The sequence below is a fragment of the Lentzea sp. NPDC004782 genome, assembly GCF_040609115.1.
Lineage (GTDB): Bacteria > Actinomycetota > Actinomycetes > Mycobacteriales > Pseudonocardiaceae > Lentzea.
On sequence record NZ_JBEXJN010000036.1, the window covers coordinates 1 to 57,671 of the forward strand.

The window sequence follows — 57,671 nt, forward strand, 5'->3', positions numbered from 1 at the left end:
GGTCGCCCTGGATCTCCCCGCTCTGCTTGCCCCGCACGGCGGTGATCCAGCCGCGGTCGTCGAGCAGCACCTGCCCTGCGTTTCCTCCAGGGAAACGCAGGGCCCCCGCGTTACTCAAGCAGTCAGCCCTTGGCCATCTCGTAGCGCAGCAGGTCGTTGAACGTGAAGGTGCCCGTCGGCTGGTCGTCCTTGCCGAGCAGGTAGAGACGCTTCACGGCCACGAGGATGCCCTCGGCCACGATGTCGCGGAAACCGGGCGTGGCCAGCCGCGCGCGGTCCTCGCCGTTCGTCAGGTAGCCCACCTCGACGCGAACGGCCGTGCAGCGGGTGAGCCGCAGCAGGTCCCACGTCTTCGGGTGCGAGCCGCAGTTCCGCATCGACGTGCGGGCGGTGACCTCGCGCTGGATGAATCCGGCCAGCGCCTCCCCCACGGTCGACGAGGTGCCGTTGCCGGTGCCGTAGTGGAACGTCGCCACGCCCTGCGCGTGCGGCGAGGAGTTGCCGTCCGCGTGCAGCGACAGGATCAGGTCGGCACCCGCCTCGTTGGCGAACCGGGCGCGCTCCGCCTCGTCCGGGCAGTTCGCCGGGCCGCGGGTGAGCAGCGCCTCCATGCCGGTGGCGGCCATCTTGCCTTCGAGGCGGCGGGCCAGGTCCAGCATCAGGTCGGCCTCGGACACGCCGTCCACGACCACGCCGCGGTCCTGGCCGCCGTGACCGGGGTCGATGACGATCCGCTTGCCGGACAGGCGCGAACCCGCGCTGCGGACCCGTTCCTGCTCGCGCAGCAGCACCGGACGGCCACCGCGGACCTTCGGCTGCAACTGGCGCAACGCGCGCACGGTGTCGGGACCGCACATGCCGTCCACGATCAAGCCGTAGTCGCGCTGGAAGTTCTTCAGCGCCTGCTCGGTCTGCTGGCCGAACACGCCGTTCGCGCGACCGGCGTCGTAACCGAGCTCCAGCAGGCGTTCCTGCAGCATCAGCACGTCGTCACCGGTCGTCGGCTGCGACATCAGGTACGCGAGCGGCCGGTCCCCCAACCGGAACGTCGCGTCGCGCAGCGCGCGGTAGGTCGCCGGGCCGACGATGCCGTCGATGATCAGCCCCCGCTGCTGCTGGAACGCGCGCACGGCGTGCTCGACCTGCTGGTCGAACACCGGCGGCGCCTGGGGGTCGGTCGGCGGAAGCAGTCCGAGCCTGGTCAGGGTCGACCGGATCTCGGCAACATCACTTCCGACGTCCCCGCGGCGGAGCAGCTGCATGCACCCTCGCTCGACTAGGGCGCCGAACTTGGTCGGCGCGTCAGTTGGGAAGCCCTTATTGTGCCCTGCTCCGCAGAGTGATCGATGCAGGGCTACTCACAGTCGCACCGGGTTCACGTTCCCGGTACTGAACAAGCGTGACCCGCCCGTCTTATCGATAGACGGGCGGGTCACGTTGCGCGTTGCACCGGATTTCTTAGCCGATGCAACTTTTCAAGTCACGCAAGGACGTCCTGCAGGTCGTTGAGCAGCGCGGCCTTGGGCTTCGCGCCGACGATCTGCTTCACCGGACGGCCGCCCTGGAACAGGATCAGGGTCGGCACGGACATGATCTGGTAGTCGCGGGCGATCGCCGGGTTCGCGTCGATGTCGACCTTGGCGATGGTGAGCTTCTCGCCGTGCTCGGCGGCGATCTCCTCCAGCACCGGCGCAACCATCTTGCACGGGCCGCACCAGGTCGCCCAGAAGTCGACCAGCACGGGCTTCTCGCTGGTCAGCACGTCGTCCGCGAACGACTTGTCGGTCACCGTGACGGTGGCGCCTGCCATGTTCTCTCCCTAAAGCCGTAAAGAAACTTCAGTTGCTCTTGCCGTAGCCGCCGCCGACAGCCTCGGCGGCGATCTCGGCGTGCTCTTCGCCGTGCTCGGCGAGCCACCGTTCCGCGTCGATCGCGGCGCTGCAACCGGAGCCGGCGGCGGTGATGGCCTGGCGGTACTCGTGGTCGACGAGGTCGCCGGCCGCGAACACGCCGTCCAGGTTCGTGTAGGAGGACTTGCCCTTGGTGAGGACGTACCCGTTCTCGTCGAGGTCGACCTGGCCCTTCACCAGCGCCGAACGCGGGTCGTGGCCGATCGCCAGGAAGAAGCCGGTGACGGGCAGCTCGGACTCGGCGCCCGTGACGGTGTCCTTGACCTTGATCGAGGACACGGTGCCGTCACCCAGCACGTCGGTGACCTGCGTGTTCAGCTGCCACTTGATCTTCTCGTTGGCGCGGGCGCGTTCGAGCATGACCTTGGAGGCGCGGAACTCCTCGCGGCGGTGGATGACCGTGACCGACTTGGCGAAGCGGGTGAGGAACGTCGCCTCCTCCATCGCCGTGTCACCGCCACCGACGACCGCGATGTCGTGGTCGCGGAAGAAGAAGCCGTCGCAGGTCGCACAGGCCGACACACCGCGGCCGAGCAGCTCCTGCTCGCCGGGGATGTTCAGGTAGCGGGCAGCGGCACCCATGGCGAGGATGACCGCGCGGGCGGAGTACTCGACGCCGTTGGCGACGACCTTCTTGATCTCACCGGTCAGCTCGACGGACTCGACGTCCTCGGCGCGCAGCTCGGCACCGAAGCGCTGCGCCTGCTCGCGCATCTGCTCCATGAGCTCGGGGCCCATGATGCCCTCGCGGAAACCGGGGTAGTTCTCCACCTCGGTCGTCGTCATCAGGGCGCCGCCGTACTGCGAACCCTCGAAGACCAGGGGCTCGAGCTGCGCGCGGGCGGCGTAGACCGCCGCGGTGTAGCCCGCAGGCCCCGATCCGATGATGATCACGTTGCGCACGCTCACGGCCCCAGCAACTCCTCGATCTCGTCGTCTGACTGGCTCAACGGATCGTAGGTGCCGCTAATTCCGTGACTTGAGCGACTACCTCGGCTTGATGGTGGTGTCCGCCAGAACGCCTTCCGGCTTGTCCGGTCCGCAGGTCTTCGGGTCCAGCACGACCAGCCGGTACTGCCCGAGACCGGCGGGCAGGATCGCCATCACCGCGTCCTTGCCGTCGAGCGTGATCGGGCTGATGCCGAGCGGGTTGCCGGAGCTCGTGATCCCGCCGCCCTTGAGGCAGCCGGCGAGCCGGTCCGGGGTCTCCAGCGGGCCGAAGTTCTGCGCCTTGAGCACGTCACCGACCGCGGAACCCAGCTCGTCGCGCTTCAGGGCCAGCGGCGGGGCGGCCGTGTTCGTGCTGGTCTTCGGGGTCTCCTGCGCCGCCGGTGGCGTCTTCGCCTGCTGGCCACCAGGAGAGACGGCCATGACGATGCCGAACGCGGCGGCGGCCGCGACCAGCACGCCCGCGCCGCCCAGGCCCAGCCTGCGGTTGCGCCGCTTGCGGGCCTCGGCGAGCGACACGACGGGAGCGGCGGGACGGGCCTCGGCGGCGAGCGCGGCGTCGATCCGGGCCGCCACGTGGTCGGGCATCGGGAGCGGCGGCAGCGCCTGAAGGTCCTCCAGCGTGGCGTCCAGGGCGCGCAGGATCTCGTTGGCCTCAGGGTCCGCCTCGACCCTCGGGCGCAGCTGTGCGGCGACCTCAGGGGGCAGCACGCCCGCGTGCAGATCCGCGATGAGGTCTACCGACCACGGCGGACCCATCGGCACGCGCTCCATGCCGGTCATCGGCCCTCCCACTGACGTTGCTCTTGCACATTCACACCGTCAGCTGGGACGTTCGCATCTGCGATTCGGTTCCTGAGGTGCCCGAGAACTTTGGCGAGCTTGGCGCGCCCCCGTGCGCACCGGCTCTTGACCGTGCCTTCCGCGATGCCCAGGAGCTGCGCCGTTTCGGCGACGGAGTAGCCCTCGACGTCGACCAGCACGATGGGCGCCCGCTGCTCCTCCGGCAGCTCCATCAGCGCTTGCTGCACCATCAGGCTGGTCTCGCGGTCGCTCATCGCGTCACGCGGCGCGACGGGCTCGCCGGGACCGGCCTCGGGCAGCGGCACTGTCGGTCTTGTTTGTCGTCGCCTCATCCGGTCGAGGCACGCGTTGACCACGATCCGGTGAAGCCAGGTGGTCACCTGCGACTCCGCGCGGAACGACGAGGCGGCGCGGAAGGCCGAGATGAACGCCTCCTGCAGCGCGTCCGCGGCCTCCTCGGGGTCGCGCAGCGTGCGCAACGCCACCGCCCACATCCGATCGCGGTGCCGTTTCACCAGCTCCGAGAACGCGTAGGGGTCACCTGCGGCGTGGGCCGAGATGAGGTCGGCGTCCGAGCTGGCTGCGGCGGTCACGGCTACGGAGGATAGCGAGCGTGATCACAGATCACTTGGACAGGTCTACTGGGCCCTCGTGTAGAGGATCTCGTGGATTTCCGACTGGTTCTTGCCACCGCCGGCGCTGGTCAGCTGGGTGATCCAGATCAGCACGTGGGAGGTCGGCTCGTGGTCGTTGAGCTGGATCTGCGTCTGCCCGTCGGACAGGTCCGCGATCCCGATGACCTTGGTCTCCTCCAGCGGCGCGTTCGGCGACGACGCCACCCGGATCTCGACGTGCGTGCCCTTGCTGGGCGAGGTGATGGTGACCGACGCCAGCTTCACCGGCTCGGCGAACGAGGCCATCAGCCCGATGCCCGGCTTCAGGGTCGGGAACTGCTGGAAGTAGTTGTCGGTCCGCCAGAACGTGTTCGCGTTGTTGTCGACCGCCCGGTTCGCCTGGGTAGCGTTGTCGGGCTGGTTCGTCACGTCGTAGACGACGATCTGGCCCGGCTGCACCGGTCCGGCCGGCGCGTGCGCGGGTGCGGTCTGGCCGTTCGACGCCGGCTGGTTGATCACCACGGTGGGGCCGCCGCCCTTGGACGGCTCGTCGCTGAAGAAGCCGACGATCTGCACGCTCAGCCACACGATCACGGCCACCGTCGCCAGTGCCAGCACGCCGACGCTGATCCACAGCTTCTTCTTCTGCTGCTTGTCCTGCACCGGGCGCTGCGTCGTCCACACGACCTGGTCGTCATCGTCGTCGCGGGACGACACGGCCGGGATCAGCGCGGTCTCGGCCTCCTCGGCCGCGATCTGGTCGAGGACCTGGAGGATCGCCGCGGACGTGCGGATGCCGCCCACCGAGGTGTCCTCCAGCGAACGCACCGCGACGGACGACAGCTCGTGCGGCAGGTACGGGTGCAACGCGTTCGGTGCCACGACGGACCCGTCCGGCCCGGTCGGGGCGACCGGCACGTTGCTCGGGCCGCCCGGCAGCGCCCACCGGCCGGTGAGCAGCAGGTACAGGATCGCGCCGAGTCCCTTGACGTCGTCGCGCGCGATCGCGTCCGGCCGCGGACCGGGGAACGCGAGGCGCAGCCGTCCGTCCGAGGTGACCCGGATGCGCTGCGGGTGGTCGGCGCCCAGCACGAGACCGGCGTGGTGCGCGCCCTCGATGGCGGCGCCCAGCGGTTCGAGCAGGCGGGTCGCGGCGCCCGCGGGCAGCGGGCCCTCCGCGATGAGGTCCATCAGGTCGGTGCCCTGGGTCCACTCGGCGACGACCATGCCGAGGATGCCCTCGTCCGGACGGATCCCGGTGCCGGGCGTGAGGACGTCGATGACCCTGGAGACACCGGGGTGCGTGAACGACGCCGCGTGCATGGCGCGTTCGACCGTGCGGCGGGCGCGCGCGGCTGCCTCGTTGTCCGCCAGATCGCCCAGGAGCACCGTCAGCGCCACGTCCCGGTTCAGCTGACCGTCGCGGCCGCGCCACAGTTCGGCGTTGGACCGGGCGTCCGCACCGGATTTCGCGAGCAGGCGGTAGCGGCCGTTGCCGATGACGCCGCCGGGGACCAGGGCGGCGTGAACTCCGCTACTCACGGGCACGAGAGTACGGGACGACGCTCACCGATCGGAGTCACCGGCGCCGCACCAATTGGTTGATCTTGTCGATCGCCGGCTTCATCTCGGGTACCCGGAACACCGCCAAAAGGCCGTACGAGAGCGGCAAACCGATCAACGTCACCACAACGACCTCGACCCAACTGGCCATCCGGAGATCCGGGATCCCGACCGCGTGCTGGATCAGCCAGTTCACGCCCTTGGCCGCCGCGAACGCCAGCGAGGACGCCACGACGGTCTGGCAGACGGTCCAGACGGTGAAGCCGGTGCGCAGCCGCCCGAGCCGGACCCGCAGCCACACCTGGCCGAGTACCGCGCCGAAGACGAAGCTGAGCGACATCGCGAGCGACACGCCGACGGCGAGCTGCGTCGCGTCACCGGGCGTGGACACGTTGAGGAACACGAACAGCAGCCCAATGCGAACCGCGACCATCAACGCCTGGATGTACGTCGGCGTGCGGGCGTCCTTCATCGCGTAGAAAACGCGCAACTGCAGCAACGTGATCGCGTACGGAACGAGGCTGAACGCCGAGAGCGAGAGCGCCAGGCCGATCCGGGTACCGGTCACCACACCGGCTTCGCCGTACGCGAAGGCGGCGAGACCGATGGACACACCGGAGACGGTCATCAGCGCGCTGAAGGGCATCAGCAGAATCGACGACATGCGGTTGCCGAACAGCAGGTCGCGCACGATCGCGTCGTTGTCGTTGTGCGCGGCCGCCCGGCTCATCTTCGGCATCAGCGCGGTCAGCAGCGAGACACCGAGCACGCCGTAGGGCACCTGGGCGATCAGCCACTGGTAGTTGAACGCCGTCAGCGTGCCCTTGGCGTTCGTCGCCACGTTGGTCAGCACCGTCATGCTCGCCAGGCCGAGTCCGACGTACAGCAGCACCCAGAACGCCAGACCGCCGAACTCCGACAGCCGCGAGTCCCAGCCGAACCGCCACCTGAACCGGAACCCGGTCTTCTTCAGCGCCGGGACCAGCACTGACGCCTGCACAGCCACACCGAGCGCGGTGCCGAGGCCGAGCACCAGAAGGTGCACGTCGGTCATCCGGACGGGGTTGAGCGTCATCTCACCGGGCAACATCGCGTAAACGCCCAGTACGACGATCACGACGACGTTGTTCAGGACCGGAGCCCACGTGGGGATGCCGAATACGTGCCGCGCGTTCAGCACGGCGCTGAGCAGCGCTGTCAGGCCGTAGAAGACGATGCCGGGCAGCACCAGGTAGGCGAACGCGGTGACCAGCGCCGGGTTCGCCTCCTTGGAGTCGGCGATGTAGATGTCGGTGAGCAACGGCGCGCAGGCCATCGCGAGAACCGTGCCGATGCCGAGGATCAGCGTGCCCATGGTGATCAGCCACTGGGCGTACGACTCGCCGCCGTCGCCGTCCTCCTTCTCGGCGCGGACCAGCAGCGGGATCGCCACGCTGGTCAGGACGCCGCCGAGGAGCAGCTCGTTGATCATCGTGGGCAGCGTCGAGGCGGCCTGGTAGGAGTCACCGAGCGTCTCACCGCCGATGACGGCCACCAGCAGCACCTTCGACAGCAGGCCGGTGGCGCGGCTGACGATCGTCGCGATCGCCATGGAGCCGCTGGCCTTGGCTACGGAAGGCGCCTGCTTCTGCTGCTCTGGTTCGGTGGTCGTGGCTGTCTCGCTCACGCGCTCGACTTCTCCGGTGTCACGTTTTCGATGGACGGTGCTTCGCCGCCGTTCTCGCCGTTGCGAGCACGGACCCGCTTGTAGATGCGACGTCCGGAGAGCAGGACGAGCGCGATCGCGGCGATCACGGTGACGATCACCGTGATGGTGCCGTAGGCGGACGACGACACCTCCAGCTTGACAGTGTCACCCAGAGCGACGCCCTCGGGAGTGGTCAGCCGGACGTTGACCGGGAACCGGCCCGACCGCAGCACCTCGACCGGCACCCGCACGACGCGCTCGCCGCGAGCGGGAAGCACCTGGTCAGGCAGGTCGAGCTTGCGGATGCCCGGCGTGTCGGCCAGCACGATCCGCACGGTGACGCGGACGTCGAGCTTGTTCGTGATCGTCACCGGGATCGGGCTGTCGCCGGAACCGAGCAGGATCGGGCTCGACGGCGGTGTCACGCCCACCATGCCGGTCAGCGAGTTCAGCTCGCCCTGGCTGATGTACGTGGCGGACCGCGCGCCCTCCTCGTCCGACCGCCACGCGCCGGACATCGCGCGCAGCAGGCCGAGCCACAGCGGATCGGCGAGGTCGGCCGGTGCGGCGTGCTCGCTGTCCTCCTGCTGCATCGACGCGACGATGCCGCTGAGCTCGACGCTCTGCTGGGTCACCGAGTCGGCGATGGCCGGCGCGATCTCCCGGGCACCGGCCTCGGGCGGGTAGGTGATCTTGGCGTTGGTCACCGACGGCGTGCTGCCGGTCAGCTCCTCGAGGCTGAGCTGGGTCGCGTAGCCGCTGCTGAGCAACCGCTGGGCGGCGTTGAGGAACTCGGTCATCTCCGAGAGCGGCGCGTTCCACCGGCGCGGCGGCGTGACCACCACGTTGCGGCCGTCACCCTGCCAGCCGGCGCGGAACACCAGCACGGACAGCGCGTTCTGCACGGACACCGGCTGGCTCTCGACCGGCGTGGTCACGCCGGAGAGCGTGCGCGGCCGCGACGCACTGCCCTGCAGCGCGTCCGAGACCATCGAGTCGACCTTCACGGCCGTCACGGGGTGCTGGCCCGCGATGCCGACCGGGGCGGTGCCCGGCGCGTCGGCCAGGCCCGTCGGGTCGAGCAGGACCGACCTCATGCCCGCGTACTTCTGGTCCGGCTGCGGCGTCACCAGCTCGTCGAACGTCGACTGGTCCAGCACGCCGTCCTCCGGCCAGACGAAGTCCGGCAGCGGCTGCACGCCCAGGACCTGCTGGATGAGCTTCGGGCCGTCGGTCAGCGCGAGCGTGCGCATGTTCGTGAGCTTCACCCGGTTCAACGCCACGAGGTCGGCGTCGGCGGACGGCAGCGCGACGACGCAGCGGCCCTTGACGGCGAGCCCCAGGCGGTCGAGCCAGAGCTTCGCCTCGGCCTTGCCCTTGCCCTCTCCGGCCCCGCGGACCCGGTAGCCCGTGCTCATCGCCTGAACCGTGCGCAGCAGGTCGGGGTCGATGGCGAGGCACATCGACGTGCTCATGGACGAGATCACCTGCTCGTAGGCCTGCAGCAGGCCGTAGAGCCGGCCGGTGGCCGAGAGCGAGGTCACCAGCTCGTCGTCGACCAGCTCGGACTGACCGGGACCACCGAGCCTGACCAGCCGCGGCCGGTCCGCGACCGGCCACAGGACCGTGAGCTTGGCCGGAGCGCCGGGCTTGCCCCTGGTCTCGCCGCCGGGCACGCCCAGCACGGGCAGCAACGTCGACAGGGCCGCGAGCCGTGCCTGGCCGCCGTAGTCGGGACGGCCGTTGATGTTGGCGAGGATCGGGTAGATGCCGGGCTGCTCGATCGCGAGCGAGGTGGGTTCCGGCCCGCGCAGCGGCACCTCGAGGGTGAAGTCCTTCTGCTGGCCGGGTTCGAGGTGGTCGGCGACCTTGGTGAAGTTCGGCTGGACGAACTCGGCGGCGGCCGGTTCGCGCAACGCCTTGCGCAGGTCGTCCTCGGTGTCCAGGGACTCGCCGCGCTCCAGGCGCAGCACGATGTCGGAGACCTTGCGGTCACCGACGTTGACGATCTTGCCCGTGATCTTGACGGTGCCCGGTGAGTCGCTCGTCACGAACCGGGGCGTGAGCTGGGCGATGTCGAGTCGCAGGAACTGCGGTTGCTGCTGACCCGGCTGGGCGGAGAGGGTTCTGGTCGCCCACACCTGGGTGGCGGGAGCGGGCATGAACGGCAGCGCGTCGGCCTGGTCCGTCTGCGACTGTTCGACGGCACCCGCGGGCGCCGTCACGGTCAGCAGGAACGCGGCGACAGCGGCTGTGCAGACGAGCTTCCTCACGCTCACGCCGACTCCGCCCCGTTGCGGCAGCGGTCGGCGAGCAGTTCGGCGGCTCGGCGGACCAGACGGCGTTCGTCGGCATATGCCAGTCGCCCGTCCAGCTCGCCGAGTGGCACCCACGCCACCTCGGTGACCTCCACGTCTTCGTCGGAAAGCTCTCCCCCCAGCGCTTCGAGGAGGAAGTGGTGAACCGTCTTGTGCACCCGGCGGTCGTCAGCGACGAACCAGTAGTCGATCGACCCCAACGGGCGCAGCACCCTGCTATGAATACCGGTTTCCTCGGCGACCTCGCGCACCGCGGTCTGTTCCGCGGTCTCGCCGGCCTCGATGTGACCCTTCGGCAAAGACCACAGCAACCGGCCGCGCCGGTCAAGTCTGCCGATCACCGCGGCCCGTTGCTCCCCGTCGAGCACCAGGCCACCAGCCGACGTCTCGTCGACGGTCTTCAGCCGCCGGCCCCGGCGCCGCCTGCGGCGCCCCGGCTTGGAACTTCCGGAACGTGCGGCTGACGGGGGCATACGGCCGATCGTACTTACGAACCTTAAGTACGCTGGTTTCTCGTGTCTCGATCGCTCCAGCAGAATGCGGTGGTGGAAGAGCCCACCATCACACCAGTCGTCGCCGAGCTCGCCGCCCGGTTCGCCGCCGAGGGCAAGCGCCTCTACCTCGTGGGTGGCAGTGTGCGCGACGCCGTGCTGGGGCGCCCGACGAACGACTTCGACTTCACCACGGACGCGCGTCCCACCGAGATCCAGAAGCTGCTGAGCGGCTGGGCCGACGCCCAATGGGACACCGGCATCGCGTTCGGCACGGTCGGCGCCTCGAAGAAGGGCGAGATCCTCGAGATCACGACCTTCCGCGCGGACGTCTACGACGGCGTCACCCGCAACCCCGAGGTCACCTTCGGCGACACCGTCGACGGCGACCTGGTCCGGCGTGACTTCACGGTCAACGCCATGGCGTTCGACGTCGTGGCCCGCGCGTTCGTGGACCCGACGGGAGGCCTGCAGGCCGCTCGTGACGGCGTGCTGGACACACCGGCGACCCCGCAGGAGTCGTTCGGCGACGACCCGTTGCGGATGCTGCGCGCCGCCCGGTTCGTCTCCCAGCTCGGCTTCACGGCCGCGCCTCGGGTGGTCGAGGCGATGCGGTCGATGGCAGGCGAAATCGCCCGCATCACGCCGGAGCGAGTGCAGGTGGAGCTCTCGAAGCTCCTGTGCGGCGCGCACCCGCGCCGCGGCATCGAGCTCATGGTGGAGACCGGGCTGGCCGACATCGTGTTGCCCGAGCTCACGGCCATGAAGCTGGAAATCGACGAACACCATCAACACAAGGACGTCTTCGACCACTCGCTGGTTGTGCTGGAACAGGCGATTGATCTTGAAGATGTTGATCAATCACCCGATCTGGTGTTGCGCATCGCGGCGTTGCTGCACGACATCGGCAAGCCGGCGACCAGGAGGTTCGAGCCCGGCGGCGGTGTCTCGTTCCACCACCACGAGGTCGTGGGCGCGAAGATGGTCCGCAAGCGCTTGCGGGCGTTGCGGTACTCGAAGGAGATCACCGAGGACGTCGCCAAGCTCGTCTACCTGCACCTCCGCTTCCACGGCTACGGCAACGGCGAGTGGACCGACTCGGCCGTGCGCCGGTACGTGACGGACGCGGGAGACCTGCTGACGCGGTTGCACAAGCTCGTCCGTGCGGACTGCACAACCCGCAACAAGCGCAAGGCCAACCTGCTGCGGCGGACGTACGACTCTCTTGAGGAACGCATCGCGCGCATCGCGGCCGAGGAAGACCTCGCGCGCGTGCGCCCGGACCTCGACGGCAACGAGATCATGAAGCTGCTCGGCCTGCCGCCGGGTCCGCAGGTCGGCGCCGCGTGGAAGTTCCTCAAGGAGCTCCGCCTCGACCGCGGACCGCTGGAGCGCGACGAGGCCGAGGCCGCGTTGCTCGACTGGGCGCGCGAACAGGGCATCACTCCGCCATCTCGGTGACGCATTGTGAGCGGATGAAATCCCCGCGTTAGCGAACTGACAGCGCGGGGATGCACCATGGATGGTGCGCCAAGGGGAGCGCATGGGGGTGGTGCAGATGTTCTCCTGGGGACTTTCCGCAGGTCCCGCGGTACATGACCTGGACGAGCTGACCGACGACCAACGAGCGGTGCTGCGGTGTCTCGCGCGTGGTCACGCCGACCACGAGATCGCGCGGGTGCTCGGCATCGGGCAACAGCGGGTGGCCGACGAGGTGGCCGACATCCTGCGGCGCCTGGATCTACCCGATCGGGTGGCTGCTGTCGTCTTCGCTCACGAGGCCGGGATGCTGCACCTGCCGTTTCCGCGCTAGCAGGAGCAGGTAGGCGGCCAGACCGACCAGGTAGAGGCCCGCGGCGGTGAAGATGAGACCGGGCGAACGCCCGTCCAGGGGGACCACCGTCGCGGTGACGGACACCGCGGTGACCTGCGCGATGTTGAAAAGGGTGTCGTAGAGCGCGAACACTCGGCCGCGCACCACGTCGCCGACGTCGCGCTGCACCGCGGTGTCCACGCACAACTTGACGACCTGACCGGCGAAGATGACCACGAAGCCGGCCGCGAGGATGCTGATCAGCGTCATCGGCAGCCCGAGCCCGATCTGCGCGGCGGCGGTGAGCAGCAGCGCGCCGCAGATCGTGGTCTTCACGCCGAACCTGTCGACGATCCGGTCGGTGAGGATGCCGGCGAGCAGGATTCCCGCGCCGCCCGCGACCGCGACCTCGCCGAGCCCGCCGATGCCGGCCTTGAGGATGCCGACGTCCTGGAGGCTGTAGCGCATCAGCAGCAACGTGACCATGAGGCTCACACCGAACGCGGCCCGGTGCGCGAGCACCGCGGCCAGCGCGGCCGTCACGCTCGGGGTGCGCCAGGTGGCCTTCGCGCCGTCGAGCAGACCGCGGGCGACGGCCTTGATCGCGTTGTGCGGCTCGTCGACCTCGTCCGGCCCGAGCACGCCGGCCTTGAACCGGCTGGCGATGAACGCGCTGGCCAGCATGCCGACGACGGCGATGCTGGTGGTCCACCCCGACCCGCCGTCCCCGGCGCCCAGCACCGTGCGGAATCCGATCGCGCACGCCGCGCCGATCACCGCCATGATCGCGCCCGCCGTCGTGGCCAGCGCGTTCGCCTCGACCAGGTGGTCGGAGTCGACGACGTGCGGCAGCGAGGCGCTCAGCCCGGAACCGACGAACCGGCCGATGCCCATGACGACGAGGGCGGAGACGTAGAGGGGCAACCCGCTGAGCCCCGCACCGACCGCCAGCGCGGTGAGCAGGACGAACGCCGCGCGTGAGACGTTCGCCACGACGATGACCTTCTTGCGGTCCCACCGGTCCAGCAACGCGCCGGCGAACGGCCCGATGAGCGAGTACGGCAGCAGGAGCACGGCGAACCCGGCCGCGATGGCCGCGGGATCGGCCTGCCGTTCGGGGTTGAAGAGCACCGCGCCCGCCAGCCCGGCCTGGAAGAGCCCGTCACCCCACTGCGACGTGAGCCTGGTGGCGAGAAGCCTGCGGTACTCGGGGATGCCGAGGAACCGGCGTGATCCCCAGTGGTGCTTCTCCACCGCAAGCGTTGTCACCGTTGCACTCTATGCGTGTTCGGGTGAAAACCACGAAAGCCGGACCTCACGGTCCGGCTCCCCTGGATCGGATGCCAGGTCGCCTCACGGCGCGATGCACTACGCGGCTCCAGCCGTACGGTATTCCGCGAAGGCGGTTGTCTGTTGAGCCCGGGGGACACAAAGACATCCGACACCTGAGTCTAACGGGGAGCGGCCCTGAGTTGTTCCGGCGATCACGGATGATTTCATGGTGACGTGCGTCCCGATGCCGAGGTCGAGCCAGGCTCCCTGTTGGTTGCCGCCCCGAGCCTGAACGACCCGAACTTCACGCGCACCGTCGTCTACATCATCGACCAGCGCCCAGAGGGCACCCTCGGCGTCGTGCTGAACCGCCCCTCCGAGGTGGCAGTGCACGACGTACTGCCTCCTTGGGGCCCGCACGTGACGAAGCCGCAGTGCATCTACATCGGCGGTCCGGTCGAGCAGAAGACGGCGCTGTGCCTGGCGGCTCTCAAGGCGGGCACCGACCCGTCCAAGGTGGAGGGCCTGGTCGGTGTGCAGGGCCCGGTGGCGCTGATCGACCTCGACGCCGAGCCGGACGACCTGATGCCGCTGGTGCGCGGCCTGCGGGTGTTCGCGGGGTACTCGGGCTGGGGCGAGGGGCAGCTCGCGGGCGAGATCGAGCGCGGCGACTGGATCGTCGTGACCGGGCTGGCCGATGACGTGCTCGTCGGCGCGAACGTCGACCTGTGGGGACGGGTGCTGCGCCGGCAGGGCATGCCGCTGGCGCTGCTGTCCACCTACCCCAAGGACGTCCGGGAGAACTGATTCACGTGAAACGTCTGGTTACAGACCGGCGAGCGGCGAGCAACCGCCACCGCCGCAGGCGCAGCCACCGCAGCCCTTGGGCTTGACCGGCTCGGGCAGCAGCGCGGCCGCCCGGCTGCCCACGATCCCACCGGCGAAGGCGATCGCGAGCGCGCCCACCAGCCCGATGATCCCGGCGGTGACGGCCAGGTCGGCCATGACGAACGACATCGCGCCCGACACGATCGCCACGGCACCGGCCGCGACGTTCGGCACCCCGGCGACCCGGTTGGCCAGCGCGAACGTCTCCTCGTCGCGAAGAGCCGCCGCCGTGCGCACGCCGACGAAGCGGTTGCGGCGCAGCTTGCCCTGCAGACCCAGCAGACCGATCGCGCCGAGAGCGACGCCGAGTACACCCAGGACGACCGACAGCACGATGTTCACCCCATGAGGGTAAGGCCGGTGTGCCGGTCACCTCGCGCTCACCCCGGTCCTGTGTGCCGTACGCCACCGCCCCGTGCAGGCCGCTTGCGGTGCGCTGATACCGTTGACGGCATGAGCACGGCCCGCCTGCTCCTTAGTTAGCCGCGACGACCTGATCGAAAGACGGTCGGCGCGGCAGCCCTCCATGCCCATCTGGGCTGGGGGGTTTCGTCATGTCAGGGGCAGGATCGATGGAGAGGGACTCATCAACATGAGCACGGACGCGGCGGAGATCCCCGCCTACCGCTACACCGCGGAGCTGGCGAACCAGATCGAGAAGCGGTGGCAGCAGTACTGGGAGGAGCACGGCACCTACTACGCGCCCAACCCCGTCGGCGCGCTCAAGGGTGACGTGCCCGCGGACAAGCTGTTCGTGCAGGACATGTTCCCGTACCCGAGCGGTGCCGGCCTGCACGTCGGCCACCCGCTGGGCTTCATCGGCACGGACGTGTTCGCGCGCTACCACCGCATGAACGGTCGCAACGTCCTGCACACCATGGGCTTCGACGCGTTCGGCCTGCCCGCGGAGCAGTACGCGGTGAAGACGGGGCAGCACCCGCGCAAGACCACCGAAGAGAACATCAACACGTACCTGCGGCAGATCCGCAGGCTGGGGCTGGGCCACGACGAGCGTCGCCGCATCTCGACGATCGACCCCGAGTACTACAAGTGGACCCAGTGGATCTTCTTGCAGATCTTCAACTCCTGGTACGACGCGGACGCGGGCAAGGCCCGTCCGATCGCCGAGCTGGTCGCCCAGTTCGAGTCTGGCGAGCGGGACGTCCCGGACGGTCGCAAGTGGTCTGAGCTGTCTTTTGCCGACCAGCAAAGGATCTTGGGCGATTTCCGGCTGGCCTACTTGTCGGAGGCGCCCGTCAACTGGTGTCCCGGACTGGGTACTGTGCTGGCGAACGAGGAGGTCACCGCCGACGGACGCAGTGAGCGTGGCAACTTCCCGGTGTTCAGGAAGAACCTGCGCCAGTGGATGATGCGCATCACCGCGTACTCGGACCGGTTGATCGACGACTTGGACCGGCTGGACTGGCCGGACAAGGTGAAGGCCATGCAGCGCAACTGGATCGGGCGCTCGCACGGTGCCCGAGTCCGATTCGCGGTGGGAGACGAGAACATTGAGGTCTTCACGACCCGTCCGGACACGCTGTTCGGCGCGACCTACATGGTCCTGGCACCGGAACACGAGCTGGTGGACCAGATTGCGGCGCCCGATCGCGTGGCAGACATCGCGGCGTACCGACGGGCTGCGTCCCTGAAGTCCGAACTGGACCGTCAGGAGAACAAGGAGAAGACCGGCGTCTTCATCGGGGCGTACGCGACGAACCCGGTGAACGGCAAGGAAATTCCCGTCTACATCGCCGACTACGTGCTGATGGGCTACGGCACCGGCGCGATCATGGCCGTGCCCGGCCAGGACCAGCGCGACTGGGACTTCGCGAAGAAGTTCGACCTGCCGATCATCCGCACCGTCCAGCCGCCCGAGGGCTTCGAGGGCGAGGCGTACACCGGCGACGGACCCGCGGTGAACTCGGGCTTCTTGGACGGCATGGCGATCGACGACGCCAAGAAGACGATCATCGCGTGGCTGGAGGAGAACGGCCACGGCCACGGCACCGTCCAGTTCAAGCTGCGCGACTGGCTGTTCAGCCGCCAGCGCTACTGGGGCGAGCCGTTCCCGATCGTCTACGACGAGAACGGCACCGCGATCCCGCTGCCGGAGTCGATGCTGCCGATCGAGCTGCCCGACGTCGACGACTACTCCCCCCGCACGTTCGACCCGGAGGACGCGGACACCGAGCCGTCGCCGCCGCTGTCGCGGGCCGGCGACTGGACGACGATCGAGCTGGACCTGGGCGACGGCGTCAAGACCTACCGCCGTGACACGAACACCATGCCGAACTGGGCGGGTTCGTGCTGGTACCAGCTGCGCTACGTCGACCCGGTCGAGACCGAGCGGTTCGTCGACCCGGAGAACGAGAAGTACTGGCTGGGCCCGCGCACGGCCGAGCACGGCCCGACCGACCCCGGCGGCGTCGACCTGTACATCGGCGGCGTCGAGCACGCGGTGCTGCACCTGCTGTACTCGCGCTTCTGGCAGAAGGTCCTGTTCGACCTGGGCCACCTGAGCGGCGACGAGCCGTACCGCCGCCTGTACAACCAGGGCTACATCCAGGCGTACGCGTACACCGACGACCGCGGCGTCTACGTGCCCGCGGCCGAGGTCGTGGAGGAGAACGGCAAGTTCTTCCACAACGGCCAGGAGGTCAACCGCGAGTACGGCAAGATGGGCAAGAGCCTGAACAACGTCGTCACGCCGGACCAGATGTGCGAGACGTACGGCGCGGACACCTTCCGGTTCTACGAGATGTCCATGGGCCCGATGGACGTCTCACGCCCGTGGGCGACCAAGGACGTCGTCGGCGCGCAACGGTTCCTGCAGCGTCTGTGGCGCAACCTGGTCGACGAGACCGACGGCACGCTGCGCGTCACCGACGAGGAACCCTCGGTCGAGGCGCTGCGGTTGCTGCACAAGACGATCGCCGGCGTCCACGACGACTACGCGAACCTGCGCTACAACACGGCGGGCGCGAAGCTGATCGAGCTGAACAACTACATCACCAAGCACTACGCGTCCGGCACGCCCCGCGCGCTGGCCGAGCCGCTGGTGCTGATGCTGGCTCCGCAGGCCCCGCACGTGGCCGAGGAGCTGTGGACCCGGTTGGGCCACGAAGGCTCGCTGGCGCACGGCCCGTTCCCGGCCGCGGACGAGCAGTACCTGGTCGAGGACACCGTCGAGTACCCGATCCAGGTCAACGGCAAGGTCCGCTCGCGGGTCGTCGTGGCGGCGTCCGCGTCGCAGGACGAGATCAAGGCCGCCGCACTGGCCGAGGAGAAGATCGCCGAGCTGGTCGCCGGTGGCGAGCCGCGCAAGGTGATCGTGGTCCCCGGCCGCCTGGTGAACGTGGTTCTGTAGTCAGGGAGTTTCCTGGAAGCCGATGTCCGACAGCATCTGGTCGAGCATGCTGTCGAACATCGGCTCCGGGTTGCTCACCGCGAACGGGAACCTCCCGAACACCTCCAGCGCCACGTGCCCGTACAGCCGCACCCACGACTGCACCACGTGGTAGATCTTCCCCAGGTTGAGGACGTCGTCCTCGATCGTGACACCGTGCACCGACACCGCGTCCATCAGCACCTGTTGGAACCTCACCAGGTCCTCGTGCAGCACTTCCGGTACATCGTCGTCCGCGTGGTTCGCCACCAGATTGGACGCGATCAGCCGCCCCGCGAGCGACAGGAACACCGCGCCGAACTGGTCGGCGCCCAGCGGGTCGCGCGGCGAGGCGAAGACCAGCGCGAACTCCTGCGGGTGGGCCAGGGCCCAGCGGCGGAAGCCCCGGCACACGGCCCTCACCTGGCATCCGACCTGCCCCGACGTGTCCGCGGCCAGGTCCGCGTAGAGCACCGCCGCCATGTCGGCGCAGATGTCGTCGCAGAGCTGTCGCAATAGCGCTTCGTGGGAGTCGTAGTAGCGGTACAAGGCGGGCGCGGTGATGCCCAGCTCGCGTGCGATTGCACGGAGGGTCACCGCGTCGCGGCCGCGTTCCACCAAAAGGGCGCGGGCCGCCTGCCGAATCTCACGCTCGGTGTCAGCGCGAAGCCGTTCTCGGCGAGTGGCCTCGGTCATATGTCACTCCATCGGGTTGTAGACCCCGTCCACCGCCCGTACGGTTTTAGTGAACGGTGTTTACAAGAGTTCACGGTATTCACAGCACGGTAACCCAGGAGGCCGTCGTCGATGTTCGCGAAGTGGGGATCTATCGCATATCGCCGCCGGTGGGTGGTGTTGATCGCGACCGTACTGCTCGCCGTGCTCGGCGGTGTGTGGGGACTGGGCGTGTTCGACAAGCTCAGCCAGGGTGGTTACGAGGCTCCTTCCAGCGAGGCGGCGCGGGCCGACAAGGTAGCCGAGCAGGCGTTCGGGCGGCAGAACGGTGACGTGATCGTCATTTACCGCGGTGACTTCGCCAACCCGCTGGAGCTGAAGAAGGTCGCCGACCACATCAGCGGTTTCCCGAAGAACGACGTGCTCAAGGTCACCGGGCCGGTTCCGTCGGACGACAAGCAGCAGGCGCTGGTCGCCATCACGCTCACCAGCGGTGACTCGAACGGGCAGATCAAGCAGTTCGAGGACATCCAGTCACAGCTGCCGATCGACGGCTTCACGCAGCAGGTCGGTGGGCTCGTGCCCACCCAGAAGGCCATCAACGACATGTCGCAGACGGACCTGACGCGCGCGGAGATGTTCTCGCTGCCGCTGGTCCTGCTGCTGCTCGTGGTCATCTTCGGCGGTCTGGTCGCCGCCAGTCTTCCCGTGGTCGTCGGTGGCCTGGCGATCATGGGCGCGCTCGGCGTGCTGCACGGCATCGCGACCTTCACGAGCGTCAACTCGTTCGCCGTCAACGTCGCGTCGCTGCTCGGGCTGGGCATGGCGATCGACTACGGCCTCTTCATGGTCGGCCGGTTCCGCGAGGAGCTCGCCCAGGGCCGCACCACCGAGCAGGCGGTCGGCCGCACGGTCGCATCCGCCGGCCGCACGGTCATGTTCAGCGCAACGCTGCTGGTCATCGCGCTGGCCGGGCTGCTGATCTTCCCGCACGGCTTCCTGAAGTCCCTCGCGTACGGCGGCATGTCGTCGGTCGCGATCGCGGCGCTGGTGTCGTTGACGCTGCTGCCGGCGTTGCTGGGCGTGCTGGGCCATCGGGTCGACAAGCTCGCCATGCCGTGGCGCAAGAAGGAGCCGAGCGAACGCGGCTGGCGCAGCCTGAGCGGCAAGGTCATGAAGCGGCCGCTGCTGTTCGCCATTCCGCTGATCGCGGTGCTCGCGGCGCTCGGTGCGCCGTTCCTCAACGTCCAGTTCGGCCAGGTCACGGAGAAGGTCCTGCCGGAGGGCAACGCCGTGCGCGTGGCCACCGAGAACATCAACCAGAACTTCTCCGCGCTCTCCAACACCGGCCTCAAGATCGTCGTCAAGGGCGGTGACCAGGCCGCGGTCGCGCAGTACCTGGACAAGGTCAAGGACGTCCCCGGCATCGGCGACGTCCGGCCGATGGGCTCGGACAAGGGCGTCACGGCCGCAGCCGCCGGGCTGGAGCACGACGCGTTGAGCGCGGAGTCGAAGCAGGCGCTCAAGGACGTCCGGGCGCTCACTCCGCCGAACGGTGCCGAAGTGCTGGTCGGCGGCAACACCGCCATGGTCAGCGACTCGCTCGACGCCATCGCGGACGGGCTGCCGTTGATGATCGGGCTGCTGGTCGGCGCGACGCTGATCCTGATGTTCCTGGCGTTCGGCTCGGTCGTGCTGCCGATCAAGGCCGTGGTCATGAGCGCGCTGTCGCTGTCCGCCACGTTCGGCGTGCTCGTGTGGATCTTCCAGGAGGGGCACGGAGCGGACCTGCTCGGCGTCACGCCGGGGCCGCTGGAGTCCGGCATCGTCGTGCTGATGGCCGCGATCGTGTTCGGTCTGTCGACGGACTACGAGGTCTTCCTGCTCTCCCGCATGGTCGAGGCCCGCGGGCACGGCGCGACCACGGAGGAAGCCGTCAGCACCGGTCTGGCCAAGACCGGCCGGGTGATCACCTCGGCGGCGCTGCTGCTGATCGTGGTGACCGGCGCGTTCGCGTTCTCACAGGTCGCGATGATGCGGTTCGTCGGCGTCGGCATGATCCTCGCGCTGGCGCTCGACGCCACCGTGGTCCGGATGCTGCTCGTGCCGGCCGTGCTCAAGCTGCTCGGCAACGCCGCGTGGTGGTCACCGGGCCCGCTCAAGCGGATCCAGGAACGCCTCGCGCTTCACGACGAGCCGGTCGACGACTTCGACGACTGGGACGACGAGATCCGCGAGCCCGTCGCGGTCGGCTGACCCGGAGGGAAGGCGATCATGGCCGCGTCGAACTGGCGCGGCCTCGGCTCCTCCAACTCGCCCGACTTCATCCGGAACGTCGCCAGCACCGCGTTCGAGCTGTCGAGCACCGTCGTCGTCGTGCCGGTCGCGAGGAACACCCTCGGATCACCCGGCGCGACGGCGACGCCCGGTGCGTTGAAGGGCAGGCGTTCGCGCACCGTCATGGTCGCCGCGTCGACGACCACGACCGAGCTCTCCTTCGTGAGCGCCAGGTAGACGGTGGCGCCGTCCGGGGCGACGGCGACGCTGCCCGCTCCCCTGCCGACGCGCAGCGAGCCGACGACCTGGTTCGTGGTCGTGTCGATCACCGACAGCGTGCCCGGCGTCTGTTCGCCCAGCTCCATGCTGCTGACGTAGAGGCGCTTGCCGTCCGGCGAGATCGCCAGGTGCTGCGGCAGACCGCCGACCTGGATCGTCGAGGTCTGGAACGCGGTCGCCGTGTCGACCACGCCGACCGTGCCGTCCTGGGCGTTGGCCACGTAGAGGACCTGGTTGTTCGGGTGAACGGCGAGACCCTGCGGCTGGCCTGGCACCTTCACCGCGGCCACCAGCTGGAAGTGCTCCGGGTCGACGACCGCGATGCCACCGCTGGCCGACACGTACAGGCGCTTGCCGTCCGGGCGCATCGCCGCCTGCGAGAGCTGGACCTGCGTGAAGAGCCGGTCGAGGACCACACCGGTGTCCGGGTCGACCTCGGCGATCGTGCCGGTCCACCCGTTGACGACGTAGACGCGCCGGCCGTCCGGTGACACGGCGACACCTGTCGCGTGGCCCGCTGTGTCCGCGTGCGCGACTATCGTGCCGTTTCTGGTGTCGACGACCTGGACGAGTCCGGTCCTGCCCACCACGTACGCACGCGGAGCTGCCGCTGCCGAGGTCGTCGTGAAGTCGTGCCGTTGCTCGACACCCATCGCCGCGATGGCCGCTGAGAGCGCTAGAACCGCGGCCACGAGGCGTGGCTTTGCCATACGCCCGATGGGACCACTTCCGGGTGCTTTCGATCTACTTCCGTCACCCGGTCGAGCGAAATCTTTGCCTTGTCGTAGTACTAGTCAGGCGTCTTCGCGCTGGCCACCAGCTTCGCGTAACGGGTGCCGGCGGTGAGCAGCACCAGACCGGCGCCGAGGAACGCCAGCACGCGGGCGATCCCGTCGAGCGCGGCCAGGTCGAACAGCACCAGCTTGAGCACCGCGGCGCCGACCAGGATCAGCCCGGAGATCCGCAACGCCTTGTTGTTGATGCCCTTGACCAGCAAGAACAGAGCGGCGATCGTCCACGACACCGTGACCACCGAGTGTCCGAAGAGGAATCCGCTCTCGTCCGGCGACACCAGCAGCGCCGCGCACAGCACCGCACCCGCCGCGCCGTAGAGCAGCACGAGCCCGGCGACGATCCACGGGAACGGGTGCCTGGCCGGCTCGCGCAGCACCTGCATCTTCAGCGCGGCCCACGGCGCGGTCGCCGCGAACACGCCCAGCACCAGCGCCGTGACCAGCCCGGCCGCGTAGTCGCCGGAGCTGACGGCCAGGTACCGGGGTTCGTGCAGCAGCCACGAGATCGGCACGGCCTGGATGACCGTCATCAGGAACCCGACGACGCCGAACACGATCGACCCGACCAGCGCGCTCTTCCTGGTCAGCTGCGCCGCGAGGAACGCCAGCAGCACGGCCTCGGCCAGCACGACCGCCGTCCGCACGTTGCCGTCGAGCGCGATCACCGTGGTCTGGAACAACGCGAGCATGCCCGTCGCACCGGCCGCCGTCGTGAACGCGCGGGGCAGGTCGGGGACCATCCAGATCGCCAGCAGCACCGCGGCGACCGCACCGGCGAGGATCGAGTTGGCCGGGTCCTTCAGCAACGTCGTCGCGAACATCGCGGGCAGCGCCGAACCGGCGACCAGCCCGACCGCCACGACGTCGCCGGGCCGCTTCCAGACGGTCAGCAACGCGACGACGATGCCGACTACGGTCGTCGCACCCGCGACACCGACCACGGTCCACTCGAAGTCGGCCGGAATGGCCTGTGCGGTGGTGAGCAGCGAGGCGATGATCGGAGGGATCCCGCCGGCGACCGCGAGACCGGGCCAGCGGCGCTGGAGCTGGACCGGCGTGCCGGCCATCTTGAGCACCAGCAGGAACCCGACCAGCAGCACCGTGAAGCCCTCGGTCAAGATCGGCGAGCAGATGGCACACGCTGCGACAACGCCGACCGCGAGCGTTTGCGAGTCCCACCGCAGAGCGAGCACGACACCGGCTGCGGCGACCCCGAGCCCGACCACGAGACCCACCCCCGGCGACAGGTACTCGTAGAGGCTCGTGGCGGCGATGACGTCGAGGTAGAGGCCCGCGAAACCGGTCGCCGCGAGCGCGAACGCCCCGGTGCGGCCGTGCGGGTTGCGGTGCAGCCACATGCCGATGCCGACCAACGCACCGCTGAACACCGCACCGCCGATGACGCGCGGCATCGGCCCGAGCCACCCACGTTGAATCGCGAGGATCAGCAGCAACACGAACCCGAGCACGGTGATCGCCCCACCGACCCAGGCCAGCAGCTTCGCCCCGGCCCCATCCTTCCCAAGCTTCTCGAACAACGTCTCCCGCGGTGGCGGAACGGGCCACGGCTGCTGCTGGGGCGCACGCGGGGCGCCTTCGTGCGCTCCTGGTGAACGAAAGCTCCCCGCGTGCGCTTGCGGCCACGCGGGGTGAGGCGGCTGCGGCTGCTGGAGCCACGGCTGCTGCGGACCCTCCCCGAGTGCACGCGGGGAGCTTTCGTTCACCACAAGTGCACGTGGCGTCCCCGCGTGCGTCTCCGGTGGCGGTGGGGCGGTCGCGACTGCGGCTGAGTGCTCGCGCATCTCCGCGCTGATCGTCACCAGCCGCTGCCCGATGGCCGCGAGCTCCAGCGCGAGGCGCTGCTCGTACCCGAGGCGATCCTGTCCGTCCATGTGATCAGGGTGAGGCAGAGCACGTCCGGTGACATCCGTACACCTACTCATCCGGCTTGACTACATACATGTGTAATCGATTAACTACGCCCTCGTGACGACCATGAAGGACGTCGCGCAGCACGCGGGCGTGTCCACGGCCACCGTGTCGCGCGTGCTCAACGGCCATGCCGCGCCGACGCCGGAGACCCGTGAGCGGGTGCTCGCCGCGATCGAGGAGCTCGGTTACCGGCCCAACGCGCTGGCGCGATCCCTCAGGACCACCAGCACCCAGACCCTCGGTCTGGTCATCAGCGATCTGCTGAACCCGTTCTTCGCCGAGATCGCGCGAGCGGTCGAGGACGAAGCCCGGTCACACGGCTACTGCGTCGTGATCGGGAACGCCGACGAGAGCGCCGAGCAGGAGGCCACGTACGTGCGCACCCTGCTCGACCGCCGGGTGGACGGCCTCCTGCTGTGCCCCGCGACCGACGACCCTGGCCTGGTTCGCGAAGTGAGCGCAGGCGGCGTACCGCTCGTCCTGCTCGACCGGACGGTCAGGGGCGCCACATGCCCGGTCGTCCGCGCCGACGGCAGCGAGGCATTGACCGCGCTCGCCCGGCGGCTCGTCGGCGCCGGCCACTCCCGCATCGGCGTGATCGCGGGACCGCCGGACACCTCCACCGGGAGAGAACGCAGCGACGTGTTCACCAGCGTGCTCGGTGGCGCGGCGCAGGTCGTGCACGGCGACTTCCGGCAGGAGAGCGGCAGTCAGGCCGCCGCCAGGCTGATCGACGACGGCGCCACCGCGCTCGTGGCCATGGACAACCTGATGGGCCTCGGCGCGCTCGGCGAGATCCGGGCGCGCGGCCTGCACATCCCGCACGACATCGCGCTCGCGGTGTTCGACGACCAGCCGTGGTTCCCGCTGCTCGACCCGCCGATCACGGTCGTCGCGCAGCCGACCGTGGAGATGGGTCGTGCCGCCGCCCGCAGCCTGCTGGCCCTGATCAGCGGCCAGCAGCCCGACGACGTCCGTCTCACCGCGAAGCTCGTGCTGCGCGGTTCGTGCGGGGAGGCCGAGCTGTGAAGACGCTGATCACCGCCCGTGGCATCACCAAGCACTTCGGTGCCACGAAGGCGTTGGACGGCGTGGACCTCGACATCAACGCGGGTGAGGTCCACGTCCTGCTCGGCGAGAACGGTGCCGGGAAGTCCACCTTGGTCAAGGTGCTCGCGGGCATCCACGGCCCCGACGCCGGAACCGTCGAGGGCACCGCGAGCCTCGCGGTCATCCACCAGGAGCTCGCGCTCGTCCCGGAGCTCAGCGTCGCGGAGAACCTGTTCCTGAACCGCCTCCCGCGCAGGTTCGGGTTCGTCGACCGCGCCGAGATGCGCCGCAGGGCACCGGAACTGCTCGACCGCGTCGGCCTCGACGTCGACCCGAACGCGAAGGTCAGGGACCTCGGCATCGCGCAGCAGCAGATGATCGAGATCGCCCGTGCGCTCGACAAGGACGCCGGCGTGCTGATCCTCGACGAGCCGACCGCGGTGCTCACCGACACCGAGACCGACCGGTTGCTGGAGATCATGGGGCAGCTGCGCGGGAACGGCGTCGGGCTCGTCTTCATCACCCACCACCTGGACGAGATCCAGCGCATCGCCGACCGCATCACGGTCCTGCGCGACGGCCGGTCCGTCGGGGTCCTCGGGCCGAAGGCCACCACCCAGCACATGATCGAGCTGATGGTCGGCCGGTCGATCGAGGAGCAGTACCCGCGGGCCCGGCAGCGGCGCGGCAAGCCGCTGTTGAAGATCAGCAACCTCACCCGGCGCGGGGTGTTCCGCGACATCAACATCGAGGTCCGCGCGGGCGAGGTCGTCGGCATCGCCGGGCTGGTCGGTGCCGGGCGCACCGAGGTCGCGCGCGCCGCGTTCGGCGTGGACGACTACGACTACGGCAAGGTCGAGGTCGACGGGAAGCCGTTGCGCCGCAACGACGTCCAGGCCGCGATCAAGGCAGGTCTCGGGCTGGTGCCGGAGGACCGCAAGGGTCAGGGCCTGGTGCTGACCGCGACCGTCGGGCGCAACCTCGAACTGGCCACGCTCGCCAACCGCGACCAGAAGCGCCTGACCGACATCGCGGGCAAGCTCCGGATCAAGGGCCGCGTCGACCAGCCGGTGAAGGAGCTCTCCGGCGGCAACCAGCAGAAGGTCGTCATCGGCAAGTGGCTGCTGGCCGACCCGAAGGTGCTGATCCTCGACGAACCCACGCGCGGCGTCGACGTCGGCGCGAAGGTCGAGATCTACGAGCTCATCAACCGCATGACCGCGCAGGGCCGGGCCGTGCTGCTCGTGTCCAGCGACCTGCCCGAGGTGATCGGGATGAGCGACCGCGTCGTGGTGATGGCGCACGGCCGCGTGGCCGGCGAACTCCCCAAGGGCGCGACTCAAGACCAGGTGATGGCACTCGCCGTGCAGGAGATCTCCGCATGACCACGATCAGCATCCGGAAGTACGCGAGCGAGAACGGAGCGCTGGCAGGGCTTCTCGTGCTCGCGCTGGTGATCGCGATCATGCAGCCGGCGTTCCTCAACACGCAGAACCTGCTCAACGTCGGCGTGCAGGCCGCGGTCATCGCGATCATGGCGTTCGGCATGACGTTCGTGGTCGTCGCCGGTGGCATCGACCTGTCGGTGGGCAGCATCGCCGCGCTCGCCGCCATGGTCGGCGCACTCACCGCGGGGCCGGTCGGTCTGGTCGTCGGCGCGCTCTGCGGCCTCATCAACGGCGCGTTGGTCAGCTACGGCAAGCTGCCGCCGTTCATCGCGACGCTGGCCATGCTGAGCGTCGCGCGCGGTCTCACCCTGGTGTTCTCGGAAGGCCAGCCGCACGAGACCGACTCGCTGGTGACGTTTCTCGGCTCGAACCTCACGCCGATGCTGCCATTGCCACTGCTGCTGATGCTGCTGTTCTTCGGCATCACCGGCCTGATCCTCACGCGCACCAACCTCGGCCGCCGCATGTACGCGATCGGCGGCAACGAGGAAGCCGCGAAGCTCAGCGGTATCGACGTCCGGAGGCAGAAGCTCTGGATCTATGCGCTGAGCGGCCTGTTCGCCGCCGCCGCGGGCCTCGTGCTCGCGGGACGGCTCGGGTCAGCCGGTCCGCAGGCGGCGGTCGGTTACGAGCTCGACGCCATCGCCGCGGTCGTCATCGGCGGTGCGTCGTTGTCCGGTGGCGTTGGCCGCGCCACCGGGACGTTGGTCGGCGCACTCGTGCTCGCCGTCCTGCGCAACGGCCTCAACCTGCTCCAGGTGCCGCCGTTCTGGCAGCAGGTCGTCATCGGCGTGGTGATTGCTCTCGCCGCGTTGCTCGACTCACTTCGCCGTCGCTGAGATATCCCGAACAGGTAAGGAAAACACCAATGAAGGTGACCCGACGGATCGCGCTGACGCTCGGTGCCGCAGCTCTTCTGGCGACCGGGTGCAGCGGAACAGGGGCGTCCGGAGGCAGCGGCATCACCATCGGCCTCGCGGTGTCCACTTTGAACAACCCGTTCTTCGTGGAGCTGCAGCAGGGCGCGCAGGAGATGGCGAACCAGCTCGGTGCCAAGCTGACCGTCGTCGACGCGCAGAACGACGCGACGAACCAGGTCAACCAGGTGCAGACGCTGGTGACGCAGGGCGTCAAGGCGATCATCCTGAACCCGGTCGACTCCAAGCAGTCCGCGCCGGCCGCCAAGGCCGCCGAGATGGCGAACATCCCGCTGATCTCGGTCGACCGCTCGGTCGAGGGCAAGGTCGCCGCCGAGGTCGCCTCCAACAACGTCTCCGGCGGCAGCCTCGCGGCCATCGAGCTCGGCCGGGCCACCTCCGGCGAGGTCGCGCACCTCAAGGGCATCCCGGGCGCGTCGGCGTCGCGTGACCGCGGCCAGGGCTTCGAGCAGGGCCTGAACAGCGGCAACATCAAGATCGCCGCCACCGCCGTCGCGGACTTCGACCGCGCCAAGGCCCTCAACGAGACCACGAACCTGATGCAGGGTCACCCGACCATCAAGGGCATCTTCGCCGAGAACGACGAGATGGCGCTCGGCGCGATCAAGGCGCTCGGCGCGCGGGCCGGCAAGGACGTCATGGTCGTCGGCTTCGACGGCACGCCGGACGGGCTGAAGGCGATCCAGGACGGCACGCTCGCCGCCACCATCGCGCAGCAGCCGAAGCTGCTCGGCTCCAAGGCCGTCGAGCAGGCGGTCAAGGCAGCCAAGGGCGAGACCGTCCAGCAGGTCGTGGACGTCGAGGTCAAGGTCATCACGAAGCAGAACGTGGCAGAGTTCAGCAAGTGACGAACACTCTGCTTGTCCTCGGGTCCGCCAACGCCGACCTCGTGGTCGAGGTCGGCAGGCGGCCCGGCGGCGGTGAGACCGTGCTCGGCGGCGACACCGTCGTGCTCCCCGGCGGCAAGGGCGCGAACACCGCCGTTGCCGCCGCACGGGTCGGTGGTTCCGTTGCACTCGTCGGTGCCGTTGGCGGCGACGGGTACGGCTCGCTGCTGCGCGAGTCGCTGGAGTCGTCCGGCGTCGACACCGCGCTGGTGAAGACGTCCGCGCGGCCGACCGGAATCGCCTACATCACCGTGACACCGGACGGCGAGAACTCCATCGTCGTCTCGCCCGGTGCCAACGCCGACGTCGCCGAGTCCGATGTGGACGCTCTGTCGTTCGACGGCGTGCGGGTGCTGACGTGTTCGCTGGAAGTGCCGCTGGAGACGGTGATCCACGCGATCGACGTCGCCGCGAAGGCCGGCGTGCGGACGGTGCTGAACCTGTCGCCCGTCGCCGAGCTGCCCGCGCGGACCCTGGAACAGCTCACCGTGCTGATCGTGAACGAGCACGAGGCCGCGCAGCTCGCACCCGGTTTCGAGGGCCTGTTGCGGCTCGGCCCGAAGTCTGCGGTCGTCACGCTCGGCGCGCGGGGTGCCGCTGTGGTGACCGACGAGGGCATCACCGAGGTGCCGGCGATCGAGGTGACCGAGGTCGTGGACACGACCGGTGCCGGTGACGCGTTCGCGGGCGCGCTGTCCGCCCGGCTCGCCGGCGGCGACGACCTCGCCGCCGCCGCGAGGTACGCCGCCAAGGTCGCCGCGCTGTCCGTGACGAAGGCGGGCGCGCAGCCGTCCTACCCGACCGCGGCCGAGGTCAGCTCCGCAGCGGCGGAATGACCTGCACCGGTTGCTCCTTGGACGCGCTGAAGTCGAAGACGGCGAGCTCCTCGGAGTTGCCCAGCTTGGCTTCCAGCCTGCGGAGCTTGCCGTCGGCGTCGATCCAGTAGCGCAGCCGGGCAACCGCCGCGTCCTTCTGCTTCGGACCTTCGAAGACGTCGACGGCCGTGTCGCCGATCTTGTCCGAACGCAGCCAGCGCGCCGAGCTCTGCAGCAGCAGCTGGGAGTTCTCCGGGCGGTCGGAGCCGAGGTTCACCAGCAACCGCAACGCCCCGTCCAGCTCGGAGCCGCGTTCCTGCAGGTTGCGGACCTGCCAGTCGACCACCGGCACCGGGTCGACCGGCTTGGTGGACTGGTTCATCGCGAACGCCATCCTGCCGGGGTTCCACTGCACGAGGCCCTGGGAGAACTCGTCGTTGCGGCCGTCGGTGCGCATGCCCGCGTAGCCGACGTGGTTCACGAAGTCGACCCGGCCGTCCAGCACGAGCTTGCCGCCCGGCGACGGCACGGACGCCGTGAACGCCCTGATCCCGCTGGTGTAGTTGGAGAACCGGACCAGCGCCAGGCGTTCGGCCTCGGAGATCGAGAGCGGGCGCGGGTCGGGCGTCGAGCTGCACGCGGTCAACGCCAGTGCCAGCGCCAGAACGGTCTTCTTCACGACCGCACCGCCGCACGATCCAGGAACAGGTCCTCGGCCGGAACGCCGTACTTCTCCACGTTCGGCGCCTTGTCCGGCAACGGGCCGCTCGGCATCTCCGGTTGCGCGGGCGGGGCGGCGACCTGGTTGAACGGGATGCCGCGCGGTGCGGCCGGTTTCGGCATCGGGTCGCCCACGCCGTCGTAGCAGCGGTCGCCGTCGAAGCAGTTGTGCCTGCCGGGCGCGCGTTTCGAGGCCACGTACCGCACGTCCTGGCCGTTGTGCCTGATCACGTTGTCCTCGAAGCGGTTGTCCAGCGGCGGCAGGTCCTCGCTCGACCCGAGCGCGACGCCGGTGCCGGGGTTGCCGGTGACCAGGTTGCGGGACACCACGTTCCGGGTGCCGCCCGCGATGCCGATGCCGAGCCCGAACGCGCCGTCGGCCTGCGCCGGGGACAGCGCCTCGTCGTTGTCCGACACGAGGTTGCCGACGAGCGTGGCGTCCTCCTGCGGCACGAACGCCTCCTGGTAGTCGGAGTTCGACGTGAGGCCGACGCGGTTGCCGCTGAACCTGTTGCCCAGCACGTACATCTGGCCGGACGCGTTCGTGCCCTCGTAACCGACGGCGTTGCGCTCGGCGACGTTGCCGCGCACGACGATGTCGCACGGCTTGCACTGGCCGACGTAGAACCCGGAGTCCGCGCTGCCGCTCGCGTAGCTCTGCTCGATCACGCCGTGCTGGGCGTCGAACGCGTAGATGCCGTACAGCGCGTTGTTGCTGGCCGTCACGTACGAGATGCGGAAGCCCTGCAACGGCGGGAACTTCTGCGGGTCGAGCTTGGTGTAACCGGTGCTGCCGCGACCCATGCCGCCGTTCTCGTTGAGCCCGGTGACCAGCACGCCGTTCAACGTGTGGTTGCGGACCGTGAGGTTCTGGATCGACACGTCCGGTGCGGTGACCACGATCCCGTTGGCGCGCTTGACCTCGCCGTCGATGATCACGCTGCCGCGCTGGGTGCCCCTGATCGTGAGGCCCTTGGTCCTGACCTGCACGGACTCCTTGTAGACGCCGGGGGCGACGACGATGGTCGCGCCCTCCCGCGCCGCGTCCACGGCAGCCTGGATGGTGCTCAGCTGGGCCGGGACGGTGATCTCGGGCCCGAGTTTCGGTGACGCCGCCGACGAACATCCGGCGACCAGGAGCACTGCTGTCACGATGTACGGAGCGCGCACAGCCGGTCACCGTACTGCTCCGTTCGGCCTACTGTCACACTGCCCCTGTGGTCCCCATCTCACGCCGCCGTCTGCTCTACGGCGCTGCTGCTATCGGGCTACTCGGCGGCTGCGGTTCCCCGACCCGGCAACCGGGCATCGCCACGCCCCAGCAGCGGCACGCCGACATCTCCGTCTGGGACGCGGCGTCGGTGCCGTCCGCGCAGGTCAGCTCGTCGGTCACGGTGACGTACGGGCACGGGATCGACGGGCTGCCGGAGTTCCCCGGTGACGCGGTCGGGCCGCGGGAGCTGGGCGGAAAGCTGTTCCTGCAGATCTGCGGGGACGATCCCGGGGCTGTGCGCGACGCGGCTTCGCGGCTGCGGCCGGACGGACCGCTGCGGTGGCGTGAGCAGGGGTTCTGCAACGCCGACGGCACGAACGGGTTGGGTTTCAAGGACGGCATCGTCGTGCCGAAGACGCCCGAGGAGCTCGACGCCGAGGTGTGGCTGCCGGACGGGTCGACCATCGCGGTCGTGCGCCGGATCAAGCTCGACGTCGCCGCGTTCACCGCGCTGCCGGTCGCCGACCAGGAACGGGTGTTCGGGCGGCGCAAGCACGACGCCGTGCCGCTGTCCGGCGGCGAGGAGGTCGATTTGTCGGCAAAGACCCCCGACGGCGAGTACGTCATCCCGGCCGACGCGCACGTCCGGCGCGCGCATCCGTTGATGGCGGGTGCGGGCCTGATGCTGCGCCGCTCCTACAACTACGCGGAGGGCCTGCTCTTCATCTCGTACCAGCGCGAGCTGAAGACGTTTGTGAACACGATGTATCGGATGGTCGATGGAGACGCACTTCTGCGTTACGCCACGACGATCAGCTCCGCAGCTTTCCGCATTCCACCGCTCGATTAGTCACACTGAGCTGTCGTCAGTTCCCGGTGGAAGGGTATGGTCTAGACCATGTCGAGCGCGCGGCTGAGCGGTGTCGGTGTCAGCAGCGGCCGGGCTTCCGGCCCCGTGGTCAGGGTCGCCGAGGCCCTGCCCGAACCTCCGCTGGGCCCGCGACCTGCGGATACAAAGGAAGAAGCCTCTCGCATCCGCCCGGCGACCGAGGTCGTGGCGCAGCGCCTGATGGAGCGCGCGAAGACCGTCGAGGGCGAGGCCAGGGCGGTCCTGGAGACGACCGCGACCATGGCGGGCGACCCGTCGCTCATCAAGTCGGCCGAGAAACTCGTCGTGGACGACGCCCTGCCCGCCGCCCGCGCGGTGCACCAGGCCGCCGCGAAGTTCATCTCCGCACTGCAGGCAGCCGGTGGCTACATGGCCGAACGCGCCCGCGACGTCCAGGACGTCCGCGACCGCGTGGTGGCCGAGCTGCTGGGCCTGCCCGCCCCCGGCGTACCGGACCTGACCTCGCCCTCTGTGCTGGTGGCGCGTGATCTCGCGCCAGCGGACACCGCCGGCCTGGACCCGTCGAAGGTCCTCGCCCTGGTCACCGAGGAGGGCGGGCCGACCTCGCACACGGCGATCCTCGCGCGGTCGCTGGGCATCCCGGCCGTCGTCGCGTGCCGGGGCATCCTGGCGTTCGACGCCAAGGCGCTGGAGGTCGACGGCGACACCGGCCAGGTCCGCGAGTCGGACGGCAAGGTCCGCGCGGCCGGCACCGGCAAGAAGGCCGTGTGGAACGGCGTGGGCGTGCTGAAGGACGGCCACCGCGTGAAGGTCCTGGGCAACGTCGGCTCCCCCGCGGACGCGGCTGCCGCTGCTGCCGCCGGTGCTGAGGGCGTCGGCCTCTTCCGGACGGAGTTCTGCTTCCTCGACGCAGCTGAGGAGCCGACCGTTGCTGAGCAGACTGCTGCCTACGAGGCTGTGCTGGCGCCGTTTGCGGGCAAGCCGGTTGTGGTGCGCACCCTCGACGCGGGCGCGGACAAGCCGCTGGCGTTTCTGAACCCGGACCCGGAGCCCAACCCGGCCCTCGGCGTGCGCGGCCTGCGCGTCGCCTTCGACCGCCCGGACGTCCTGGACCGCCAGCTGGAAGCCATCGCCGCCGCGGCTGCTTCTTCCGGTGCCGACGTGTCGGTCATGGCGCCGATGGTCGCCACTGCTGCTGAGGCGTCCTGGTTCGTCGCACGCGCCCGTCAGGCGGGGATCAAGCGAGCCGGCGTGATGGTCGAGGTCCCGTCGGCGGCCTTGTCCGCCCGCGAGATCCTCCAGGTCGTCGACTTCATCTCCATCGGCACCAACGACCTGGCCCAGTACGTCTTCGCCGCCGACCGCCAGCTCGGTGGCGTGGCCGCGCTGAACGACCCGTGGCAGCCCGCGTTGCTGCGGCTGATCGCGCAGGTCGGCGAGGCGGCCACGGCGGCGGGCAAGCCCATCGGCGTCTGCGGTGAGGCGGCGGCCGACCCGTTGCTCGCGTGCGTGCTCATCGGCATGGGCGTGACGTCGCTGTCGATGAACCACACGGCTCTCGCGGACGTCGGCGCGAAGCTCGCGACGTCGAGCATGGACATCTGCCAGCTCGCCGCCCGTGGCGCGCTGGCGGCAGGCGACCCGGCGACCGCGAAGCTAGCGGCTCGCGCCCCGCACTAGTCCGAGGAACGCCGACCACGCCTCGTCCGACACGGGCAGATGCGTGGTCGGCGCTTTGCTGTCGCGGATGCCGATGCCACGACCGATCTCGACGCAGTCGCTCGAGTTTGCGCTGTAAGAACTCTTGCGCCAGGTCGCCATGCGGGACGGCTCCTCAGATCAGAATGCCGGTGATCAGCTCCTTCGATTCTCGCGGGTCCAGCGCCTATCGGTCGAGCACCTTCAGCACGTCGGCCCCTGACATGCTGCCTGCGGGTGCTTGGCCGGTCGCCTCCGTGCGGGAAGCGGCCGCGAGAACGCGGAAGTAGCTGCCCGGATCGCGTTGTTCGGCTGCGGCGAATTGCACCCACTTCGTGAGCATGGCGTGCAGCACCGTGAGGTTCTTGCTCTGCTTGACCTCGTCGAGGGTCGCTGCCCAGTCCTTCTCGAACTCCGCCGCAACCTCGGGCTGCAGGCACGCCAGGATCGCGGCCGGGTCAGCCGTCGGCGGCTCAACCATGTCCTAGCTCGTCCTTCACGGTGTCGAGGAACGCCGACCACGCCTCGTCCGACACGGGCAGGTGCGTGGTCGGCGCCTTGCTGTCGCGGATGCCGATGCCACGACCGATCTCGACGCAGTCGCTCGAGTTTGGGCTGTAGGAACTCTTGCGCCAGGTCGACATGCGGGACGTCCCCTCAGATCAGGATGCCGGTGATCAGCTCCTTCGATTGTTCCGGATCCAGCGCTTGATCGTCGAGCAGCTTCAGCAGGGAGGAGTAGACAGCGAGTGATCTTGCGTCTTCGAGGAAGAGCCCGGACGTCTCGCCTTCGATGAAGATCACAGGCTCGAACTTTTCATAGCTGAGCTGGAGGAAAGAGCCGGAGATACCCGCGTGCGCGCCGATGGCGGTCGGCACGATGCGCACGGTGATGTAGGAGCGCTGAGCCATAGCCAGGAGGTGGATGTGCTGATCCTTCATCACCTCCGGCCCGCCCACCGGTAGGCGCACAGCCTGTTCGTGAATGAAGAACACGAACCTGCGGCTCCAGTGGAAAAGATTACGGCGTTCGAGCTTCGCGGCGATGAGTTTTTCGTAGTCGACTGCTTTGCGGACTACTCCCTCGAGTGCCGCACGCATGTAATCAGCGGTTTGCAGGTGGCCGGGGATGAGATTCGCCGACCAGACCGTGATCTCGTTGGCGAGACGCTCCTGGTTGAGCAGGAGAGGCACCTGGTCTGGCGGTCCTTCCTCAGGAATCTTGAGGTAGCCGCTTTCGCGCGTCTCGCGGAACAACGCGACCAGATGGCGTATCTCGTCGGGCTTGACTCGGCAGAACCCGAGCAGGTGCTTCAGGTCGCCCTCGTCGACCCCGCCCTTGCCGCGCACCAGGTCGGAGAGCTTGGCTTCGTCCCAGCCGAGTTTCTCGGCGAGCTTGCGGTGAGTGAGTCCGGTCTGTTCGATGGCACGGCGGATGCCTTCACCGAACTCTCGTCCCACCACACTGGACTTTCGTCGTGGCATACAGATGAAGCTAGAAGTACTGCCAGTCCAGGCTCCATCGTTTCCGTCCGAATTTCCCTGAAGGAAGTAGTTTTTGGAGCCGGTACAAGTCCTACCTTTGTGCCACTAAGTGCAGTTCATCAAGCACGATGCGCACCAACGGATGGTTTTCCGACCCTCTGCGCACAGCCGCCACCACTCGTCGCAAAGGTGCCACACCGGCTACCGGAATGCCACGCACCGCGTTCCGTGGCGCCAACGCCACCCCGGCGCCGGCCGCGACCAGTGCCTCGATCGCACGGAAGTCGTCAGAGGTGTGGCGGATTCGCGGGGTGAACCCGGCTTGCGCGCACGCCATCTCCACGACGTCCCGCAGCGGGTTGCCGGGCAGCGTCACGACCCAGTCCTCGTCGGCCAGCGCGGCGAGGTCCACCGGCCCGGTCAGCGGGTGTCCCGGTGGCAGCACGACGTCGAAAGGCTCGGTGTAGAGCGGAAATCGCGTGAAGCGCTCGGTGGCGCGGTGCTCCTCGGTGATCGCCACGTCGATCTCGCCGTCCAGCAGCAACCGCACGCTCTCGTGGCCCTCGGCGTCGCGCACCGACAGTTCGATCGACCGTTTCCGCAACGCGGCCAGGGCCGGTGCGACGACCTGGGTGATCGCCGACGCGAACGCCGCGACCGCGACCCGGCCGGACGAACCGGAGGCGAGAGCGTCCAAAGTGGCCTGTGCGCGTTCCAGTTCCGCCGCGACGACGTGGGCGTGCGCGACGAGCAGCTCACCGGCGGGGGTGAGCGAGACGCGGCGTCCTTTCCGCAGCAGCAAAGGATGTCCGGCCTCTGACTCCAAGGCTGCCAGCTGCTGCGACACCGCTGACGGCGTGAGGTGCAACGCGACAGCTGCGGCCGTCACGGTGCCGTGGTCGGCGAGTGCGCGCAGCACGCGGAGCCGTCGTGGGTCGATCACCCGCTCATGATGGACGCAGCGGCCAGGCGACGCAGTTCCGTCGCGACGTTCCGCATCGCGCGTCGCGCGTGCCGGTCGCACGAGATGAACGAGGCGAACCCGTGCACCAACCCGTCGCAGTGCAGGTGGGTCACCGGCACCGAGGCGGCGCGCAGCCGTTCCGCGTACTCGGCGCCCTCGTCCCGGAGCGGGTCGAAAGCGGCCGTGACCACGCAGGTCGGTGGCAGGCCGTGGAAATCGGGCGCGCGCAACGGTGACGCGTACGGCTCGAACAGCCGCTCCAGCTCCGGTGAGTAGCAGGACCGGTACCAGTCGATCGTGTCGGTCTCGATGAAGAAGCCGCGCCCGAAGAGCTGCCGTGCCGGGTGTTCGCCCATCCCGTCGACCGCCGGGTAGAGCATGAGGTTGAAGGCGGGCTTCGTCACCGCGTCGTCGACGCACCGCTGCGCCACGACGGCCGCGAGCGCGCCACCCGCGCTGTCGCCACCGACGCCCACCGCGAGACCCTCACCGCCGAAGCGTTCCACGTTCGCGACGACGTGCAGGAACGCCGCGTAGGTGTCGTCGACCGCGGCGGGGTACGGGTGTTCCGGGGCCAGGGAGTACTCGACGGACACGACCCGCACGCCACCGTGCAGGCTGAGGAACCGGCAGATGCCGTCGTGGCTGGTCGCGCTGCCGACGACGAAACCGCCGCCGTGGAAGAACACCAGCACCGGAAGCGGACCGGACGCACCGGGCGGGCTGTACACCCGTGCCGCGAGCGGACCTCGTGCACCGGTCACGGAGGTGTCGCGCACCTGCACCTCGGACGCAACACCGGCGTGCATCACGGACGACACGATGTCGTAGTCCCTGCGTACCGCCGCCATGTCGGGCACCACGCCGGGCGCGGACCTCGGCACGAACCGTTCCAGTGCGATCAGCAGCTGGGCGGTGGGGCTCAGCTGCGCCCCCTCGACCTGGACGGGTGCGCCGACGATCGCGCGGATCACCCGGTCCGGAAGGGACAACGCGGCCCTGGCTGCGAGCGTGGCCAGGCGGAGGCTCAGTCTCACCTGAGCAGCGTACGGCGGCCCGATTACGTCTGTGAGTCTCAAATGGACTTTCCGAAGATATCGGAAAGTCACCGCTCCACGACGGGAGATTCGACCGGGCCGTTCACCGGGACGTCCTGGGGCACGATCGGGTCGATGGTCGTGCTGTCGAGCAGGAGGTACTGCTCCTCCGAGATGGGAAAGCCCGGCGGCACGCCGTGCTGCGCTGTGCTGATCATGTCCCGCCTGACCATGGGCAGGCCGGTCTCCGGGTTGACCACCAGCTGCGTCTCGACGCCGGAGAACTGGAACGTCGGTGGCGCGGGGATCGCCACGCCGATGCCGGAGCGGCCGTCGGGCAGCGGCACCTCGCCGAGGTAGCGCGCTCCGTCGAGACTCTTGAGCAGCTCGAACGCCGCCCGTCGTTGGTCGTTGCGCACGTTCGCGACCATCATCCCCATGGCGAGGGTCGCGGTCTTGTAGGTGTCCTTGCCGCTGATCGTCTCCAACGACTTCCGCAGCTCCACGGGGTCCGCGGGCAGCGAGTCGAACGAGTCGAACCGCGCCTTGCTGTGCAGGGACATCTGGAACCCGGCCACGTTGGTCTTCTGCACGGACGGCTTCATCGGGCCCATGCGCACCAAGTGGCTTCCCCCGACCTGCGGGACCGTCGCCGGTTTGCCCGCCGACTCCCACTTGGTGGCGTCCTCGGAGGTCAAGGGCGACACCTCACCGTCCTTCTGGACGACCGTGACCTGCCTGCCGGAGGTCAGCCACTGGTCGGTCTTGGAGTCGAACCTCACGACGTACGGGTCCGCGGGGTCGCCCACGACCATCAACGACCACTGCTGCGTCAGCACGTGCCACCACGGTCGTGGCGCGGCGGGCTGCACGGGCTCGGTGGGCCTCGGCAGCAGAACGACCACCAGCGCGATCACCGCGGCCACGACCAGCACGGGAGCGAACCGCCTGGCCAGACGCGTCCTGGCCGAGCGCGCTCGCGGCAGCGCGGTGATGCGGGCGAGGTCGCGTTCCATCCGGTCGCGGTCGACCTCGGGCACGGGCGGCTTGGCCTTGGCGAGGTCCTTCATGAGGTCTTCCATGACTCCCTCGCACGGTCGAAGTTCGATGCCGAGAGGATGGCCTGCAACCGTCGCCGCGCTCGGTGCAGCCGCACGAAGAACGCCGCCGTCGTGCACCCGAGCACCTGTGCCGCCTCGGCCGCGCCCAGCCCGTGCCACGCGATCAGCGTGAGCACCTCCTGGTCGGCCTCGGACAGGGTCGCGAGCGCCACCCGCAGTTCGATCAACGCGAAGTCGTCGTCGGACGGAAGCTCCGTGAGCTCCAGGTGCGTGGTCTGGCGACGGGCCGCGCGCACGAGGTTGCGGGCGATGCCGAGCAACCACGGCAGCGCGTTCGACGGCATCTGGTCGAGCTTGCGCCAGGCGATCGTGAAGGTCTCGCTGGTGATGTCCTCCGCTCGCTGCGCACCCGCGTGGCTCGCGGCATAGGCGAGGACGCGCGGGTAGCACTCGCGGTAGACGGCAGAGAAGTCCTCCACGATCGCCCCTCCCTCTTCACGAGGTAGTGCGCGGATCGCTCGAATTCTTACCGCTGTGTGACTGCGGTCACATCTTGGCTCGTGCGGCGACGAACGCGTCGACCGCCCGGTTCACGTCGTCCAGCGAGTGAGCCGCCGACATCTGCGTGCGGATGCGCGCCTTGCCGTGCGGCACCACCGGATACGAGAAGCCGATCACGTAGATGCCCTGCTCCAGCAGCAGGTCGGCCAGCCTGGCCGCCTCGGCCGCGTCGCCGATCATCACCGGGATGATCGGGTGCTCGCCGGGGAGCAGGTCGAAGCCCTCCTCGGTCATGCGGCGGCGGAACAGCTCGGTGTTCTCCCTGAGCCGCGTGAGCAGCTCGGACGAGCTGGAGAGCAGGTCCAGCGCGGCGATCGCGGCCGCGGTGATCGACGGCGCCAGCGAGTTCGAGAACAGGTACGGGCGCGAACGCTGGCGCAGCAGTTCGACGATCTCCTTGCGGCCGGACGTGTAGCCGCCGGACGCGCCGCCGAGCGCCTTGCCGAGCGTTCCCGTGACGATGTCGACCCGGTCCTGCACGCCGAAGAGCTCCGGGGTGCCGCGGCCGGTCGGTCCGGTGAAGCCCACCGCGTGCGAGTCGTCGACCATGACCAGCGCGTTGTACCGCTCGGCCAGGTCGCAGATCTCGTCCAACGGCGCGAGGTAGCCGTCCATCGAGAACACGCCGTCGGTGGCGATCAGCCGGTAGCGCGCGTCGGCGGAGTCCTTGAGCTGGCGCTCCAGGTCTTCCATGTCGCGGTTCTTGTACCGATAGCGCTTGGCTTTGCTGAGCCGCACGCCGTCGATGATCGACGCGTGGTTCAGCTCGTCGGAGATGACCGCGTCCTCCGCGCCGAGCAGCGTCTCGAACAGGCCGCCGTTCGCGTCGAAGCACGAGCTGTAGAGGATCGTGTCGTCAGTGCCGAGGAACTCGCTGAGCTTGCGCTCCAGTTCCTTGTGCGGCTCCTGGGTGCCGCAGATGAACCGCACGGACGCCATGCCGAAGCCCCACTCGTCCAGGGCCTTCTTGGCGGCCTCGATCAGCTTCGGGTGATCGGCGAGCCCGAGGTAGTTGTTGGCGCAGAAGTTCAGGACCTCGTCACCCTGCCCGACCCGCACGGCGGCGTTCTGCGGGGTGGCGATGACGCGTTCGGACTTGTAGAGCCCGGCCTCCCGGATCTCCCCGATCGTCTTGACCAGGTCGTTCTTCAGCTCGCCGTACATCAGGCTCCCGTCCAGTCGAGGATGACCTTGCCGCACTTGCCCTCGCGCGCGGTGGCGAACGCCTCCGCGTGCTGCGTGTGGTCGTACCGGTGCGTGATGACCGGCGCGAGGTCGAGTCCGCGCTGCAGCAGCACGGTCATCGAGTACCAGGTCTCGAACATCTCGCGGCCGTAGATCCCCTTGATGTGCAGCATCTTCAGCACGACGCTGCTCCAGTCGACGGGGAACTCCTCCGCCGGCAGCCCCAGCATCGCGATGCGACCGCCGTGCGCCATGTTCGCGATCATGCTCTGCAGCGCCGACGGCTTGCCGGACATCTCCATGCCGACGTCGAAACCCTCGGCCATGCCGAGCTCCGCCTGCGCCTGCTCGATCGTCTTCTCGGCGACGTTCACCGCGAGGTCGACCCCGACCTTCCGCGCGAGGTCGAGCCGGTGCTCGGACACGTCGGTGATCACGACGTTGCGCGCGCCCGCGTGCTTGGCGACGGCGGCGGCCATGATGCCGATCGGACCGGCGCCCGTGATGATCACGTCCTCACCGATCACCGGGAAGCTCAACGCGGTGTGCACCGCGTTGCCGAACGGGTCGAAGATCGCGGCCACGTCCAGGTCCACGGGCGTGCGGTGCACCCACGCGTTCTGCTCGGGCAACACGACGTACTGCGCGAACGCACCGTTGGAGTGCACGCCGAGACCACGCGTGTTGGCACAGAGGTGACGGCGGCCGGCCTTGCAGTTGCGGCACGTCCCGCACACGAGGTGGCCCTCGCCGCTGACCAGGTCGCCCACCTTGACGCCGGTGACACTCGCGCCGACTTCGACGACCTCGCCGACGAACTCGTGGCCGAGCGTGAGGGGCGCCTTGATGTTGGCGGCAGCCCAGTCGTCCCACGAGTCGATGTGCAGGTCGGTGCCGCAGATGCCGGTGCGCAGCACCTTGACCAGCACGTCCGCCGGACCCGGCGTGGGGTCGGGGACGTCGGTCAGTTCCAGGCCAGGCCCAGCGGCGACCTTGACGAGAGCCTTCATGCGGGAAGTCTCACCCTTTGCTGCTTGTGCAGTCCATCAGGACTTTCTGAAGTTCTTGTGCAGCTCAGCTTCATTGGCGATGTTGCGCACCATGCCGCCGAACACCACGCCGTGAAACGGCCAGACCACCGCCCAGTAGAGGTGTCCGGCGAGCCCTTTGGGCACGAACACGGCGCGTTGGCGGTAAGTGGACCCGCCGTCGCGGGTGCCCGCCACTCGAAGCTCCAGCCACGCCTGACCGGGCACCTTCATCTCCGCGCGCAACCGCAGCAACCTGCCGCGTTCGATCTCCTCGACCCGCCAGAAGTCGAGCGCCTCGCCCACGTGCAGCCGCTGCGGATCACGCCGCCCGCGCCGGAGCCCGACCCCGCCGACCAACCGGTCCAGCCAACCCCGCACGGCCCAGGCCAGCGGAAACGAGTACCAGCCACGTTCGCCGCCGATGCCCTCGACCACCTGCCACAGCCGTTCGGGCGTCGCGTTCGTGGCGCGCTCGCGTTCGTCGACGTAGACGGAACCTCCGGACCAGTCCGGGTCGCTCGGCAGCGGCTCGCTCGGCGCACCCGGCACCGACGCCCCTGACCAGCGGGTCTCCACGTCGGCGTCGCGGACCTTGGTCAGCGCCAGCTCGACGGCCTTGTCGTAACCGATGTTCTCGCCGGGCAGGAGCTCGCGGATGTCGTTCTCGCGGCACACCACCTCGTGCACCAGCGACTCGATCAACGGCTTCGCGATCGACCGCGGCACGGGCGTCACCAGGTTGACCCAGTGCGAGGACAAACCCGGTGTCAGCACGGGCACGGGCAGCACGCGGCGCCTGGGCAGCCCGGCCACCCGCGCGTACCGCAGCATCATCTCCAGGTAGGTCAGCACGTCCGGCCCGCCGATGTCGAACGTCCGGTTCGCGTCCAGCGTCGTCGCCTCGACCAGGTACCGCAGCACGTCCCTGACCGCGATCGGCTGGATCCGGTTGTGCACCCACCGAGGCGTCACCATGACCGGCAGCCGTTCGGTCAGGTACCGCAGCATCTCGAACGACGCCGACCCGGACCCGATGATCACCGCGGCCTGCAGCACCACCGCGGGCACCGACGACCGCAGGAACACCTCGCCGACCTCCTTGCGCGAGGCCAGGTGCGGTGACAGCGGTCCACCACGCGGATGCAGACCACCCAGGTAGACGATCCGCCGCACGCCGGCGCGTTCGGCGGCCAGAGCCGTGTTCTCGGCAGCACGCCGATCCGCGTCCGCGAAGTCCTTCGAGTGCAACGAGTGCACCAGGTAGTGGACGACCTCGACCTCGCGCATGGGCACGTCGAGGTCACCGAGCACGTCACCGCGGACGATCTCGACGTCACCAGCCCACGGCACGTCGCGCAGCTTCTCCGGCGAGCGCACGAGACACCGCACCTGATGCCCCTCGGCCAGCAGCCTGGGCACGAGCCGTCCGCCGAGGTACCCGGTCGCGCCGGTCACGAGACACCGCATGTCCCGATCCTGCGGGCTCCGGCGAACGGGCGCAGATCAGCGCTTGCGCTTGATCAGCACCGACCCGCCCCGCACGTGGCCGCGCAGCTGGAAGTGCGGGGAGCCGACGGGGTTGTGGACCTTGTCCTTCAGCTCGCCGGCCGTGATCTCCACGGCGTCGACGTTCACCGACGACCCCGGCGGCAGCAGCAGCTTCACCGACCCCAGCGACACGTCGAGGTCGATGTTGACGACCGGCGGCACCTCCGCCGAGGTGAAGTCGAGGTTCGTGGAGCCGAGCGTGTTGCGGATGACCAGCTCGCGGGGCACCACCCAGTGGCCCTTGCGGACCGTGGTGCCCATCGTGTTCTTCAGCTCGGTCCGCGCGTGCGCGACCTCGTTGTTGACCATGCCGGGCAGGTCGATGAGCACCGAGTTCAGGTCGGCGCGCGTCACCGCGGCCAGTGCGGTGTCGGTGCGGGCGGTGAACTCGTCGAGCGTGATCATGCCGCGGCCCACCGCCTTGTTCAGCAGGCTGACGACGTGTTCGCGTTCGGGGTCGGACACGCGTAAGTCTCTGGGGTCGGTCATTTCTCTGCCTCCGGTTCGCTGTCGAGACCGTGCTCGATGGCATAACGCGCCAGCTCCACCCGGTTGTGCAGTTGCAGTTTGCGCAAAGTCGACTGGACGTGGTTCTCGACCGTGCGGTGGGAGATCACCAGGCGGTTCGCGATCTGTCGTGCGGTCAGGCCCTTGGCCACCAGGCGCAGCACCTCGGTCTCCCGGTCGGTGAGCTGCGGCTTCTCCTCCGAGCCGTCCGGTGCGGCGGCCATCCGCCGGTACTCGCCCAGCACCAGTCCGGCCAGGCCCGCGGTGAACACGGCGTCACCGGCGGCGGTGCGGGACACGGCCTCGACCAGTTCGTCGGAGGACGCGGACTTCACCAGGTAGCCGGACGCGCCCGCCTTCACGGCCTGCAGCACGTCGTCGTGCTCGCCGGACGCGGACAGCACCAGCACGCGGGTGTCCGGCAGCTCGCTGGTGATCATCAACGTCGCGTCGACGCCGGACAGCTCGCCGAGGTTGAGGTCCATCAGGACGACGTTCGGGCGCACCGCCTTCGCGATGCGCACGGCCGAGGCCGCGTCTCCCGCGGTCGCCACGACCTCGAAGCCCCGCTCCTGCAGATCCCGTGCCACGCCCTCGCGCCACATCGGGTGGTCGTCCACGACCATCACCGAGACCGTCACCTCGCCGCCCCCTTCCTGAACACCCGAACCTCCCACTCCGTGCCCTCCCCCGGCCCGGTCTGGAGTTCCAGCGTGCCGCCCAGCGACTCCACTCGGCCTTTGATCGACTTCGCGATGCCCATCCTGCCTTCTCGGGCCGCGGAGGCGATCCGGCCTTCCGGGATGCCTGGACCATCGTCCCTGACGCTGAGCACGATTTCCTCTCCGAGGTCCTCCAGCAGCACCCACGCCCGTGCGTCGGCACCGGCGTGCTTGTCCACGTTGGACAGTGCCTCGCGGACCAGCGAGTGGAGCTCACCGGCCGTGGCCGCCTTCAGCATGACCTGGGTCGCCGGAGTCGACACCTGAACGCGGGGCGTTGCGAGCAACTGCAGGCCGGGCCGCAGGTCGATCTCTCCGTCCACTGTGGAGTCGGTCGGGGCGGCGGCGACCAGGTTCCGCAGCGCCACCTCCTGCTCGCCGGCGAGCTTGGCCAGTTCCGCGGCCTCGCCACCGACTTCGAGCCCGCGCTTGCGCACGCGGGCGAGCACCTGCAGCACGCTGTCGTGGATCGAACGTGCGAGCCGTTCCCGTTCCGCCGTCGCCGCTTCCGCGCGCAACGCCTGGGCGAGCAGCACCGCCGAACGCCGTGCCGTCGCCGACGCCATGCCCACGACCATGCCTGCACCGGCCAGCAGCACGATGTCGCGCAGCAGGTCGAGACTCGGCACGCCCTTGGACAGGTAGGTGAAGAGGCCGACCGTCAGCCCGCCCGCGAAGCCCGCGGCGGGTCCGCCGAGCGCGCCCAGCGCGACCGCCGGCACGCACGCCCAGATCGTGGTGATCAGCGGCACGTTCAGGGTCAGCAGCTGGTGGTCGGACATGATCAGGGGCGACAACGACATGAGCCCGCAGGCCAGGGCCAGGTCGATGAGCACCAACGGCCAGCGCCTGCCCCACGTCGTGCTGTACGCGCGGCTGGTGAAGACGGACCACAGCGCCATGACCCCGAGCGTCGTCCACGCGAGCTCCGGCCGGATGTAGCCGGATTGGTTCGCGATCACGTTCGCCGCCGCGAACAGAAATGTGACTATGCGTAGCGCAATCGTCCCGCGCCACAGCGGCGTGGCCGGGTCGTCGATCACCTTCGTCACACGTTCGGCAGGCAGTTCGGGCACGCTGTGCTCCTTTCGGCCATCATCCTGCCGCGTGAACGTGCGCTGGCTAACCCCCAGGTGGCCGTCTTCTGCCGAACGGAGGAATGTGCGACGCTCTCCGGGTTCGGGGCAGCGCTCCCGGTTGGGGGGAGGGCAATACAGGTGCGGGACTGGCCGGTGTGGACTTTGCGGCGGCCCGCGCTCTGCTACTGGTTGATCATCGACCTGGCCGCGCTGGCCCTGGTCGCCTACGTGATCATCACCACGCCCACCCCGTCGCCCTCCGAGATCGCCCGTTTCGCCGCCATCGCGGGCACGGCGGGCGCGGTGATCATCGGCAGTTCGATCTACAGCCACCGCCTCGGCGAGACCGAGCGCAACCCGTGGGCGGCTCACCTCTCGTACCTGACGGCCGGAATCCTCGCCCTGCCACCGAACCTCCTGGTGCTCCTCCTCTTCGGCCCCGCGTTGCACTGCCTGCTCGCGCAACGCCCGGAAACGCACCGCTGGCTGTTCACCCTCAACGCCACCACGCTCGCCGTCTTCACCAGCCGCTACCTGGTCGGCTGGACGCACCCGCACGCCAACCTCCTGGTCCTGATCTTCGGCGCGACCGTCCTGCTGGCCCTGCGCGCGGCCCTGATCGCGGCGGGCCTCAAACTCCGCCGTCCCAGCGCGAGCTTCGAGGAGAACGTCGGCGAACCGATCGACGTGGTGCTCGGCATCGTCGCGGTGTCGATCGGCGGTCTCATGGGCTGCGTGGCCGAGTCCAACGCCATCCACGCCCTGATCGCCGGCCCGCCGCTGGCCCTGCTGGAACGCGCCGCCCAGCTCCCGCAGTGGCGCCGCTCCGCCCAGCGCGACGCCAAAACCGGCCTCGCCAACGCCGTGCACTGGGACAGCCGGGCCCGTTACGAACTGACGAAGGCCTCCGCCCGCCTGCGCCCGATGGCCGTCATGCTGCTCGACCTCGACCACTTCAAGAGGGTCAACGACGAGGTGGGCCACCTCGCGGGTGACGCCGCGCTGGCCGCCATCTCCCTGTTGCTGCGCGGCACCGTCCGCCGCGGTGACCTCGTGGGCCGGTTCGGCGGCGAGGAGTTCGTCGTGCTGCTGCCCGAGGCCTCACCCGAGGAGGCCGAGTCGGTGGCGGAACGGGTGCGCAAGGCCGTGGCGGCACTGCGGGTGCCGACGATGGCCACCGACGGCAAGCCGTACGAGCTGCGCGGCCTGACCGTGTCGATCGGCGTGGCCACCACCACCCGGTTCGGCTACGAGCTGCCGGACCTGCTGGTGGCGGCCGACGCGGCGCTGCTGGCGGCCAAGGCGTACGGCCGCAACCTCGTGTCGATGGCCTAGAGGTCCTTGACCCGTTCGCTCGTGTCGTCCTTCGGCGCGGTGTCCTGCGGATCCAGCACGTCGACCTGTGACGGGTCCTCCTCGGCGTCCGACTCCGACACGAGCGACCGTATCCCGGAGTTCAGCACTGCCAGCAACGGCACCGCGAGCAGCGCCCCGGCGATCCCGCCCACGACCAACCCGCCGGCGATCGCGAGTACTACCGCCAACGGGTGCAGCTTCACCGCCCGTCCCAGCAGCAGCGGCTGCAGCACGTGCGATTCCAGCTGCATCACGCCGATGAGCACCGCCAGCACCACCAGAGCAGCGATCGGTCCCTTGGTCACCAACGCGATCAACACCGCGACAGCACCGGTGAACACCGCACCGATGATGGGAATGAACGCGCCGAGGAACACCAACGCGGACAACGGCACCACAAGAGGCACGCCGATGATCGCCAGCCCGATACCGACGCCCACCGCGTCAACGACCGCAACAGCGGCAGTCGCCCGCACATAAGAAACGAGCGAACCGAATCCGCGTCGCCCGGCAACGTCCACACGGGACCGCACGTCCCGTGGCACCGCACGGATAACGAACCGCCAGATCCCGTCCCCGTCGTGCAGGAAGAAGATCAGCGTGAACAGCGCGAGCAGCAGCCCGGTCAGCGCCTCGCCCAGGGTCGCGGCGGTCGTCAGGGCACCGGACGTGATCTCGGCCTGGTTGTCCTTGATCGTCTTGACGATGTCGTTGAGGTAGTTCTGCAGCTGCTGGTCCGACAGGTGCGCCGGCCCGTCCTTCAGCCACCGCTGGATGGTGTCGAGCGACGCCGACACCTGCGTCTGCAGCTCGGGCAGACCGCGGGAGAACTCGCTGATCACGAACGTCAGCACGCCGCCCAGCACGCCGATGCCGAGGATCATCATCACGGTCGTCGCCACGCCGCGCGGCACCCGCCATTCGACGAGTTTCGCCACACCGGGGGACAGCAGTGCGGCGAGCAGCAGGGCGATCGCGACCGGGATCACGATCGAGGCGAGGAAACCCAGCACATACGCGACCACGTACAACGCGGCCACCACGACGACGAACCGCCAGCTCAGCGCGGCACTTACCCTCAGCAGCAGTGGTACCCGGCTGCTGATCTCCGACTCCGGTGCGCTCACGTACCTCACGTTAACTGTTCAGACCCTGGTCAAGCCGGAGGCTGATCGGGATGATCCGTTTCGTCAGGGGAGGACGAACTGTGATCAAGCCCGAAGACTTGACCGAGGTCGAACGCCAGGTCGCCGGGGCCTACGCGGGAGGCACCGAGATCGACCTGACCGGGCAGAGCGTGCGCGGTGAGGTGCTCACCGGGTTGCTGACCGGCATGTACCGCGTGCCGCGCAAGGGGTTGCCCGCGCTGCGGCTGCGAAACGCCCGCATCACCGGCAAGTTCGAGCTCGAAGGCACCCGCGTCACGCGCGTCATCGACCTCACCCACTGCGCGTTCGAGGAAGCACTCGACCTGCGCATGGCCCGCCTGATCGGCCTGCGGCTGAGAGGCACCCGCGTACCGGGACTGCAGGGCCGCAACCTCAGGGTCTTCAGCGACCTGGTCCTCGAAGCCGGGTTCACCTGCACCGGCACGGTCGACCTCACCGACGCCGCCGTCGACGGCACGCTGCGCCTGGCCGGGTCGGTGCTGCGAAGCGACACCTCGCACGCCCTGCTCGGCGCGCGGCTGCGGGTCAGCGGCTCCGTCCAGGCCATCGCGATGCGGGCGAACGGCGAAGTGCGGCTGCGGGGCGCGGCGATCGGCGGCAGCGTCCACCTCGGCGGCGCACGACTGATCAACACCGGCCGTGACGCGCTGGAGGCGTCCGGCATCGTCGTCGCGGGCAACGTCTTCTGCAACGCCGAGGGCGGCCGGTTCACCGCGGACGGACGAGTGCTGCTCGACGGCGCGCGCGTCGGCGGGAACCTGGAGTTCACCGGCGCCCGGCTGCACTCCACCCACCGCGTCGACAACCAGGTGCTCGTCCTGCCGCACGGACTGGCCGACGAGGCGGCGACGCTGGTGGCCGACCGCGTCCGGGTCGAGGGCAACGTCGAGCTCGACGACGGCTTCACCAGCACCGGCACGGTCCGGCTGCCCAACGCGAGCATCGGCGGGTACCTGAGGCTCTCCGGCGCGGTCATCGGGCCGCGAGAGGTGGCCGAGGAGCTCGCCGGTGACGTCACCAACCGCATCCCGGTCGCCCTGCACGCGGACGGCATGCAGGTCCGGGGCGACGTCGAGGCCCGCAGCGCGATCAACGGCGCGGGCGTCCGCTCGTTGCCGTTGCAGACCTACGGCCAGGTGCGGTTGTCGAACGCGCACATCATGGGCAGCGCCAGCATGTCCGGGGTGTCGCTGTACGGGCCCGGCATCGACGTCCTGTTCGCCGACCGCCTGCAGATCGGCGGCACGCTGTTCCTGCGCGAGCTCAGGGCCAAGGGCTCGGTCCGGCTGCAGAACGCGAACATCGGCTCCACCCTCGACATGTCCGGCGCCCAGCTGACGTTGCCGAGGCTCCGCGCGAACGGCACGCAGAAGCCGTCGCTCGACGCCCGGTCCATCACCATCGGCAAGGACCTCCTGTGCAGCCGCGGGTTCACCGCGGTCGGCGGCGTCCGGATCCGGCTGGGCGAGGTCGGCAAGATGGCCACGTTCAGCGACTCGCACCTCGGGTCGACCGCCGCCGACATCGCGCTCAACGCCTACGGCCTCACCGTGCACCAGTTCCGGCTGCACATCCCCGAGGGGCAGCAGCCCAAGGGCAAGGTCGTGCTGAGCAGGCTCAAGGCGGTCTCGGTCACCGACGGGCCCGGGCTGTGGGACGCGGAGGGCGGCGTCGCCGTCGACGACTTCGAGTTCGCGGGCATCACCGCCGATCCCGAGGTGCCGGTGGCGACCCGGCTGAAGTGGCTGCTCAAGGTGCAGCCCGACTTCGCGCCGGGGCCGTACGAGCAGCTCGCGGCCGTCTACCAGCAGGGCGGCGAGGAGGAGCTCGCGCAGAAGGTCCAACTGGAGAAGCAACGCCGTCGCTACTCCGAGCTCGGCCGGGCCGGCCGGGTCTGGGGCGCGGTGCAGCGGTGGACGGTCGGGTACGGCTACCGGCCGTGGCTCGCGATCTGCTGGCTCGGCGTGTTCTGGCTGGGCGGTGCGCTGTGGTTCAACTGGCACCCGATGGCGAAGCTCAACACCGACCAGGACCCGGTGTGGAACGCCTGGCTCCTCTCGCTCGACCTGTTGATCCCCATCATCGACTTCGGCCAGGACGGGAAGTGGCGGTTCACCGGAGCGTCGCAGTGGATCTCGTCGCTGCTCATCGCCGTGGGCTGGGTGCTGGCGTCGACCGCGGCGGCCGGTGCGGCACGCGTGCTCAAGCGGATCTGAAGCCGAGGAGCGTTCACACGATGTAGTTAAACGAGCGCTCTGAGCGTGCATTCGGGGTGCCGGGACTGGCAGAGTCGCCGACGTCGACTTGATCACCTTGATCGTCGGCGAATCCCCTGAGCGCCACCGAGTAGCGAGGTTTCCGCGTTGTCCTCTGCCGATCTGCGAGCGAAGACGGGAGCGAACGGCATCCGCCGGTTCGCCACCCGAGCGCTGCTCGCCGTCGGTGGTGCGATCGCGGGTACGGCCGTCGCCTGGGTGCTCTCCACGTCCTCGGCGCAGGCCGCTGAAGACGTGCAGCAGTTCGACGTCGTCACCAAGATCGTCTCTGTGGACGAGCAGCTGCCGGTCGTCGTCCCTGCTGCCACCGCAGTGCACAAGATCGACGAGACGTTGCGCGCCGAGCAGCAGAAAGCTCGTGCCGCGCTGCCGGAGGTGCAGGTTCAGCAGGCGGTCGACCAGATCGCCGCGCGGGTCCTGCCCCAGGTCACGAGGATCGGTCAGGACCAGGCTGCCGCCACCGAGCGGTCGATGGACGTGACCTTCCCCCAGACCCCGGCTCCCGCCTCCGAGACCGGACAGTCGCCGGTCGCGCAGGCTTCGCAGTACACCGGACCGTCCGGTGCCTCGTGGACGGACCTGTTGGGGCACAACGACTTCGTCGTGCCCTTCACGCAGCACCCGTCCCTGCCGACCAACCCTCTGCCGAAGCTGCCCGTCCCGGCCCCCGCGCCGGTGCAGTGCACTTCGTGCTCCGACGGTCCTGGTTCGGCCAAGGGCAGCACGATCGCTGCTCTGGCTGCGTCCGGCAACGCTCACGGCACCTCGGTGACGCGCGCACTCGCGCCGTCCACCGACGAGGTGACCGTGACGCCGGGCAAGCAGCCCGGTATCAACCCCGACTGATTTCAGCGCGCGGTCCGCGGCAGCCACCTCCCCGGCTGTCCGGAAGTCGACCGTCGCGCTTTTTTCCTGCGCTCCTTCCGGTCGATCACCGCGTGCGACTCCCCGGTGATGACGCGCCCTTCCCCCGGCGTGTCCGGCCCCACCCCCATGAACCCCCCTGATCGCAGGGGACTTTGGAAGGAGATCCAATGCAGACCTGGGCAAAGCGCGGAATCCAGTCCGCGTTTGTCACTGGTGGTTTGCTGATGCTCGGTACGGGCATCGCTTCTGCCCAGGAGAACGTCAACCCCGACGCAGCGCCGTCCCCTGTTGACGCGGGCGTTTCGGTTCCGGTGAAGGTGGACCAGAACAACCTGGGCACCCCCGTCAAGAGCCTGAACGTGCCCAAGATCGACCGCACGATCAGCACGGACCGTGTCACCAGCGCGGTGCCCGCTCGCTCGGCCGCTCCGGTCGCGCACCCCCTGATCAAGCAGGCCGCCGGTCGCCTCCAGGGCACCGCCGCGCAGGGCCTGTTCCGCGGCAACACGGTCCAGGCGCACGTCGACGTGCCGATCGACATCTGCGGCAACGCGATCGCGGCCCTCGGCAACTCCGAGGCGGCCGGCGACTGCACGCAGGAAACGCACCGCGACGGCACCATCGTCACGAACGGCGCGGGCCAGGCGCTCGCCGGCAACGTCGTCGCCGTCAACCACGTGCTGCCGATCCAGATCACCGGCAACGCCATCGCGGCAGGCGGCAACGCCACCACCAACACCACCGCCGAGCAGGTCTCGACGACCGGCGGCGACATCACCACCAACGGTGACAGGGGCGCTGTCTCCGGCAACGTCGCCGCCGAGCAGGGCGCGACGCCGATCCAGATCACCGGCAACGGCGTGGGCGGCCTCGGCATCGCCGACGCGAAGTCCACCGCCGACACGGTCGCCACCTCCGACGGCGCCGTCGTCACCAGCGGCAAGAACAGCTCGATCTCCGGCAACGCCGTGCCGATCCCGCTGGCCCCGCTGGCCGAGGTCAACGGCAACGCGGTCGCCGGTGCGGCCAACGCCGCCACCGAGTCGACGCAGACCGGCACCGCGAAGGCCGGCGGCATCACGCGCACCGACGGTGACCCCGCCACGCTCGCCGGCAACATCGTGGAGCCCGCGCTCGCCGGCCCGATCACGGTCGACGACAACTCCGCGGCCGGCGCCGGCAACTCGACCGCGGTCAGCGACACGATCAACAAGTCGACCGCCGGTGGCCAGACCAACACCAACGGCACGGGCTCCACGGGCTCCGGCAACATCGCCGACGCCCCGATCTCGCTGCCCACCGCCGCGGGTGGCAACGGCGCCGCGGTCATCGGCAACGCGCTGACCGACCACAAGAACGACGCCACGTCGACCGCCGGTGGCGCCGACTACACCGTCGGTGACAAGTCGGTCCTGTCCGGCAACATCGTCGACGCCCCGCCCGCCACCGCCGTGGACGTGTGCGGCAACGGTGCCGCCGGCGGCGGTCAGGCAGCCGGCACCTGCACCAACGACGTCAAGTCGACGACGGCGGGCTACCAGGGCAACACGGGCAACGACTCGGTGGGCTCCGGCAACATCGTGCAGGCCCCGTTCGCCGCTCCGGCCGAGGTCTACGGCCTGGCCGCCGCGGGCGCCGGCCAGGCGACCGGCACCGCGAACGAGACCAAGAACGTCCGTTCCAGCGGCCAGCCGAACGCGCAGGACGACAGGGGCACCGTCTCGAGCAACATCGTGACCGCCCCGACCGCCGCCGCGGCGCAGGTCTTCGGGTTCACCGCAGGTCTCGTGGGCAACACCACGACCGACTCGAAGAACGACACCTCGGTCATCGCGGGTGGCGCCCCGAAGGCCACCGGCAAGGAGGGCTCGGTCGCCGGCAACATCGTCCAGGCTCCGACCTCGACGCCGGCCCAGGTCTTCGGCGACGGCGTGACGCTCGTCGGCAACAACGACGTGGTCGCCGACAACGCCACCAAGATGAAGGCGGGCGGCGACGCTCTCACCACCGGTGAGAAGGGCTCCATCGCCGGCAACGTCATCTCGGCTCCGGTCTCGTCGGCCACGCAGGTCGCCGGCTGGGCCGTCGGTGGCGGCAGCAACGTCTACTCCGTCACCAAGAACGACATCAGCTCGGTCGCCGGTGGCGACGTCGACAGCAACGGCGACGGCGGTTCCGTCTCCGGCAACCTGATCGGTGCGCAGGCCGTGCCGTTCGTGCCGGTCCCGGGCAACTCGGTCTCCGCGGCGGGCATCACCGGCTCCGACACGACCACCGCCACCAACGTCGTGGCGGGTGGCAACAGCGCCTCCACCGCCAAGGACGCGTCGGTCTCGGGCAACCTGATCCACGTGCCCGCGAACGCCGTCGCCGGCGTCTACGCGGACGCGATCGCGGCCGCCGGCCAGGCGTCCACGGCCACGGACAAGGTCTCGCACGAGCAGGCCGGCGGCAACATGGAGACGGTCGGCAGCGGTCCGCTGACCGCTCGCGAGATGACCGTCCCGGTCGAGGCGGCTGCCAAGCTCGCGTACATCCCGATCGAGGTGCTCGGCCAGGCGACCACCGCGGGCACGGACAAGGACACCCAGCTCACCGGTGAGGAAGCCCCGAGCACGCTGCGCGCCACGCAGCTCAAGGGCATCCAGCTCCCCAAGGGCGTGGACAGCCTGATGAAGGCTGACGAGGTCCCGGCGTTCCACGGCATCGACAAGCTGCCGGTGAACACGCTGCCGAACCCGGCCGACCTGGCCGCGATGGCCGGCCAGCTGCCCACCCCGGCGCTGCCCGGTGTCGCCAAGGAGCGCACCGAGCTGCCGACCGGCCCCGGTGGCGTCGCGAACGTGAACCCGAACGTCCAGGGCCTGCCCCTGGGCCAGGTGCTGGACGCGGCCAAGGGCCTGCTCCCCGGTGCCGCGGCCGAGCGTTCGCTGCCGGGCATCCCGGCGCTGCCGCTGCTGCCCGCGCTCCCGACCGAGCGTTCGCTGCCCTCCCTGCCGCTGACCGCGCCGGCCCTGCCGGTTCCGGTGCAGCTGCCGGCCCTGCCGACCGAGCGCTCGCTGCCCGGTCTGCCGCTGGACGGCCCGGCCTCCATCTCGGGTCTCAACCTGAACCCGACCCAGGGCCTGGTTCCGCACACTGAGGAGCGCTCGCTGCCGCAGCTCCCGGTGAACGCCCCGGCGCTCGCCATGATCGACCCGGCCAACCTGTTCCAGACGGTGACCGGCTCGCTGTAACACCCCGCAGGTTGTAACACCCTCCTCCGGTAAGAAGCTGAGCCCCGGCGACACGACGGTGTCGCCGGGGCTCAGTGCTGTTCGGCGGTCGCGAGCACGTCGTCGGGCGCCGCGTCGCCGTCGCTCGTGACCCAGTGGATCTGCGGGCCGTCGCCGACCAACTGCCTGATCAGCGACGAGATCGGCGAGCCGTCACCGAAGTCGTGTTCGGCGAGCACCGCCAGCACCGTGTCGCGGTACCGGGCGACGGTGAAGTCCGGGCGCAGGTTCTGCCGCAGCACGCGAGCCGACTCCAGCAGCGAGTCCGGCGCCGTGACGAGCACCAGCGTGACGAGGGTGCCGCGAGTGCGGGCGCGGATCAGCGACTGCTCCAAGCGGTCGAGCAGCAGCGCGTGTCCGGGCAGGCCCGTGAGCGGGTCGTGCAGCACAAACCGTGTTTAGCCGAGCTCACGCCGGTTGACCAGCATTGCCGCGCCGAAGACCGTCAGCCAGGTGAACCCGATCGTGATCGTCACGCGCTGGAGCAGGCGATGGGCCAGCCCACGAACGTCGGGATGGCGAACAGGTCGTGCAGCAGACCGTGCCACGTGTACTCGGACACCGCGGGGCTACCGGGCGGATAGCCGTTGACCGGGTCGGTGGTGAAGACGCCGGACCCGATCAGGCCGATGCCGATGCCGCTGATCAGCAGCGTGCCCCAGAAGCCGGGGCGGGCACTCAGGGCGAACGCCACCACGAGCGCGCCGGTGACGAGGAACGTCAGCACGAAGAGCGGCCCCGCGAGCACACCGCAGAGCACCAGCCTGTTCATGACAAACGCGCGCGTACGGCGGCGGTGTCGACGCCGAGGTGGGTCAACAGGTCAGCGGCCGGGTCCGGCCGATCGTTGGCGAGCAGCGCCAGCACGAACTGCCCGGCCGTCGGGTGCACCGCCCTGGCCCGCGGCACCGGCTTGATCGCGCGCAGCAGCGTCGCCCTGGCGGCGGTGGTCAACGGCGGCCGCTTGGTCGCGGCGGGCACCGCGGCCGGCGAGAACTCCCCGGTGTTGATGCCGATGGCGGCGAGGACCTGCCGGTCGAGGCCGTCCAGCCCCGCGCGTGCGGCAGCGAGGTCGATCCCCAACGCCGCCACCGCTTCCGGCTCGTGCAGCACCCCCAGCAACAGGTGCTCGGTGGAGAGCCGACGGTCGCCACGGCGCTGGGCCTCCGCCTGGGCCGCCATGATCACGCGCGCTCTGACCGACTTCGCCGGGTGCTTCACGACGTCCCCCGGTACTTGGCGTGCACCGACTGACGGGACATGCCCAGCGCGTCGCCGATCTGCTCCCACGACCAGCCCTGCTCCCTGGCACGGGCCACCGAGGTCGCCTCGACCTGCTCGGCGAGGCGGCGCAACGCCCCGACGGCCCGCAGGCTGACGGCGGGGTCGACGGAGTTGATCTGACGCGTGAGCTCGTCCACATCTGTCAGGCCAGGCTGACAAATTGAGCTCGTCAACGTGTCCTGACGTCATCCAAGTGCGTAAACATCACCTTCATCGGCTTTGAAGATCTCTCCAGCGAACGACTCGCGGGCTGCGGCCACCGCGGCCGTGCGGTCGTTGCCCGGCCAGAAGTGGGTCAGCATCAGCCGTCGCGCCCCGGCTTCGCGCGCCCACGAACCGGCAGCTCTCGCCGTCATCAGCAGGCCGGAGGTGTCGCCGGGCCGGTCGGTGGCCTCGACGATGAACAGGTCCGCATCCCGGCCCAGCTCCCTCAACGCCGGCGACGGCCCCGTGTCTCCGGTGTAGGCGAGCACTCGTCTCCCCTCCAGGCGGATGCCCGCGTTCGGGACGAAGTGCGGCAGGTCGATCCCGGACAACCGAAACGGACCGACGGTCCACTCGCCCGGCAACGCGAACACGTCGAACACCTCGTGCAGCGACACGTCGGGTTCGAGCCCCTGCACCCGGTCGAGCACGCCCGGCGGGCAGTACAACGGCAGCCGCCCGTGCCGCCCGTAGTGCCGCACGCGGAACAACCCGTGCAGGTCAGCGCAGTGGTCGGGGTGCTCGTGGGTGATCACCACGGCGTCCGGCCCCGTCGGCCACAGATCCAGCAGACGCGGCAAGGTTCCGTAACCGAGGTCCAGGACGAGACGGAAGCCCGACTCCTCGACGGCGAACCCGTTGCACGCCCTGCCCGGCTCCGGAAAGGCACCGCAGCTGCCGAGAACCGTCAGCCGCACGGCTTGCTCAACACGATCCCGCGCGGCCCGAAACCGGACGCGGAGTAGAAGCCGACGGCGTCGTCGTTCGCGGCGAAGATGGTGGCGAACGTGATCGCGACATCGTGATCAGCGGCCATCCGCTCCGCCGCCGTCACCAGCGCTCGACCGACACCGCGGCCGCGATACCCGTCCAGCACCACGGTGTGGACGTCGGCGGCCCGCCGCGGCACCAGGATCTGGTGGTCGGGCGGGTCGGGCAGGAGCACGACCTCCGCCATGCCGATCACCTCGCCTTCCACCTCGGCGACCGAGATCAGCGCGGAACCGACGACGTGCTCGAAGTGGCGGCGCACGGCGTCCGCTGAGGGGAGGCGGAAGAGCTCCGGCGCCAGTTGGACGTGCCGTTCGGCGTTGGCGAGGCGCAGCCGGACGAGGGCGGGAACGTCGCGGCGTTCGGCCCGGCGGATGGAGGGGCTCATTCCAGCATGATCCACCCGGCTGGCGCGCCGGAAACCGGGAGGATGCAGACATGACACTGCCTGCCCTGCCCGAGGAGTCCTTTCACCGGGTGCTCTGCGTCGTCGCGCACCCCGACGACATGGAGTACGGCACTTCCGCGGCGGTTGCCCGCTGGACCGCGCGCGGCATCGAGGTCGGCTACCTGCTGCTCACCCGAGGCGAAGCCGGCATGCCGAACCCTCCCGAGGAGACGGCACGGCTGCGCCTGGCCGAGCAGCAGGCCGCCTGCGCCGCCGTCGGCGTCAGTCACCTGACCGTCCTCGACCATCCGGACGGCATGCTCGTCTACGGCCTCGACCTGCGCCGGGACATCTGCCGGGAGATCCGGCGGTTCAAGCCCGACGTCGTCCTCGGCTGCAACTACGCGATCGACACACCGCACGGCTTCGAGCAGGCCGACCACCGCGCGGTCGGACTCGCGACGCTCGACGCCGTGCGCGACGCCGGCAACCGGTGGATCTTCCCGGAGCAGATCGACGACGAAGGCCTGGAACCGCACTCCGCGCGCTGGTACCTCGTCCCCGGCATGGGCGGTGCGACCCACGGCGTGGACGTCACGGGTGAGTCGCTGCGCCGCGGCGTCATTTCACTGGAGGCGCACGCCGCCTACCTGGCCGCCATTCCCGGTCATCCCACCCCTGCCGACTTCATCCCGGTGCTCGCCGCGATGGGCGGCAAGGCCATGGGTGTCGAGCACGCCGTGCTCTTCCAGGCCCGTGACCTGCACGCGCCGCCCGACCTGACGCTCGACTAGGCCTGGGCGAGGTCGGTGAAGCGGCTGTAGTGCAGCTGGTGCGCCACGGTGATGGTGGCGGTCGGGCCGGCACGGTGCTTGGCGATGATCAGGTCGGCCTCACCGGCGCGCGGGTCGTCGCGTTCCCAGGCGTCCGGGCGGTTGATCAGGATGACCATGTCGGCGTCCTGTTCGAGCGAGCCGGACTCGCGGAGGTCGGAGAGCATCGGGCGCTTGTCGGTGCGTTGTTCGGGACCGCGGTTCAGCTGGGAGATCGCGATGACCGGGACGTGGAGCTCCTTGGCGATCAGCTTGAGCGAGCGGGAGAACTCCGAGACTTCCTGCTGGCGGGACTCCGACTTCTTGCCGGAGCTCATCAGCTGGAGGTAGTCGACGACCATCAGCTTGAGGTCGTGCCGCTGCTTGAGGCGACGGGCCTTGGCGCGGATCTCCATCATCGTCAGGTTGGGGCTGTCGTCGACGAACAGCGGCGCCTCGCTGATCTCGCTCATCCGGCGGGCCAGGCGGGTCCAGTCGTCGTCGCTCATCTTGCCGCCTCGCATGTCGCCGAGGCGGATGCGGGCCTCGGCGGAGAGCATGCGCATGACGATCTCGGTGCGGCTCATCTCCAGACTGAAGATGGCGCTGGTCAGGCCGTGCTTCACCGAGCACGAGCGGGCGAAGTCGAGGCCCAGCGTCGAGTTGTGGGTCGGGATCATCGTCTCGCCCGCGAGGTACAGGTGGTCGTGGTTGTCGACCTCCACGCAGCGGACGGGCACCGACGCGACCGGGCGCACCGCCACGATCTCCACCTGGTCGTGCCCGCCCAGGCTGGCGACCAGCTCGTCGACGTCCC

55 protein-coding genes (1 of these 55 running past the window's edge) are annotated in these 57,671 nt (G+C 69.4%); 17 read left to right on the forward strand and 38 right to left on the reverse strand.

Features of this window, described 5'->3' with window-relative positions:
* Positions 1-122: 122 nt before the first annotated feature.
* From ABZV40_RS29105 to ABZV40_RS29145, 9 genes are all read right to left on the reverse strand, one after another.
* A complete protein-coding gene (locus tag ABZV40_RS29105) occupies positions 123-1,262 on the reverse strand; it encodes an N-acetylmuramoyl-L-alanine amidase (protein WP_355448301.1) in 1,140 nt (379 codons plus the stop codon).
* Positions 1,263-1,480: 218 nt separating this feature from the next.
* Positions 1,481-1,810 (reverse strand): thioredoxin, encoded by a 330-nt coding sequence (gene trxA / locus ABZV40_RS29110; protein WP_045313285.1) that lies wholly within the window; start codon positions 1,808-1,810, stop codon positions 1,481-1,483.
* Positions 1,811-1,838: 28 nt separating this feature from the next.
* Positions 1,839-2,819 carry a thioredoxin-disulfide reductase gene (trxB, locus tag ABZV40_RS29115; RefSeq protein WP_355448304.1) on the reverse strand — a complete coding sequence of 327 codons (981 nt, stop codon included), beginning with the start codon at positions 2,817-2,819 and terminating at the stop codon, positions 1,839-1,841.
* A 78-nt stretch (positions 2,820-2,897) separates the two neighbouring features.
* Positions 2,898-3,641, reverse strand: coding sequence for a hypothetical protein (locus ABZV40_RS29120; protein WP_355448307.1), 744 nt, complete (start codon positions 3,639-3,641; stop codon positions 2,898-2,900).
* Positions 3,638-4,255, reverse strand: coding sequence for an RNA polymerase sigma factor SigM (gene sigM, locus ABZV40_RS29125; protein WP_167976507.1), 618 nt, complete (start codon positions 4,253-4,255; stop codon positions 3,638-3,640). Before sigM ends, ABZV40_RS29120 begins: the two co-directional genes overlap by 4 nt.
* Positions 4,256-4,300: 45 nt before the next feature.
* On the reverse strand, positions 4,301-5,818 hold the full coding sequence (locus tag ABZV40_RS29130) for a protein kinase family protein (protein WP_355448310.1): 1,518 nt from the start codon (positions 5,816-5,818) through the stop codon (positions 4,301-4,303).
* A 37-nt stretch (positions 5,819-5,855) separates the two neighbouring features.
* Positions 5,856-7,505, reverse strand: a complete 1,650-nt coding sequence (murJ, locus tag ABZV40_RS29135; RefSeq protein WP_355448313.1) for a murein biosynthesis integral membrane protein MurJ — start codon at positions 7,503-7,505, stop codon at positions 5,856-5,858.
* Positions 7,502-9,805 (reverse strand): DUF6049 family protein, encoded by a 2,304-nt coding sequence (locus ABZV40_RS29140; RefSeq protein ID WP_355448316.1) that lies wholly within the window; start codon positions 9,803-9,805, stop codon positions 7,502-7,504. Before ABZV40_RS29140 ends, murJ begins: the two co-directional genes overlap by 4 nt.
* The gene (locus tag ABZV40_RS29145) at positions 9,802-10,317 is read right to left on the reverse strand and encodes an NUDIX hydrolase (RefSeq protein WP_355448319.1); all 516 of its coding nucleotides are present in this window, start codon (positions 10,315-10,317) and stop codon (positions 9,802-9,804) included. Before ABZV40_RS29145 ends, ABZV40_RS29140 begins: the two co-directional genes overlap by 4 nt.
* A gap of 42 nt (positions 10,318-10,359) precedes the next feature.
* Between ABZV40_RS29145 and ABZV40_RS29150 the strand changes: the two genes are divergently transcribed.
* Together ABZV40_RS29150 and ABZV40_RS29155 are read left to right on the forward strand one after the other, a co-directional pair.
* Entirely contained in the window at positions 10,360-11,796 is a 1,437-nt protein-coding gene (locus ABZV40_RS29150; RefSeq protein WP_355448322.1) for a CCA tRNA nucleotidyltransferase, read from the forward strand.
* An 82-nt stretch (positions 11,797-11,878) separates the two neighbouring features.
* Positions 11,879-12,148, forward strand: coding sequence for a LuxR C-terminal-related transcriptional regulator (locus ABZV40_RS29155; protein WP_355448325.1), 270 nt, complete (start codon positions 11,879-11,881; stop codon positions 12,146-12,148).
* Here ABZV40_RS29155 and ABZV40_RS29160 read toward each other — a convergent pair.
* On the reverse strand, positions 12,077-13,417 hold the full coding sequence (locus tag ABZV40_RS29160) for an MFS transporter (RefSeq protein WP_355448328.1): 1,341 nt from the start codon (positions 13,415-13,417) through the stop codon (positions 12,077-12,079). The genes ABZV40_RS29155 and ABZV40_RS29160 overlap by 72 nt on opposite strands.
* A 237-nt stretch (positions 13,418-13,654) precedes the next feature.
* Between ABZV40_RS29160 and ABZV40_RS29165 the strand changes: the two genes are divergently transcribed.
* The gene (locus ABZV40_RS29165) at positions 13,655-14,227 is read left to right on the forward strand and encodes a YqgE/AlgH family protein (protein ID WP_355448331.1); all 573 of its coding nucleotides are present in this window, start codon (positions 13,655-13,657) and stop codon (positions 14,225-14,227) included.
* Between the two features lie 18 nt (positions 14,228-14,245).
* On the opposite strand, the gene ABZV40_RS29170 is transcribed toward ABZV40_RS29165, so the two are convergent.
* Complete coding sequence (locus tag ABZV40_RS29170; RefSeq protein WP_355448334.1) at positions 14,246-14,650, reverse strand: SdpI family protein; 405 nt, start codon at positions 14,648-14,650, stop codon at positions 14,246-14,248.
* Positions 14,651-14,900: 250 nt separating this feature from the next.
* On the opposite strand from ABZV40_RS29170, the gene leuS reads away from it, so the two are divergent.
* Positions 14,901-17,678 (forward strand): leucine--tRNA ligase, encoded by a 2,778-nt coding sequence (gene leuS, locus ABZV40_RS29175; RefSeq protein ID WP_355448337.1) that lies wholly within the window; start codon positions 14,901-14,903, stop codon positions 17,676-17,678.
* Here leuS and ABZV40_RS29180 read toward each other — a convergent pair whose 3' ends face one another.
* A complete protein-coding gene (locus tag ABZV40_RS29180; protein ID WP_355448340.1) occupies positions 17,679-18,392 on the reverse strand; it encodes a TetR/AcrR family transcriptional regulator in 714 nt (237 codons plus the stop codon).
* 156 nt (positions 18,393-18,548) lie between these two features.
* Here ABZV40_RS29180 and ABZV40_RS29185 point away from each other — a divergent pair, with 156 nt between their 5' ends.
* Entirely contained in the window at positions 18,549-20,627 is a 2,079-nt protein-coding gene (locus ABZV40_RS29185) for an MMPL family transporter (protein ID WP_355448541.1), read from the forward strand.
* Here the strand turns inward: ABZV40_RS29185 and ABZV40_RS29190 are convergent.
* Together ABZV40_RS29190 and ABZV40_RS29195 are read right to left on the reverse strand one after the other, a co-directional pair.
* Entirely contained in the window at positions 20,558-21,637 is a 1,080-nt protein-coding gene (locus tag ABZV40_RS29190) for a cytochrome D1 domain-containing protein (RefSeq protein ID WP_355448342.1), read from the reverse strand. The genes ABZV40_RS29185 and ABZV40_RS29190 overlap by 70 nt on opposite strands.
* A gap of 80 nt (positions 21,638-21,717) precedes the next feature.
* Positions 21,718-23,613 carry a DUF2339 domain-containing protein gene (locus ABZV40_RS29195; RefSeq protein WP_355448345.1) on the reverse strand — a complete coding sequence of 632 codons (1,896 nt, stop codon included), beginning with the start codon at positions 23,611-23,613 and terminating at the stop codon, positions 21,718-21,720.
* Between the two features lie 103 nt (positions 23,614-23,716).
* Between ABZV40_RS29195 and ABZV40_RS29200 the strand changes: the two genes are divergently transcribed.
* From ABZV40_RS29200 to ABZV40_RS29220, 5 genes are read left to right on the forward strand one after another with little or no spacing between them, the layout of a single operon-like run.
* On the forward strand, positions 23,717-24,682 hold the full coding sequence (locus ABZV40_RS29200) for a LacI family DNA-binding transcriptional regulator (protein ID WP_355448544.1): 966 nt from the start codon (positions 23,717-23,719) through the stop codon (positions 24,680-24,682).
* Complete coding sequence (locus tag ABZV40_RS29205; RefSeq protein WP_355448348.1) at positions 24,679-26,088, forward strand: sugar ABC transporter ATP-binding protein; 1,410 nt, start codon at positions 24,679-24,681, stop codon at positions 26,086-26,088. Before ABZV40_RS29200 ends, ABZV40_RS29205 begins: the two co-directional genes overlap by 4 nt.
* Positions 26,085-26,990 carry an ABC transporter permease gene (locus ABZV40_RS29210; protein ID WP_355448351.1) on the forward strand — a complete coding sequence of 302 codons (906 nt, stop codon included), beginning with the start codon at positions 26,085-26,087 and terminating at the stop codon, positions 26,988-26,990. The genes ABZV40_RS29205 and ABZV40_RS29210 overlap by 4 nt, the downstream gene beginning before the upstream one ends.
* Before the next feature lie 29 nt (positions 26,991-27,019).
* On the forward strand, positions 27,020-27,937 hold the full coding sequence (locus ABZV40_RS29215) for a substrate-binding domain-containing protein (RefSeq protein ID WP_355448354.1): 918 nt from the start codon (positions 27,020-27,022) through the stop codon (positions 27,935-27,937).
* Complete coding sequence (locus ABZV40_RS29220; protein ID WP_355448356.1) at positions 27,934-28,812, forward strand: ribokinase; 879 nt, start codon at positions 27,934-27,936, stop codon at positions 28,810-28,812. Before ABZV40_RS29215 ends, ABZV40_RS29220 begins: the two co-directional genes overlap by 4 nt.
* Here the strand turns inward: ABZV40_RS29220 and ABZV40_RS29225 are convergent.
* Entirely contained in the window at positions 28,790-29,470 is a 681-nt protein-coding gene (locus tag ABZV40_RS29225) for a hypothetical protein (RefSeq protein WP_355448359.1), read from the reverse strand. The genes ABZV40_RS29220 and ABZV40_RS29225 overlap by 23 nt on opposite strands.
* A complete protein-coding gene (locus ABZV40_RS29230) occupies positions 29,467-30,681 on the reverse strand; it encodes a right-handed parallel beta-helix repeat-containing protein (RefSeq protein WP_355448362.1) in 1,215 nt (404 codons plus the stop codon). The genes ABZV40_RS29225 and ABZV40_RS29230 overlap by 4 nt, the downstream gene beginning before the upstream one ends.
* A 47-nt stretch (positions 30,682-30,728) precedes the next feature.
* Between ABZV40_RS29230 and ABZV40_RS29235 the strand changes: the two genes are divergently transcribed.
* Together ABZV40_RS29235 and ptsP are read left to right on the forward strand one after the other, a co-directional pair.
* Positions 30,729-31,574 (forward strand): Dyp-type peroxidase, encoded by an 846-nt coding sequence (locus ABZV40_RS29235; protein WP_355448365.1) that lies wholly within the window; start codon positions 30,729-30,731, stop codon positions 31,572-31,574.
* 48 nt (positions 31,575-31,622) lie between these two features.
* Complete coding sequence (gene ptsP / locus ABZV40_RS29240) at positions 31,623-33,254, forward strand: phosphoenolpyruvate--protein phosphotransferase (protein WP_355448368.1); 1,632 nt, start codon at positions 31,623-31,625, stop codon at positions 33,252-33,254.
* Here ptsP and ABZV40_RS29245 read toward each other — a convergent pair.
* From ABZV40_RS29245 to ABZV40_RS29310, 14 genes are all read right to left on the reverse strand, one after another.
* Positions 33,231-33,395, reverse strand: a complete 165-nt coding sequence (locus ABZV40_RS29245; RefSeq protein ID WP_355448371.1) for a DUF397 domain-containing protein — start codon at positions 33,393-33,395, stop codon at positions 33,231-33,233. The genes ptsP and ABZV40_RS29245 overlap by 24 nt on opposite strands.
* Positions 33,396-33,459: 64 nt before the next feature.
* The gene (locus ABZV40_RS29250) at positions 33,460-33,753 is read right to left on the reverse strand and encodes a DUF6247 family protein (protein ID WP_355448374.1); all 294 of its coding nucleotides are present in this window, start codon (positions 33,751-33,753) and stop codon (positions 33,460-33,462) included.
* The gene (locus tag ABZV40_RS29255) at positions 33,746-33,916 is read right to left on the reverse strand and encodes a DUF397 domain-containing protein (protein WP_355448377.1); all 171 of its coding nucleotides are present in this window, start codon (positions 33,914-33,916) and stop codon (positions 33,746-33,748) included. The genes ABZV40_RS29250 and ABZV40_RS29255 overlap by 8 nt, the downstream gene beginning before the upstream one ends.
* Before the next feature lie 13 nt (positions 33,917-33,929).
* Positions 33,930-34,733, reverse strand: a complete 804-nt coding sequence (locus ABZV40_RS29260) for a helix-turn-helix transcriptional regulator (protein WP_355448380.1) — start codon at positions 34,731-34,733, stop codon at positions 33,930-33,932.
* 115 nt (positions 34,734-34,848) lie between these two features.
* Positions 34,849-35,700, reverse strand: coding sequence for a LysR family transcriptional regulator (locus ABZV40_RS29265; RefSeq protein ID WP_355448383.1), 852 nt, complete (start codon positions 35,698-35,700; stop codon positions 34,849-34,851).
* Positions 35,697-36,758, reverse strand: a complete 1,062-nt coding sequence (locus ABZV40_RS29270; RefSeq protein ID WP_355448386.1) for an alpha/beta hydrolase — start codon at positions 36,756-36,758, stop codon at positions 35,697-35,699. The genes ABZV40_RS29265 and ABZV40_RS29270 overlap by 4 nt, the downstream gene beginning before the upstream one ends.
* 68 nt (positions 36,759-36,826) lie before the next feature.
* Positions 36,827-37,840 carry a hypothetical protein gene (locus ABZV40_RS29275; RefSeq protein WP_355448389.1) on the reverse strand — a complete coding sequence of 338 codons (1,014 nt, stop codon included), beginning with the start codon at positions 37,838-37,840 and terminating at the stop codon, positions 36,827-36,829.
* Entirely contained in the window at positions 37,825-38,298 is a 474-nt protein-coding gene (locus ABZV40_RS29280) for an RNA polymerase sigma factor (protein WP_355448392.1), read from the reverse strand. The genes ABZV40_RS29275 and ABZV40_RS29280 overlap by 16 nt, the downstream gene beginning before the upstream one ends.
* A gap of 67 nt (positions 38,299-38,365) precedes the next feature.
* Entirely contained in the window at positions 38,366-39,544 is a 1,179-nt protein-coding gene (locus ABZV40_RS29285; RefSeq protein ID WP_355448395.1) for a glycine C-acetyltransferase, read from the reverse strand.
* On the reverse strand, positions 39,544-40,575 hold the full coding sequence (gene tdh / locus ABZV40_RS29290; RefSeq protein ID WP_355448398.1) for an L-threonine 3-dehydrogenase: 1,032 nt from the start codon (positions 40,573-40,575) through the stop codon (positions 39,544-39,546). The genes ABZV40_RS29285 and tdh overlap by 1 nt, the downstream gene beginning before the upstream one ends.
* Positions 40,576-40,611: 36 nt before the next feature.
* Positions 40,612-42,063 (reverse strand): SDR family oxidoreductase, encoded by a 1,452-nt coding sequence (locus ABZV40_RS29295; RefSeq protein WP_355448400.1) that lies wholly within the window; start codon positions 42,061-42,063, stop codon positions 40,612-40,614.
* Between the two features lie 36 nt (positions 42,064-42,099).
* Positions 42,100-42,633 (reverse strand): DUF1707 domain-containing protein, encoded by a 534-nt coding sequence (locus ABZV40_RS29300; RefSeq protein ID WP_355448403.1) that lies wholly within the window; start codon positions 42,631-42,633, stop codon positions 42,100-42,102.
* Positions 42,630-43,277: a response regulator transcription factor gene (locus ABZV40_RS29305; protein ID WP_355448547.1), complete on the reverse strand. Its 648-nt coding sequence runs from the start codon at positions 43,275-43,277 to the stop codon at positions 42,630-42,632. Before ABZV40_RS29305 ends, ABZV40_RS29300 begins: the two co-directional genes overlap by 4 nt.
* Positions 43,278-43,288: 11 nt before the next feature.
* Positions 43,289-44,449, reverse strand: coding sequence for a DUF5931 domain-containing protein (locus ABZV40_RS29310; RefSeq protein WP_355448406.1), 1,161 nt, complete (start codon positions 44,447-44,449; stop codon positions 43,289-43,291).
* A gap of 141 nt (positions 44,450-44,590) precedes the next feature.
* Between ABZV40_RS29310 and ABZV40_RS29315 the strand changes: the two genes are divergently transcribed.
* Positions 44,591-45,787, forward strand: coding sequence for a diguanylate cyclase (locus tag ABZV40_RS29315; RefSeq protein ID WP_355448409.1), 1,197 nt, complete (start codon positions 44,591-44,593; stop codon positions 45,785-45,787).
* Here ABZV40_RS29315 and ABZV40_RS29320 read toward each other — a convergent pair.
* Positions 45,784-46,935 carry an AI-2E family transporter gene (locus ABZV40_RS29320; RefSeq protein WP_355448412.1) on the reverse strand — a complete coding sequence of 384 codons (1,152 nt, stop codon included), beginning with the start codon at positions 46,933-46,935 and terminating at the stop codon, positions 45,784-45,786. The two genes, ABZV40_RS29315 and ABZV40_RS29320, sit on opposite strands and share 4 nt — an antisense overlap.
* An 80-nt stretch (positions 46,936-47,015) precedes the next feature.
* On the opposite strand from ABZV40_RS29320, the gene ABZV40_RS29325 reads away from it, so the two are divergent.
* The 3 genes from ABZV40_RS29325 to ABZV40_RS29335 all read left to right on the forward strand — a co-directional run bounded on the left by ABZV40_RS29325 (position 47,016) and on the right by ABZV40_RS29335 (position 53,356).
* Positions 47,016-49,193 (forward strand): hypothetical protein, encoded by a 2,178-nt coding sequence (locus tag ABZV40_RS29325; RefSeq protein ID WP_355448414.1) that lies wholly within the window; start codon positions 47,016-47,018, stop codon positions 49,191-49,193.
* A gap of 147 nt (positions 49,194-49,340) precedes the next feature.
* Positions 49,341-50,099 carry a hypothetical protein gene (locus ABZV40_RS29330; RefSeq protein WP_355448417.1) on the forward strand — a complete coding sequence of 253 codons (759 nt, stop codon included), beginning with the start codon at positions 49,341-49,343 and terminating at the stop codon, positions 50,097-50,099.
* Between the two features lie 188 nt (positions 50,100-50,287).
* Complete coding sequence (locus ABZV40_RS29335) at positions 50,288-53,356, forward strand: chaplin family protein (protein WP_355448419.1); 3,069 nt, start codon at positions 50,288-50,290, stop codon at positions 53,354-53,356.
* Positions 53,357-53,427: 71 nt separating this feature from the next.
* Here ABZV40_RS29335 and ABZV40_RS29340 read toward each other — a convergent pair whose 3' ends face one another.
* The 6 genes from ABZV40_RS29340 to ABZV40_RS29365 all read right to left on the reverse strand — a co-directional run bounded on the left by ABZV40_RS29340 (position 53,428) and on the right by ABZV40_RS29365 (position 56,042).
* Positions 53,428-53,784, reverse strand: coding sequence for a hypothetical protein (locus tag ABZV40_RS29340; protein ID WP_355448422.1), 357 nt, complete (start codon positions 53,782-53,784; stop codon positions 53,428-53,430).
* An 83-nt stretch (positions 53,785-53,867) separates the two neighbouring features.
* Positions 53,868-54,167, reverse strand: coding sequence for a DUF998 domain-containing protein (locus ABZV40_RS29345; RefSeq protein WP_355448425.1), 300 nt, complete (start codon positions 54,165-54,167; stop codon positions 53,868-53,870).
* Positions 54,164-54,616, reverse strand: a complete 453-nt coding sequence (locus ABZV40_RS29350) for a Clp protease N-terminal domain-containing protein (protein ID WP_355448428.1) — start codon at positions 54,614-54,616, stop codon at positions 54,164-54,166. The genes ABZV40_RS29345 and ABZV40_RS29350 overlap by 4 nt, the downstream gene beginning before the upstream one ends.
* Positions 54,613-54,816: a helix-turn-helix domain-containing protein gene (locus ABZV40_RS29355; RefSeq protein WP_355448431.1), complete on the reverse strand. Its 204-nt coding sequence runs from the start codon at positions 54,814-54,816 to the stop codon at positions 54,613-54,615. Before ABZV40_RS29355 ends, ABZV40_RS29350 begins: the two co-directional genes overlap by 4 nt.
* A gap of 48 nt (positions 54,817-54,864) precedes the next feature.
* Positions 54,865-55,581, reverse strand: a complete 717-nt coding sequence (locus ABZV40_RS29360; protein ID WP_355448434.1) for an MBL fold metallo-hydrolase — start codon at positions 55,579-55,581, stop codon at positions 54,865-54,867.
* On the reverse strand, positions 55,572-56,042 hold the full coding sequence (locus ABZV40_RS29365; RefSeq protein ID WP_355448437.1) for a GNAT family N-acetyltransferase: 471 nt from the start codon (positions 56,040-56,042) through the stop codon (positions 55,572-55,574). Before ABZV40_RS29365 ends, ABZV40_RS29360 begins: the two co-directional genes overlap by 10 nt.
* A 50-nt stretch (positions 56,043-56,092) precedes the next feature.
* Between ABZV40_RS29365 and ABZV40_RS29370 the strand changes: the two genes are divergently transcribed.
* The gene (locus ABZV40_RS29370; protein WP_355448440.1) at positions 56,093-56,836 is read left to right on the forward strand and encodes a PIG-L deacetylase family protein; all 744 of its coding nucleotides are present in this window, start codon (positions 56,093-56,095) and stop codon (positions 56,834-56,836) included.
* Here ABZV40_RS29370 and dnaB read toward each other — a convergent pair.
* Positions 56,833-57,671: the 3' portion of a replicative DNA helicase gene (dnaB, locus tag ABZV40_RS29375; protein WP_355448549.1), read on the reverse strand. Its footprint extends 1,189 nt past the window's final position; 839 of the gene's 2,028 nt are visible here — the last part of the coding sequence; the start codon falls outside the window, past its right edge — the gene reads right to left on this strand; its stop codon occupies positions 56,833-56,835. The genes ABZV40_RS29370 and dnaB overlap by 4 nt on opposite strands.

Bases quoted from the DNA above. Each gene is read 5' to 3' on its own strand.
- ABZV40_RS29105 (WP_355448301.1), bottom strand. From the start codon at position 1,262: ATGCAGCTGCTCCGCCGCGGGGACGTCGGAAGTGATGTTGCCGAGATC.
- trxA (WP_045313285.1), bottom strand. From the start codon at position 1,810: ATGGCAGGCGCCACCGTCACGGTGACCGACAAGTCGTTCGCGGACGAC.
- ABZV40_RS29120 (WP_355448307.1), bottom strand. From the start codon at position 3,641: ATGACCGGCATGGAGCGCGTGCCGATGGGTCCGCCGTGGTCGGTAGAC.
- ABZV40_RS29145 (WP_355448319.1), bottom strand. From the start codon at position 10,317: ATGCCCCCGTCAGCCGCACGTTCCGGAAGTTCCAAGCCGGGGCGCCGC.
- ABZV40_RS29155 (WP_355448325.1), top strand. From the start codon at position 11,879: ATGGGGGTGGTGCAGATGTTCTCCTGGGGACTTTCCGCAGGTCCCGCG.
- leuS (WP_355448337.1), top strand. From the start codon at position 14,901: ATGAGCACGGACGCGGCGGAGATCCCCGCCTACCGCTACACCGCGGAG.
- ABZV40_RS29180 (WP_355448340.1), bottom strand. From the start codon at position 18,392: ATGACCGAGGCCACTCGCCGAGAACGGCTTCGCGCTGACACCGAGCGT.
- ABZV40_RS29190 (WP_355448342.1), bottom strand. From the start codon at position 21,637: ATGGCAAAGCCACGCCTCGTGGCCGCGGTTCTAGCGCTCTCAGCGGCC.
- ABZV40_RS29195 (WP_355448345.1), bottom strand. From the start codon at position 23,613: ATGGACGGACAGGATCGCCTCGGGTACGAGCAGCGCCTCGCGCTGGAG.
- ABZV40_RS29200 (WP_355448544.1), top strand. From the start codon at position 23,717: ATGAAGGACGTCGCGCAGCACGCGGGCGTGTCCACGGCCACCGTGTCG.
- ABZV40_RS29210 (WP_355448351.1), top strand. From the start codon at position 26,085: ATGACCACGATCAGCATCCGGAAGTACGCGAGCGAGAACGGAGCGCTG.
- ABZV40_RS29215 (WP_355448354.1), top strand. From the start codon at position 27,020: ATGAAGGTGACCCGACGGATCGCGCTGACGCTCGGTGCCGCAGCTCTT.
- ptsP (WP_355448368.1), top strand. From the start codon at position 31,623: ATGTCGAGCGCGCGGCTGAGCGGTGTCGGTGTCAGCAGCGGCCGGGCT.
- ABZV40_RS29245 (WP_355448371.1), bottom strand. From the start codon at position 33,395: ATGGCGACCTGGCGCAAGAGTTCTTACAGCGCAAACTCGAGCGACTGC.
- ABZV40_RS29250 (WP_355448374.1), bottom strand. From the start codon at position 33,753: ATGGTTGAGCCGCCGACGGCTGACCCGGCCGCGATCCTGGCGTGCCTG.
- ABZV40_RS29255 (WP_355448377.1), bottom strand. From the start codon at position 33,916: ATGTCGACCTGGCGCAAGAGTTCCTACAGCCCAAACTCGAGCGACTGC.
- ABZV40_RS29275 (WP_355448389.1), bottom strand. From the start codon at position 37,840: ATGGAAGACCTCATGAAGGACCTCGCCAAGGCCAAGCCGCCCGTGCCC.
- ABZV40_RS29285 (WP_355448395.1), bottom strand. From the start codon at position 39,544: ATGTACGGCGAGCTGAAGAACGACCTGGTCAAGACGATCGGGGAGATC.
- tdh (WP_355448398.1), bottom strand. From the start codon at position 40,575: ATGAAGGCTCTCGTCAAGGTCGCCGCTGGGCCTGGCCTGGAACTGACC.
- ABZV40_RS29295 (WP_355448400.1), bottom strand. From the start codon at position 42,063: ATGCGGTGTCTCGTGACCGGCGCGACCGGGTACCTCGGCGGACGGCTC.
- ABZV40_RS29300 (WP_355448403.1), bottom strand. From the start codon at position 42,633: ATGACCGACCCCAGAGACTTACGCGTGTCCGACCCCGAACGCGAACAC.
- ABZV40_RS29305 (WP_355448547.1), bottom strand. From the start codon at position 43,277: ATGGTCGTGGACGACCACCCGATGTGGCGCGAGGGCGTGGCACGGGAT.
- ABZV40_RS29335 (WP_355448419.1), top strand. From the start codon at position 50,288: ATGCAGACCTGGGCAAAGCGCGGAATCCAGTCCGCGTTTGTCACTGGT.
- ABZV40_RS29345 (WP_355448425.1), bottom strand. From the start codon at position 54,167: ATGAACAGGCTGGTGCTCTGCGGTGTGCTCGCGGGGCCGCTCTTCGTG.
- ABZV40_RS29365 (WP_355448437.1), bottom strand. From the start codon at position 56,042: ATGAGCCCCTCCATCCGCCGGGCCGAACGCCGCGACGTTCCCGCCCTC.
- ABZV40_RS29370 (WP_355448440.1), top strand. From the start codon at position 56,093: ATGACACTGCCTGCCCTGCCCGAGGAGTCCTTTCACCGGGTGCTCTGC.